We start from the raw sequence: 48898 nt of genomic DNA, 5'->3' as shown, positions 1-48898 counted from the left end.
GGATCAAAACTAAACTCAATCACTTTGCTCTCAAGTCTAAACTCTACTTCAATGCTATTAGGGCTAGTTTCTCTCAACTCCAAAAACTGGCTATTCCTTCCACGTAACATCAGTTACTAAAATCTTAGAAGCAGCCGATCGCCTTCAATTAGAAGATCAAGAAGACTTGATTCGGATTTTGCAAAACCGACTACGCGACAGATGCAGAGCCGAACTAATTCAAGACTTACAAGAATCTCAACAAGAATTTGCACTAGGTGAATGCAAACCCGTCACACCAGCACAACTCATGGAGGAAATTTTCGCATGAAGTTTGTATTATTGAGAATTATTTTTAAGTTTGTTGAACATGAAGAATCATAGGCGATTCTTTTAGAGACAATTTTTTTGGGCGATCGCTAAGAGTTTCAAGCCTTCATTTTGCCCCAGACAAAATGAAAACCGCTATAGCAGGAACCTCACATGGTTAAATACGATCATAATTTTCTGCGCTAGGCGTACAAAATTGTAATCGTATCTACTTCAAATTGACATTATGTGTGGAATTGTTGGCTACATCGGACATCGCTCGGCTAATGAAGTTTTAATCTCAGGGCTACGCAAGCTAGAATATCGCGGCTATGACTCCGCAGGCGTGGCAACAATTCCCTTTTTTGATGATCCTGCCAATCGCAGCTTGCATCGGGTCAGAGCCAAAGGCAAGCTGATCCAACTCGAAGAAAAACTAAACGCCGATACGGCTCCCGAAGCACCCATTGGTATAGGTCACACTCGATGGGCGACTCATGGCAAGCCCGAAGAGCATAATGCCCATCCCCATACCAATACGATGGGCAATCTTGCGGTGGTACAAAATGGCATTGTCGAGAACTATCACCTTTTGCGAACTGACTTAAAAGAATTGGGACATATTTTTGTCAGCGAAACAGATACCGAAGTAATTCCCCACATGATCGCGGAATTTCTCTCACAACTAGAAAACCTTGGGAATGTCATTCCTGCTAATTCGCCTTCGGTCTTATTTGAAGCTGTCCGTTTGACTGTGGCAAAATTACAAGGAGCCTATGCGATCGCGGTTATCCATGCCGATTATCCCGACGAATTAATTGTGGTACGTCAACAAGCGCCACTGGTGATTGGCATCGGCAAAGACGAAAATTTCTGTGCATCGGATACTCCAGCCTTAGTTGCCTATACCCGCACCGTCATTCCTCTAGAAAATGGGGAAATTGCGCGGCTAACTAGGGAATCGGTACAGGTATTTAATGCCAAAGGCGATCGCCTCCGTCGTGCGCCGCAGACTTTAAATTGGAACCCGACCATGGTGGAGAAGCAAGGCTTCAAACACTATATGCTCAAGGAAATCTATGAGCAACCGGGGGTATTTCGAGCAGGGCTAGCCAGCTATATTAGCGAAGCAAATCACATTCAATTGAGATTACCGAAGGATTTTATTAATTCTATTGAACGGGTGGAAATCATTGCCTGTGGAACTAGTTGGCACGCTTCGCTGATCGGGAAGTATTTATTAGAGCAGATTGCAGGTATTCCTACAAGCGTTCAATATGCCTCAGAATATCGCTATTCGCCCCCTCCTTCTTTAAAAAACACCCTTGTAATTGGCGTAACCCAATCAGGAGAAACGGCGGATACCCTAGCGGCTCTAGAGCTTGCTAAATCTAGAGGCGATCGCTGTCTGGGAATTACTAACCGCACCGAAAGCTCCATTGGACGAATTGCGGATGCGGTCATCGATACCCAAGCGGGCATTGAAATCGGCGTGGCGGCGACTAAGACTTTTGTGGCTCAATTGCTAATGTTCTATTTGCTAGCGATAGATTTTGGGATGATCACAGGCAAAATCAGTGAGGCAAAATCTCAAGAATTAATTGAAGGATTGCGCCAATTACCTGCCTATATGGAACGGATTCTGGAAAGTCAAGAACGTTACATTGAGGATCTTTCTCGTCAATTTACCCATACAAAGGATTTTATTTTCCTCGGTCGGGGCATTAATTTTCCGATCGCCCTTGAAGGTGCGCTCAAACTCAAGGAAATTAGCTACATCCACGCGGAGGGCTATCCCGCAGGCGAAATGAAGCATGGACCGATCGCCTTGTTAGATGAAGATGTGCCTGTGGTAGCGATCGCTACTCCGGGGGCTGTATACGAGAAAGTTCTCTCCAATTCTCAAGAGGCAAAAGCTAGGGATGCCAAACTAATTGGGGTTGCGCCCTTAGATGATCCTGCGGCGCATGAGGTGTTTGATCACATTTTGCCGATTCCTGTGGTTGATGAGATTTTCTCACCAATTCTTACAGTGATTCCCTTGCAATTGCTGTCCTACCATGTAGCCGCTCATCGTGGCTTAGATGTTGATCAACCGCGCAATCTTGCCAAATCTGTAACTGTTGAATAGGGCAAAAAAAATAGAGTTGCGGCGCACGCCGCAACTCTATGGGAAATTAAAAAAGAGGTGGCTCAGCCACCTCTTTTTTTAATATCCTAGACTTTCATTTTGTTTGGTTTTGGGAAGCTCCGAGACAGTTGCAGGAACTTCACGTTTGGGACGAAGTGGTGCTGCTTGTAAAAAAATCGACTGTTCGGGACGCTCACGCACTAATTCCCCAGGCTTTTTCTGAACAGACCGCAACATATCATTATCAAAAGAACCTTCAGCAGTGGTTAATTGCCTTTCTTGGCGCTTGAGTTGTTCGAGCTTTTTATATTGTTGATTCCACTGCTCTTGAGCGTAAACAGTCCAACCATAGATCACAAATACGGAGATGGTTAGCAACACAGTCATGGCGATCGACATCTTTTGTGCCGACATCAATAACTTTAGCCAAGCTGGTAGCGGGAAAGAGTCAGTTCGCGGCAGCCGCTTTACATTTTTATTCTTGACAGGCTGACGATTCGCTTGCAGGCGTTTTCCGTTGCGATCTAGGGGCTGAGGGGATCTTTGTGGTTCAGGCATTCTCGCTCTGCTAGCTGTCATCTTTTTTACTCTTCTTTCACTCAAGACTCACCACTGCTACTTGTATCACTTTCGCGCAGATAATACCAAGTGTTTTTTGAACATTTTGGAATTTCTTTTTTAATTAAGATTTACAGAAATCGTCAATGATTTGAGAGAGTGGGTTCCAAAGGGGCGCACTCCCTCAAATCATTGACGATCGCTATAGTAATTAAGCAAAAGATACTAAGTCATCGTTTTATGATTTTGGACTCTAGAATTATAGTCGTCATTGATTTTTTGGCAACAAGAATTTGAGGGTAATTTGATCGCCTTCTTTTAAACCTAACTCGGTGGTTAGTCCTGCTCGCACCTCAATGACATGATCGGCAATTACCCCATCGGCGGGATAAATCGGACAGGGGTCGGTTTTACACATTGTGGCGTTACGCGCGATCGCCTTTACTTCACCCTCTAACAGGAAAATAATATCGAGCGGCGAGGGTGTATTTTTCATCCAAAAGGCAACAGGACGCGCAGGCGTAAAGGGAAATAACATGCCGCGATCGTCAGCTAGGGGGGGACGAAACATTAAGCCCTGTTCCTGTTGCTTAGGGGTGTTAGCAACCTCTAGCTGAATTTCACGACCAGCGATCGCGGCGGTAGCAGTAATTGGCAAATACTGCGCTAGATCTTCAAGGGGTTTTGGTTTAGTTTGCAGTTGGATTGGGGGTGTGGGGTTAGAAATATTGGGGATCGATGGATTTGCCGTAGGTTTGTCACTATTGGCTGTGGTGGGGGATGTGCAGCCCATTAAACACAAACTCAAACTAACAGTACATAGCTTTATACAAAATATTTGCAGTATTTGGATCGAACTACGAACAGGTGTGTCACAATTTCTAGAAGTATCGCCAGTCATATTGCCAGTCATCCTATGTCTTTTCCTCTGCATGTCGCTTTTATCTGGCACCAACATCAACCTCTCTACAAAAGTGCGATCGCGGGCAAATATCATTTGCCTTGGGTGAGGCTGCATGGCGTAAAAGATTATTTAGACTTGGCTTTGATGTTGTCAAGATATCCCAAGCTACATCAAACGATTAACCTTGTGCCATCATTGATCCTCCAGTTGCAGGACTATGTTGAGGGTAAGGCGTTTGATCCCTACTTGGCGCTTACTCTAACACCAGTTGACAGTCTAACGCGATCGCAAAAGCAGTTTATTGTCGAACATTTCTTCGATGCCAATCATCAGACCATGATTGAGCCGTATCCTCGCTATGCGGATTTACTCGCCCAGCGTCAAGCCTATGGTCTTGATTGGTGTGTGAATCATTGGCTTGCGCCTGACTTTAGCGATCTGTTGGCATGGCATAACCTCACATGGATCGATCCCCTCTTTCGCGAAACCGATCCCGAAATTGCCGAATGGTTTGAGCGCGGCAAAGAATTTACCCTTGCCGATCGCCAAAGAATTTATAGTAAACAACGGGAAATTATTGCGCGTATTTTGCCCCAACATCGCCAAATGCAGAAAAGCGGGCAACTAGAAATTACCACTACTCCCTACACTCATCCGATCTTGCCCCTCTTAGCCGATACGCAAGCGGGTCGCATTGCCGTCCCACAAATGTATCTGCCCAATACTCGGTTTCGGCATGAGCCTGATATTGCTTTGCATTTGGAAAAAGCAAAAGAGGTTTATCGCCAACATTTTGGCGGCGAACCGAAGGGGCTATGGCCCTCGGAGCAGTCCGTTAGCCCTGCAATTTTGCCCCAAGTTGCTAAACAGGGATTTTCTTGGCTATGTTCCGACGAAGGTGTGTTGGGTTGGAGTCTGGGTCATTATTTCCGACGTGATGAACGCGGATCGATCAATGCGCCCCATTTGCTTTATCAGCCCTATCGCCTTGAAACGGTACATGGTGACTTAGCAATTATTTTTCGCGATCGCCTCCTCTCGGATCTGATTGGCTTTAGCTATGGCGCACTACTCCCCCAAGCCGCCAGTGATGACCTCTGCGATCGACTCATGAGTATTCAAAGACAACAAAATGAATACTTAGCCGCCCATCCCGAAGGTCAGCCTTGGCTAGTGACCATCGCCCTTGATGGCGAAAACTGTTGGGAATTTTATCCCCAAGATGGCAATCCATTCTTGCAAACGCTCTACGAAAACCTATCGCAAAACCCCAACCTTAAACTCGTCACCGCCTCCGAATATCTAGACAAATTCCCCCCCACCGAAAAAATCCCCCCCCACCAATTACATAGCGGCTCTTGGATTGATTCCAGCTTCACCACATGGATTGGTGATCCTGTCAAAAACCGTGCTTGGGAGTTACTAGCCGAAGCTCGGCAAGTTTTAGCACAGCATCCCGAAGCAACCCCTGAGAATAATCCCGAAGTATGGGAAAGCATCATGGCGGCTGAAGGCTCTGATTGGTTTTGGTGGTTTGGTGAGGGGCATAGCTCCAATGACGATGCCATGTTTGATCGCCTATTTCGCGAACACTTACAGGTGGTCTATCGCGCCCTCAATGAGCCAGTTCCCCATGCCTTGCTCTATCCCCTTGAACCCCATGATGTTTCAACAAGCGATCGCCCCACCAAATTAATTCAGCCCTTGATCAACGGTAGGTTTGACAATGAGGATTGGCAAGGATCTGGTAAAATTGAGATTAGTGGTGCTAGAGGTGCAATGCACCAAAATGCACCTGTCAAGCGTCTATGGTATGGTTACGATCATTTTTATTGCTACTTGCGACTAGAATTTAGTAGTCTAGAGAGCATCGCCCAAAGTAAGCTGCATTTGTTGTGGTTTTATCCTCAACGGATTAATTCCAACAGTCCAGTTAGGCTTCTTGATATGCCTGACGTATCACCGCTAAATTATTTGTTTCGCCATCACCTAACGATCAATTTTGCCGATAAGTCAGTCCAGCTTCAAGAATCTATAGAAAAATTACAGTGGGAAACCATAGCAACTCATACGAAAATAGGTTTAGAGCAATGTTTAGAAATTGCCATACCTTGGAGCGATTTAGCAGTTAAGCCGCAATCTGTGGCAAGACTAGTGATTATGCTTAGTCAAAAAGAGCATTTTCAAATTTCTCTGCCAGAGTATACGATTATTCCCATTGAAGTACCCTAGTGTTGCGTTATTGTTGCGTTATTAAAGAGATAACAGTGGAAAAGCTAGAAAAAACCAGCATTGAGTCAATTGTCGAGCAAGCTTTGCAAGATGGCTATCTGACTCCAGCCATGGAAGCCGAAGTGGGGCGGATTTGTGACAGTGCCTTTGAACTTTCGGTCGAGGAGTATATGGCTCTCGATCGCTTAATGGGTGCTTTGCTAACGGGAGAGGTCGTTGCCGTTCCGCGCAAGCAGTTTATTAATGTGATGGAAGAGTTGGTACTTAGTGAAGCTGTGGCAAGGGTCGCCGAGATCGAAGCTACTAGTAATAAAGTTTTGGATTTGGGGGATATTGCTGCCTACGCACTCAATCGCTTACCACCTTTGTATGCAACTACTGAGCAAGGAGCAAACTATCAAAGAGAAAGAGCGCTCGCCGATCTTCAACACTTAATCGCCCAACAAGTCAAAGAAGCGATCGACCGTAACCTTGATCGCCCCGAATTTTTCCCCGATCGCTCTACCTTTGGCACAATTAATAAAGATTCGGTGCTTTCTCAGCTTACCAATTTACTCCAAGCCTACGCTCCCGACTTTGAAGAAAAGTCTTAAAACGCCAAATACTTTTTAGTTTTTTTTAATGAGCCAGTCAAATCGCCCCGAATCATCACAGACAATCTATGCCCAAGCGGTGGTTCGTCCTGAAAATGGCGACTCATTATTAAGCCATTCTGTATTTATCAACAGTAAGAACGTCTCCGACTTTCATGTAGTAGAAGGGGGGATAAAATTAGTAGCCCAAAAGCTTTTAGAGGCTGGGTTTGAGATAGTAGATTTTGGCAAAATGGCGATCACGATCTCTGGTAATACAGAGACATTTGAGCGAGAATTTCAGACCAAATTAGAGGCGGTTGAGCGGTCTGTAATTAAAGGGGATGGCAAGAACTCCACAGCCACATTTATTAATGCTGTTGATAGTAAACCCTTTGGAGAAATTGATGTCTCTAAGACTTCATGGCATCAGTTTTTAGTTGGAGTGGCGATTAATGAGCCTGTCTACTATTTTCAGTCAAATCAACCTACATCTGCACCACCGCTGACTATTTATGACAGTGAGTATTTATCCGTACCCGATGGTGTGGCACAGGGTGTAAATGCTCATCTAGCGCATCAGCAGGGGATAAGGGGTAAGGGTATTCATGTAGTAATGGTGGATAGTGGATGGTATCCCCATCCCTATTTTGCCAAGCACAAATACAATGTCCAAGTTCGTCTTGCTAGTGGTTCTAGCGATCGTGAGGTGGATTTAAGCGGGCATGGCACGGGGGAGTCAGCGAATTTATTGGCGATCGCCCCTGAGATCAAGTTAACGATGGTTAAGGCGGATGTGGCTCTAGGTGGTAAAGGTAAAAATGTTAATTCCATTGGGGCGTTGCGAGAGGCGATCGCCTTGCAGCCTGACATTATTTCCTGTAGTTGGGGTTCGGATGAGCGCAAGGGAGAAATTTCTCCCTATAATCGTGTCCTTGCAGCAACCGTATCTGAGGCAATTCGACGCGGCATTATTGTGATCTTTTCGGCTGGCAATGGTCAATGGGGTTTTCCCGGACAGCACCCAGAGGTGACTGCGGCGGGTGGGGCTTTTATTCATCTTAATGGTTCTTTGAAAGGCAAGATTGAGGCGAGTAGTTATGCCAGTAGCTTTGTCAGTCGCATCTATCCAAACCGTCAAGTTCCTGATGTTTGCGGTTTAGTTGGACAATTACCTCATGGTAGCTATATCATGTTGCCAGTACCGCCAGGTTGCGAAGCTGATCGCGGGATGGCTCTCGCAAGAGATGGTACTGAGGAGAGGGATGGTTGGGCTGCTTTTAGTGGCACTTCGGCGGCGGCTCCTCAATTGGCTGGTATTTGCGCTTTGATGAAGCAAGTTAATCCGAAGTTAACTCCCGCTCAGGCGAAGAAAATTTTGGAAGACACAGCCCGTGATGCGGTTGATGGATCTAGCAATCCTTCTAGTAGTGGTGCTTCTGCTACTAAGGGTTTTGATCTTGCAACAGGCTTCGGCTTAGCTGATGCTAATCTTGCAGTAAATGCTGCTAAGGCTTTGACTAGTGATGCCTGTTGCGATGACTGTGCATCACCATCTAGCCAAAATTTCTCGACAACTTCTCCAAGTTCTTTACCCAAAAAAGTAAGTAAACCTATGGCTTCTGAATTCCCTAAACTCAAGAAAAAGCTCGATTTAGTTCTTTGGGAAATTGAAAAAACTTTGCAAAATAAGCTTAAAGATCTTGGAATTGAAGATGAGATTGATTTGGTTGTCACTGAAGATGACTTTGTAGAGCGTTCTGTAGTTGCTAAGGTTTCTTACTCTTACCGTCAACTTTTGTATGGAGACAAAACAGCTGATGGGGGCGAAATAGTAGGATGCTTTGATGATAATGGTAAAGTAGACTCAAGCAAAATCAACGAAACTCATATAGCTGCTGCTCAGACTCTGTTTAATCTTGGTAGAGATCAGGAAGCGGCAATTCAGGTATTCACTAGCGCTTTAATGCTTACAGCAGTGAGTAAAAAGGACATCAGAAAGTTAGCTTCAGATGCACTATCTGCTTGTAGTTCTAAAATTAGAGGTCTTGATTCGAGTGGCGGTCGAACTGTTTCAAACTTTTTTGATAAGCAGACAATTAAAACTTGCAATGATGGGTGGAAAGCCTGTGATGTTCAGGGCAATACTGCAACTTGTGATGGCAATACAACATATACCAAAAGAAGAGGAGAAGATTGTTGGAGTTGAATTTATATCACTTCTTGCTATCACACTTAACTTGAATTTTTCTTAGCGCGGCAACTTCTTTAGAGTATTTGACTAAAAATTGGCTAGAAAGTTTTGTACCACAAATTTTTCTAGCCTTATTAAGTTGTTGAATGGAAATACCTTTGCTATCTATAATTACTGTATTGATTAGGATAGCATTTGAAAACTTTGTCCCAGACAAATTTGAACCAGATAGATCTGTGTTAGATAACGTTGCACCAGACAAGTCTGCATCGGATAGATCTGCACCAGATAAGTCTGCCTCTTCTAGCCTAGCCTTTTGAAGATTAGCACTAGGAAGATTAGCACCTTTAAGAACCGTAAGCTGTAGTTGAGATTCTTGCATTTGTGCTTTTCTCAAAAAAGCTCCCGATAAGTCTGACTCCATCAATTTTGCGCCTTGAAGTTTGGCATTTATCAAGAATGTTTTTTTTAAATTTGCACCACCTAAATTTGCATTTCGCAGGTCGCTTCCAGAAAGATCGCTTCCAGAAAGATCGATATTAGGTATATTTTCGTTACATAGTCTTATCCCAGCAAGTTCTAATTTATAACCTTTTTTTATCAAGTATTCAAGTGCTTCTCTAGTGTTAGGACTTGGATCACAATCATCTGCAAAGGCAATTTTTTTAGCTCTATCAACCTGTACATTTTCAATAAGTCTTAAAATGCTAGGTATAGCTGCAATTGTAATTATTGCTGGGAATATGAGAAATATTCCAATCGCTTTAAAAATATTATTTCTCTGTTTCTGAATAGATGCTTGTAAAAACTCCTTAGCTGTATTCGATAGAAAAATATCAGGATTATCTTTTAGAGATTTTTGAAATTCTAATGCGTCTCGAAGAACCCGCCCCTGAAGCAAATAATCTTTCGATTTAGACCTCTCTATACTTTTCCACTTTACTGCTGCTTTATGAATTTCATCCCGTTGAAGTTTTAGCAAACTGTTTTTATCTAACCAAGCTCGTAACTCTTCCCAATTGTTGATTAAAGCTTCATGGGCAATCTCTACCATTTCCACTTCCTCCTTACTAGAAGAAGTCACTAAAATCCACACCCCCGGTTTCGCAAAGCAATCAATCACTTCTCGAACTAAGTGTTTCTTACTAGCGTCTTTCACTAGTTCCGAAATTGTGGCGCGGCGGCGAGTTGCCTTATTGTCGTCATTTAGCTGCACCATTGACAGAAAAGCTGATCGCGCTATTTGTTGTTGTTCGGAAGTTAATGATTCATACAAACGCTTGGCTTCATTTGCTAAAGCACCACCCACACCACCAATTTTTTCTAAAGTTTCCGCAGGTGTTACTTGAGGCTCCTGCAATAATCCTTCCCAAATCTGAGTTAGAGCAAATTGTAAAAGTGGTAAAGTCCCTTCTTGTCCCTGAGAGTCTTTGATTAGCAAATTCACCGTTGCTTTATCTATTTCATATCCCGCACGTTTTGCTGGTTCAGTAATCGCGATCGCCAATTGAGAAGGCTGCATAATCGGCACTAATACGCCCTGCGAAGCAAAAAGCTTATTTAGTTCAGGATCTTGCTGAGTCTTACCCAAAAAATCACTGCGAAGAGTCAAAATTACCGATACATTTTGAGGCAGATCGCTCGCTGCACACAACAAATTCCCTATAAACGCTTGACGCTCAAAATCGCCAGAATTACCTTTTTGATAAGTATAGATCTCTTCAAATTGATCCACCAAAATGATTAGCGGCGAAAAGTTAATATCAGGAAATACATTAGCAATACGACGCAACCCATCAAACTTTTGATGATCATTCTGTCTTTTTAGCACCCTCTCAAACTCTTCGACTTTTTCCGCAGGCGAGTTATCATTCGTGGCAATCCTCGCCAATACCGTAGCCAAAGCCTCCAGAGGTCTGGCACCAGGAGTGAGGGATACAACTCGACCGCGATCCTTGCCTGGTAAGGAGTATTTACCCAAAGCCCGAATTAAACCCGCTCTTGCTAACGAAGACTTTCCTGAGCCTGAAGGACCATAAATTGGCAATACCCGAACAGCATTGGGGCGATCGTGTAATTCTCGAAACTTCAGATAAAGCCGCTTAATATCGTCATTACGCCCAAAAAAACGATGCCAATCATGTTCTCGAAAAGCCTTCAAACCCTGATAAGGATTTGCACCTAGAGAACTTGAAGTAACACTTTTAGGGGGTGCAAGATCGTTGGGACTATTAGATACATAGACCGTCAGATGACCCACATGCCCCACCGCCAAACCACCAGTCATCTGACCGATCGCCTGTCCCTGATTTTCCATTACCTTCTGCTCAATCTCAGTTGAGGGAAGATTTTTGCGTTGATATTCCGAGTCCGAAGAATTTGTCATAAAGCCCTTACCAATCCCTAATTACTAATCACCAATTACCCCTACAAATTCACCCCACCCTGAATATTGCCATCAATTCGCCCGATCGCTTTGCCACCTGTCATTTGTCCTATTACTTGACCTTGGTTATTCGTAACCGTCTGATTGATTTGGACACTAGCTGGCAAAGGGGCGCTTTCTTGGAGGATTTTGGCGATCGCTTCGGTTAAATCCTGATTCTCCTCAATTAGTTTTTGTAATTTTTTCTGAAAGAACTCCTTACAATCCTCATCCTCTGGACTCTCAACCACTGCCTCCACTGCATTTGCGATTACTTTTTTTTCTTCCACCTTCGGACGTAGCTTTTCCCAAATTTTCTTTGCTGTTGCCCAAGCATCCTCCCCAATTTTGCTACCAGCAATCTCAGCAGCCTTATCTCCTAGCTTTAATAAGGAAGGTAAGCAAGAACTAATAAGAGATGTTACCGCTACGATATCCATTTTGATTGATCTCCACTGGTTTAGGCGTTTTTGACCCAGCTAAATAGCTTAGACCAATCATATCAACATTGCTAAGAAATGATTGCATTTTGGCAACAGATGTACATAATGAGCATCCCCGACGCAAGTGTCGGCGGTGTTCGTTTGAGCGCAAAGTGCTATAAATTTCTGTTTCTAAATTACATGTCCTAAGTCATCAGGAGAAAGGTGTGCATTAATGACTTGGCCATCCCGAAACCAAATAATCCGTTGAGTATTACGTGCCACATCTGACTCATGCGTGACCATCACGACAGTAATACCACTGTTATTCAGTTCACCAAATAACTCCATCACTTCAGCGGTCGTATGGGAATCGAGCGCTCCCGTTGGCTCATCGGCTAGTAACATTACGGGATTATTGACGATCGCTCTGGCGATCGCGACTCGTTGTTGTTGACCGCCTGACATTTGATTGGGACGATTATTAAGGCGATGTCCCATAGCTACCCGTTCGAGTGCTGCCGAAGCGCGTTCCTTTTGTTCTTTGGGGCGCACATTGGCATAAGCCATGGGTAACATCACGTTCTCTAACGCCGAGAGTTGGGGCAGCAAGTGATATTGCTGAAACACAAAGCCAATTTTGAGATTGCGAACCCTAGCGAGATCCTTCTCTTCCATGCCTGAGACATCTTCTTCATCGAGAAAATATTGACCAGAGGTGGTGCTGTCGAGGCAACCGATGATATTCATGCAGGTGGATTTGCCTGAACCTGAAGCTCCCATAATCGCGCAATATTCCCCTTGCTTAATCACAAAGCTAACATCATCTAAGGCTTTTACTAAGGTGTCATCTTGTCCATAATATTTACAAACTTCACTAAGTCGCACAATCTCGCGTCTTGAGTCAGTTATTTCAGGTGGGGAGGAGATTAGATTGGTAGTTAGCATGGGAGTATTAGCGGTTAGCGATTGGCTTTTGGTGATTGTTTTTTTGTAATTGCAAAAAGGGAAAAATTTTTCTTTTAGCCTTTCCTTGATTAAATGCTTCTAAGAGCCACAATTGGATCAAGTCGGGCGGCTTGGCGAGCGGGGAAAATACCGAAAAATAGACCGATGCCCCCCGAAACACCGACGGCTAGACAGATGGCGCTAATGGATACACCTGCTTGGAGGGGTGAAACTGCGGCGATTAAAAGGATGCCACCAATCCCGATCGCAGTGCCGATCGCTCCACCAAGTAAGGACAGAATCACTGCCTCGATGGTGAACTGGGTGAGAATGTCGCTAGGGGATGCGCCGATCGCTTTACGCAGTCCGATTTCGCTGGTGCGTTCGGTGACGGATACCAGCATGATGTTCATAATGCCGATGCCACCGACTAGGAGTGATATTCCTGCGATCGCGGCTAGCATGATCGTCAGTGCACCTGTGATGTTACCCACAATTTCTAAAGCGTCCTGTTGGGTACGAATGGTAAATGTATCATCAGCATTGATATCAGAAGTACGGTGACGCAATCTTAATAGATTCGCAATTTGGAATTGGGCGGCGCTCACATTATCGTTACTGGTTGCGGATACATTTATCACCGCAATGGCAACGCCATAGGGAGAGGTTTTACCTGTGAGGCGACTCGTCATCGTGGTAATCGGCAGAAATATGGTGTCATCTTGGTTAGTCCCCAGAAAAGCCCCTTTTTCTGACATGATGCCAATTACTTCGTAGCTAGTACCGCGTATTCTGACTGACTGTCCAAGGGCATTACCCTGTGGAAATAAATCTCTGCTAATTGCCGAACCTAAAGTCACAACTCTTGAGTTGCGCTTAATATCTTCTGCATTGAAAAAACGTCCTGATCCAACCTCCGCAGTCCGTACCTTTACATAATTATCGGTTGTCCCAATTAGGGTGGCGCGTTTGGTGTTATTTCCTGCGATCGCTAGTTCTGAGCCATTAATTTGGGCAGCCACACTGCGGACGGTAGGTACTTGAGTGGCGATCGCTTCGGCATCGGCAAGGACAAGCCGATTGGGCGGCGCGATTACATTCCGCCGCGCATTATCAGTTCCCGTAATTACAAAAATCACATCCGTCCCCAACGCCTGAAATTGCTGCGAAGCATATTTCTGAGCGCCTTGTCCAACGCCTACCATCAAAATTACGGAGGCATTGCCAATGATGATACCTAACATTGTTAAAGTGCTACGCAGTCGATTAGCCGCAAGGGTTTTCCCTGCCATGCGTAAGCTTTCCCAAGTATCCATACTTAAAATTTCCTGATTTATTTAGTCGAAATGATAGAAATAATATGGAATCCTAAAAACCACTACTTTAAGTGTAGGTTCAAATTTTATCGGTGGCTTCAACCTATTGACTCAAACTTGGCTACTCTCTTAGCTTTTTTGAAATTCAATACACCCTACACTCGGTGTCGCTTACTCCCTTCCCATCTAAGAATTAAGGGCGAATATGACAATTTGCTTAGAGAACTATAAGATATCTACTTTCACAGAGATTAAAGAGGCGATCGCTGTTCCAACTAATAGATTCCTAGCATAATTCAAGCAATAAAAAAGAAGGAGCTTAAGCCCCTTCTTTTTTATTGCCAAAAGTTCGTTAACAACGAATTTTTATGATTAGCGAAGATTAATGGTCTTAGGCTTGTCGCTGGTCAAGTGGATAGTATCAATGAAACGAGCAGTCTTTGATTGAGTCGAAATAACCAAAGACTGAGTACGGCAACCACCACCAAAGAAACGAACACCTTCCATCAAGGTTCCGGGGGTAATACCACAGCCAGCAAACAATACGTCCTTACCACAAGCCAATTCATTAGCATCGTAGACCTTATCAGGATCGGTAATTCCCATTTCTTTTAGGCGTAAAATATTACCTTCCCGTGTCCACTTTTCGCTTTCAGGGGTATTGACTTCAGCAGGGTCATAAACTAGACGACCTTGGAAGTGACCACCTAAGCAACGCATAGCGGCTGCGGAGATAACACCTTCAGGAGCAGCACCGATACCCATAAGCGCATGGATGTTTGTACCAGCGAAACCACAGCAAATCGCCGCAGATACGTCACCATCACTGATCAAACGTACACGAGCGCCAGCAGCACGGATTTCAGAAATCAAGCCTTTGTGACGAGGACGATCCATAACCACTACGACTAATTCTTCGATCGCCCGATCAAGACATTCGGACAAAATTTTCAGGTTTTCGGTAGGTGTTTTGCGGATATCTACATGACCCTTTGCCGCAGGAGGTGCAGCTAGCTTGTCCATATAAAAGTCGGGAGCTTGGAACAAACCGCCACGCTCAGAAATGGCAAGAACTGCCATCGAGCCATTTTGACCGTAAGCAACAAGGTTTGTGCCTTCGCAAGGGTCAACAGCGATGTCAATTTCTTGTAATTCTTCGATGGTGCAGAATTCAGCAGCATTGGGCTGGGAGCAAATCCCAACTTCTTCGCCGATGTATAACATGGGAGCTTCGTCACGTTCGCCTTCACCAATAACAATTCGTCCACGCATATGAATCTTATTCATGCGTTCGCGCATTGCTTCAACTGCTGCTTCGTCAGCCTCATCTTTTTTACCCAAGCCCATAAACTTAGAAGATGCGATCGCAGCCTGTTCAACGACCTCAATAATCTCAAGGCTGATTGTATTATCCATGCGTAGGAATTCCTGTATTTATCTAAATTTTGCAACTATTAAGCTTTTGTTATGTTCCAGAAATTATCTAGAATCAGAAAACAAAGTTAAGTCTAGTTGTGCTTTACTACACAACCTCGTAATTAAGTTTACAGGTCAGACTGACACGTAACCCATAAGAAAGACTAAATGACAGGTATTAAGTTTTTATAAGTTTTTATAAGATTTAAAAGATGAAAATATTACAACAAAAATCGCCTTTTTTGTTGTCCTGACTTTTGATATGCCGATTTTGGTTAAGAAATGCTTAACGCTGGTACGATCTAAGAATGGGCTTTTCTCTTCTACCCAACTTAAGTACCGCGTATAACTCTATGCTGCCAGACTATTCTGACCATTCTGTTTCTGCTGATGAGATGCCTACCAAATTTCTAAATCCAGAGGATCTTCACGATCTAGATGCTAATAATGATATTGAGACTGATAAGCCACAAGAAGCCTGTGGTGTTTTTGGAGTTCTCGCAACAAATGGGGATGTTGCGAAGCTAGTTTATTTTGGACTCTATGCTTTGCAGCACCGAGGACAAGAATCGGCTGGTATTACTGTATATGACGATCGCGGTAATACCCATACACATAAAGCAATGGGGTTGGTTGCTCAAATCTTCAATGAGACGATTCTTTCGGAAATGAAGGGGGCTTTGGCGATCGGGCATAATCGTTATTCCACAACTGGTTCTAGCAAAGTGTGTAATGCTCAGCCCATTGTCGTGAATACAAGGCTGGGGGACTTCTCTCTCGCTCACAATGGTAACTTGGTAAATGCTACAGAGTTACGCGCAGAGCTATCAGCCCAAGGTCACGCCCTCGAATCCACCACGGATTCCGAAGGGATTGCGTTTGCGGTAGGGGAAGCTGTAGAAGAAGGCAAGGATTGGCAAGAAGCAATTGTGGTGGCTCTCAGGCGCAGTTATGGCGCTTTTAGCCTCGTTATGGCGATGCCTAATGCGATCGCTGGGGCGCGAGATGCCTATGGTGTGCGTCCCTTAGTTATTGGCAAAACTGCCGATGGTTCCTATGTCTTGTCTTCGGAAACCTGTGGCTTAGATATTATTGGCGCAGAGTATGTGCGCGAAGTGCTTCCCGGGGAACTAGTGATCATCACGATGGAAAACGGGATTCAATCTTTGCAATGGGAAGAATCCAAACCTAAGCTCTGTGTTTTCGAGATGATCTACTTTGCACGACCTGATAGTGTCATGCATGAAGAGAGTCTTTATACCTACAGAATGAGAATTGGTGCGCTACTCGCTAAAGAAAGTTTAGTTGATGCCGATATTGTGATTGGTGTGCCTGATTCGGGGATTCCTGCGGCGATCGGATTTTCTCGCGAATCAGGAATTCCTTACGCAGAAGGGCTAATTAAAAACCGCTATGTCGGTCGGACTTTTATTCAGCCAACTCAAGCGATGCGTGAGTCAGGCATTCGGATGAAGCTCAATACATTGCGCGATGTTTTAAAAAATAAACGGGTAATTGTCATTGATGATTCGATCGTAAGAGGAACCACGAGTCGTAAAATAGTAAGGGCATTGCGTGAGGCTGGTGCCACGGAGGTACATATGCGTATTTCTTCTCCACCTGTAACTCACCCTTGTTTCTATGGTATTGATACAGATTCGCAAGATCATTTAATTGCTTCGCATAATTCTGTTGAGGCGATCGCCAAGCAGATCGAGGTGGATACTCTTGCTTATCTGAGTCACGACGCAATGTTAAAGGCGACGCAAGTCGATACCACGCATTTTTGCACAGCTTGCTTTACAGGAAAATATCCGATTGACGTTCCTGATAAGCTCAAGCGCACCAAACTTATGCTAGAAAATACTGCACCATGACCAAGATCCTCTTTCATCTCGCATTTCCAGTCAAAGATATTGCAAGCACTAAAGCTTTTTATATTGATGGATTGGGTTGTCTAGCAGGTCGCGAGTCTAGTGATTCGCTGATCATGAGTTTGTATGGACACCAGTTGGTCGCGCACGTTGCTCATGAATCCAGTGAAGCTCAACGTGGTATTTATCCACGACATTTCGGATTAGTTTTTTATTCGGAAAATAACTGGATGGCTTTATTAGAGAAAGTCCATGATAAGCGTCTCAAGTTTTATCAAAAACCTAAAGTTCGCTTTGTTGATACTCCTTTAGAGCATCGAACTTTTTTTTTATCAGATCACTCAGGAAATATTTTGGAGTTTAAGCACTATAAGTTTGAAAATGCCATTTTTGGTGAGACTGATTTTCATGAGGTCGGTGATGCTGACTTTGCTCAACAAGTTTCTGTGGCAAATTATTAATAATCCCCCCAGTTGTACCAATTCCTAAAAGTATGACCACACTTTTGGGAATTAAAAAAAAGGAGATGCTGCTAGCAGCATCTCCTTTTAGTTTTTTACGAAGCATTTGAAATTGCTTTTTCTTTTGGCGTTGTCGGGCAGAACCACCCTTTCCTTTATTATTTCTACCTTCACTGCGGGGAGATTCCCATCGCTTTAGTCTTTGGTTCATATTTATGTACCTCTTATTGCTAAGTTAATATACGCTAACTTTCTTAGTTTTTTCTATCATTCTATGGAATGAAAAAATAAATTCCAACAAGATATTTTTTTTAAATGTGGCGAAGCCACATTTAAAAAAAATATCTTGTTTAAGTTTGACCGCAAAGCTTAGATTAATTTTTGTTTGAGTTCTTCTGGATTTCTAAATCCGATCGCGATCGCTTTGCCATCTTTGACAAATAGAGGACGTTTGAGCAACATTGTATCCTTGGCATAGGCTTCAATCCATTGAATATGTGACCATGTGTCTTTTTCAGTGCCGAGCGCTCGGTAGGATTGCCCTGAAGTATTTCGCATGGCTCTTTCGCCTAAAGAGTTTACCCATTCGGCGATCGCGCTTCTGGCAGGGGGATAGTCTTTAGTATTAATAAATTCATGGGCAATACCCTGCGCCTCTAACCATGCGATCGCTTTTTTGCAAGTGCCACAATTAGGGATTCCATAGACTTGGATAGACATAAGTGTTCTCAGATTGTGAATTGTTAATCCTAAAGAGAGTTGCGCCGCAAAGGGGCAGAACTCTCTTTAGGATTGAATACGATCAAAAAATTAGGGAAGAGCGTAAAACACTTTTCCCTAATTGATTTGAAAATGGGGGTGAAGGGACTTGAACCCTTACGACCTTGCGGTCAACGGATTTTAAGTCCGTAGCGTCTACCATTCCGCCACACCCCCGAAAGGCTTTGCTATTCTAACCCGAAATGCGTAACTTTAACATCAGAATTTTGATAATTTATAAAATTATCTAGCTAAATAGACTTAAAGCCTTATTTAGTAAGGCTTCAAGCTATCTGTGTCGTGGCTTCGCCACGACACAATTTTTATTCGTTATCCCATTTATCTTGGGTATAACCAAGGTCAGTTGCCGCAGCTTGTTCTTCACTGGTTAGCTCTTCCCAAGATTTTTCTGCTGATTCAGGAATGTCATCTTCGCCTTCCCATCTAGATTGTGTCCAACCTAATACTCCCCAAAGTTTTTGGTCTTCACTAGATAAGTCATCCCATTCAGGAAAATCTAGTTCATCATCCCAATTTTCTTCATTCCAGCCTAGTTGTGTCCAGAGTTCTTGTTCGGCACTAGTCAGATCGCTCCAACCTAGTTCACTCCAGAATTCATTAGGATCGCCTGTTACTTTACGGATAGTAGTCATAAAAACTTGCTCACAAATTAAAGTTCATTTAGATTTCATCATAGTTTTTGTGAGTCTTGAGAAGCAACAGTTAAAATTTAACCTAAAAAAAAGGGTTCGTGCTTTGCACGAACCCTTTTTTACGCTAGGCGTTTGCCTAAACTGCGGTAATAGATCGTGCCAACGATCGCAAAAAAGGCAACGTAGGCGATCGCCTGTACTAAATACAGCTTGTCGGTATAGCCAAATAGCGAACTAAAAATTACCCCCGGAAATTTTTCGGCGGGTAATACTTTGCTGGTGTTCCAAACCATATTGCCGAGGACGCAGGAATGCTCGCGGGCAAAATGCTCATAAAAGAAGCAGATGGACTCAGATTTGCGATCGCTCTGTGAAAGAATCCGTAAAGCTGTATCGAAATGTCCGAGTGCCGAAATTACTAGCCCAGAGACAATCGATAGGAGCATGAAGCCCATAATTTTGAAGAAGGCGCGGATATTAATTTGGATGCCAAATTTGAATAGGGCGATCGCAATTACAGTCGCTGCACCAATGCCACTAATAGCGCCGATGGCTGGCATTAAACCTTCTTGAAATTTTGCGGAAATAAATAAAACGACTTCAAAACCCTCGCGCAAAATCGCAAATAAGATTAGTCCAAAAATTCCTAACCCTGTTTTTTTGCCTTTACCCAACACATTATTTAAAGAACCTTCGATTTCCCCCTTCATGGCGCGACTTTGTTTAGTCATCCAGATCAACATCCATGTCAGCATGGCGATCGCCGCCATACTAAATAAACCTTCGAGTAATGGCTCAAATACTGCCGATAGTTCAGGGTTGCTTGTACCGACAGTTTGCATAAACCAATTAAAGAGAAGCCCCACGATCGCACTAATTACGAGTCCCGTCCCAATCCCTGCAAATACCCATTTATTCAAATGCGATCGCTTTGCACGTTTGAGATATGCCATGACGATGCCAATTACCAATGCCGCTTCAACACCTTCGCGCAGGGTAATTACAAAAGTTGGGAGAGTTAAACTGATGTCCATAAAGTTTTGAGATCAAGTTTTCTAATTTTGGAAGGGAAAATCTACGTTGTTAGATTCTTATGATCCCCCTCAATCCCCCTTAAAAAGGGCGTTCATATACTTGACACACCAAAGCGCTAAGCCCTCACCCCTCTCCCGCAGGAGAGGGGAACAAGAAATTTAATATTTCTCCCATTCTCCTGCGGGATGAGGGGTTGGGGGATGAGGGGTGCATCAAGTATGTTAATGCCTTTTTAAGGGGGGATGGGGGGGATCTACGATTTTGCGTAAACTTTGGCAGCGGCTTGCTCGTTGCCCTTAATTAATTCAGCCATCGCCGCAACGGACAACACTGGTTTTTCGGGGGCGATCGCCGTGGGATATGCCGACTTGAGTTTTTCTAAACTTGCCGTAAATTGTTTATGAACATCGGGATGTTCCTTTTCCATCGCGGGTGCGATGCTCTTGTACAACTGCTCTACATAAATGGTGAAACCTCGCGAATCTTGATACTCGATGATTTCTTTGATCTTGTCATTGGCGATCGCCGCCCGATATTCTGTACCCGCCGTATCGAGAATCGTATTAATCACTTGCAAGGCAAACTTCGGTGATTGACGTTGGGTTTCGGGAATGGCAGCGATCGCGCCATCGATACTCGCCATTGCGTCATTATATTTAGCGGCAATACTAGGATCATTGGGCTTGGACTTGACCAACTGCTGCAAATCCATCAAAGACTGTTTAAATTCCTTGACCTTGCGGTCTTTGAGTTGACCTTCCACATCCGCATAAATTTCTTCGACAGGATGCTCGATATGGGGAAGCGCTTGATCAGGTTTCTGAGCGTCCAGTAATTCCTTCGCAACAATCATGTGACCTTTCATCAAACCAAGTTTAGTCAAATAGTCAACATCTCTGGCTTCACCCGTTAGCACCACAGTTTCCGTGCTAACCATCTCTTTGATTTGAGCAAACTGATCCGCCGTGACTACCTTCTTTGTAACTAAGTCTTCCACCTTGGTATAGGGACGCGCCGCCTGAATCTTGTTAGATAATCCTGCAATTCCTAACTTACCTTCCACCTTATCTAGCTCTGACAAGATCGCTTCGTTGATATTAATTTTGTTCTTAGAATGACCACTCATTCCGTTCATGCCGTCCTTCTGAGACTCACTTGTAGACTCAGTCTTAGAAATGGTCGCACTGCTGACAGGAGAATTAGGGCTAGTGCTTTGTGATGGGGTGTTATTGCAAGCAGAGATCGCGATCGCGCTAACCAAGGAAAGAGTAAAAAGCATCAAGAATGTTTTGCTTTTGGCTAGATTTTGGAGAGGATTTTTAAGTATTTGGTTGAGGAAAGAGATAATTGCGGGCATGAAAGTGAATAAAAAATAAATAATAGATTGTAAGTAATGCAAGTTATTTTCAATAACTAATTTAATTCTATTAGAACATAATCTTGCAAGTAATTCTCAATAAATATTTGTTGTAAATGTTTTGCCTACAGGCAAAACATTTACAACACTATGCGACGACATCAAATAAGCCCATACAGCCTGCTTCGGCGATCGCATCTTGGTGCGGATGAAACATATATTTGCCCGTAAAGCGATATTGCAACTCTAAAATATGCCTCTCCGCTGTCCCCATCGTGATTACATCTGTCTCCTCTGTGGGAGTCATACCCCGCCCTGTGCGATAAACCTGAAACATATTGGCATGGACATGAAAGGTCGCCACAGGGTCAAACTCAATCATATTAAGGACATATAAACGCAATAACTGATTTTGCTGTACTGCGATCGGTTGCTGCATATAGAAATGCGGCAAACCATTAAAAGCATACATTTCATTGCGTCCATCCCCATCAATGTCATAGCCGCCCATGATTAGCACCATTTCATCCGCAGGAGGTCGTGGCGTTGGCGGATCAATAATGAACATTCCGTACAGTCCCTTACCAATATGTCGTGCCACAGGTGCGACATGACAATGATATAAATGCACACCGTAGGGCAGAGCATCAAATTCATAAATCGTGGCTGCACCATTACGAATCGGAGTGACTCCATCCATCGCTGAAGCGTGTTCACCGTGAAAATGCAACGAGTGGGCATGTCCCCCCCGATTAGCAAAAGCAATCCTAATGCGATCGCCTTCTGTCGCCCTTAAGGTGGGACCTGGGACGCGATCATTCACGTTCCAAGTAATAAAGTCCGTCGAAGCATTTAATTTAACTGTTTTACTTCTTGCCGTTAGTTCAAATTCGCGTACTGTACGCCCATTTTCTTGACTAACTTTGCCATAATCAAACTCTCGTAACGCGGCGATCGGATCGAGTCCACTGGTTTTAATTCTGGTCTGAGCCGCCTCACTGAGCGACATTGGCGGAATCACAACCTTTTTAGGCGTAGGCTGATTATTCTCGTTGTTGCGATTTGAACCGATTGGACTACAAGCGATCGCCCCACCAATTAAACCAATGCCACCAAGCCCCAGCTCTAATATTTTTCTACGTTGCCGATCCATTAACACTACTTGCAAATAGTTCCTATTTACCTTAACAAATTTCACTTAACTTTGAATATTTTCCATAAAGCGATCGCGCCATCCGAATAAAAACTCTAAAACCAGAATTTAACAATTTATTATAAGCCTTATTTTAAGAATTCAAGACTAGATATTAGACCCAATACTAGACTTATTTAAATCATGGTTAGATTAAATATTTAGAAGAGAAATTAATGTCAATTTCCCTTCTAAATATTTCTTAGATATTGAGCGTCATGCCGAGCTTATCGATTGGGTAGAAACTGTCTGGCAAATAAGAAGAAAGGCGATCGCTAAACTAGCGATCGCCTTTCTTCTTTGGTTTAGTTGTACTCTCCGGGAATATCAGTTTTTCTAACAGTAATCTTGCCAACTTTTTTGCCTGACATTCTCAATAATTCATCACCTGAAAATTCAAAACCAAGCTTTAGGGCTATTCGCGCAACATCATCTGCGGTTGATGCTGCTAGTACTTCGTTTTTAAGTTCAGGTTCAGACTGCATTTTCTTTAAAAATGCTTCAATTTGCTCAAAAGCCATATTTTAAATTCCTAATTTATTGATCGCCTTTCTTCTTTGGTCTAGTTATCTCTTAAATATTGACGATGCATCGGTGATCACTGTTGCATCGTCAATCAATCCATTTAATAACAAGGTCAGCGATTCTAGATTTTCTTTCATAGCTAATACCACTAGCTTACTTTATTATTTCTGACTAGTTGACCTTACCACTAGTGTGATTCATGTTTAATTCACTGGTCAAAAATCAGCTAGCAAACTAATCAAAAATCAGCTATGACATTGACAACAACCAACCAAGATACTTGCACTCGAGCCAGACATATTATGCTTACGAATTTGTGAAACCCTGAATATCGTAAGCCTGTGACACCATCTGCTTGCGATAATGGTTACATCTCGACGCATTTAAGCATAAATGCTTCTGATAACTGCTGATTTCGCGCTGTTACGCCTAAAATCCGCCTTTTTATTGGCGTACTGATATGTATAAATAAGTCCTATAATGAGACAAACAATATTGTTATAGGACTTATTTATGCTATTCCCCTTTAGCCAATTGCCTACAGGTGATAGAGCGATCGTAACCGTGGAGGAGATGATCACCTATTGCGCTAGTTTACTGGGAGAAACCTCCACAGAGACTTACATAGCTCAGCAGGGGGCGCAGCCCAGAAAGGTAGCTAGTATCGGGTTTGGTGAGGATTACAATCAAATAGAGCGTTATCAAGCTTTTGCAGTTATCCAGAAGAAAGCGGGCATATCCGATGGATCTGCCCTGCCTGCATGGAAGCGTGTCGGCTTGATCAGCAATTTGGCTGTACCACCTAGCTTTTTGGATTAATCTGAGGGGTTGCATCTCATGAATATTTTTACTGAATTGTATTCAGATAATCATTCAATTTCTGAAGGGGCTATAGATATAGATATCCCTTTTAATGCAAATACACTATTTGTCAACATCGATTACGGGACTTTGCTTGATCGCACCAATCTTGTATTAGGTATTATTTATATCTATTCGGATCAAGGTATTTCTCATGCTTACAGATTAGATTTCCAACGCTCTATAATCTCTCTTCCTATCAGTTCAGTAGATAAAATTCGGTTTATACCAGTATTAGAATTATACCAAGATTATACACTTAAGCTTAAGTATTCCTCTATTAGTAGTTTGATCGATTCTCCTAATGCTTTACCTATTCCACAGGCAATTACTGGGTTACCTAATCGTGTAAGCAATTTAGAGGCTAGTTACGGTAGTCAAAATAGCAGATTAAATTCTATTCAATCCGAATTAGATTTAATTTCTATTCCTTCGTGGCAAACCCTAACTGGTAAGCCTTCAAGCTTTACGCCTGATAGCCATAATCACTCTATTAGTGAGGTATCAGGCTTACAGGTAGCTTTAAATGCTTTGTCGGATTCTAATGTGTTGGAAGGTGAAGAGATCACCTCATTAAGAAATAGAGTAAATACCCTAGAATCTAGCCCTATTAATCCCTCCAGCAATTCCCTAGCTTTTATTACTTTGAGCTCAAATCAAGTATTAGAATCAGGTAAAAGCTACTTATCTACTGTAAATAATCTAATCTGCAATTTGCCTGATAATCCCTCTATAGGTGAAGTAATCAAGCTATCAAATGGAGGTTTTAATTCCTTCAGAATAAATCATGGAAGCAATTCTCAATCAATCTTAAATAATGCAAGCCAAACTACTTCTGGGAGTACAGATTCAGGCATAATTCTCAAGAATTATGCCTGTATTGAATTGATATATGCTGGGTCTAATCTATGGGTAAATTTATCAAAGTACAGGAGTGTAAACAATTGGATGTCTCTAGGTATTGTTGAGCTTTCTCCTAGTGAAAAATCTTATTCCCCATCAACCTTGGCACAATACAGCTATAGCGCTGGCTATAATTTTTCTTTTATAAATGATGGAAATTTGAATGCAGGGGTTGCGGCCTCGGGGCTAAATCCTTCTCAAGGATTAGGAATTATATGCAGCTTTCCTACCTCAATCATATTATCGGCTTTTCAGGCTTGGCTAGGGCAATTTAATGGGCCCTACAATTTTCCGAATAACCTTCGCATATTTAGGGGGGATTCGATCGACACCAATAATCTTGTATACAACGGCAATATACCTGATGCCGCGCGAGTTGGTTTATCACCAGAGCCAACTAACTCTTCTAGTAAATGGTTGTTTCAATTTACTAATGCAGCAAGTGATGTCTCCGTGAATGAGCTAAAGATTTTTGGTAGATCTGGTTCCATTGGTGAAATTTCAGTAATTTAATTCTTTTTGAGATATATGTTAGTAGCCACCCCAGTTTCGGCTTTGAGTAACGCAGTACCTTTTACTCGTCCGCCATACTCTCCCATAAACATCCCTAATAGCGGCTCTTTACTAAAAGGCTTAAGCGGATTGGCTTTGATAATAGGGGCTGTAGATTTAATAGGCGAGTTGGGCGCAAAGAAATGGCGAGATGATCTGCTATCGAAGAATACAGGGAATAGATCTTCACCAGAAGCGCCGAGCCAAGATAATTTCTATGGATCAAAAGCAAATCAAAGCTACAGCGTTGCTGGTGAAGTGTCTACGGATAAAGTCAACTGGTCAGAAGCCCGATCCCTAACTTCGCTTTTGGGTAGGATTACCACTTTGGGGGTTGTAGGAGATAATCAATTTGAAGTAGGGAACGAGCAGGGGGATTATTCAAAATTTAATATTGGCGCTTTTGGCTATGGATACATAAGAAGCGTGTATCTTAGGGAGTTGAACGGAAATAGGGCTTTCCCTGATAATCAAGTGGCTAAAGGTAATAGCGGATTAGCCCTAGGAGCAGAGCCTTTATTCTCTCAAGGGCTAGCTAATCCAAGCACACCTCTATCACCATTTGCTACCAATCCAATAAAAGATTTGGATAATAGAAAATCCAAAAATAAGGATTTAGGTGCGCCGATCCTAGACAAAGGAGGGCGGCTCGAGTCTGGGCCTACTGGAAACCCTTCTAAAGGTGCTTCGGCTTTAAAGTCTCCTATTCCCTTCAAGACTGAGGAAGAGCAAAAGAAGCAGTCTCCACCAGAGAAATCAAAAGAAGAGCAAAAGAAGAGGGAGGAAGAGCAAAAGAAGCTTTTAGACGACTTAAAAAGAGATAATTCTTCTATTATTCAAGAGCTTGTTCGCATAGGAGCTATAAGCGCGGCTATAAATCTAAATACTACGCCAGAGGCTCAAAGAAATAATTCCAAGAATGGCGCTTGTGATGCTTTAAATTCTCCTAGCTGTACGAAAGGTGTAGAAGATAGGATTAAAGATCCTATTAATGGGAAAGTCGATAATGTTGCAAGCAAAGTTGCTGCTACTGCATCAACTCTAGATCTACTAAAAGATGTTGCAGACAACTCATTTAAGTTTATTTCCAGAATCTACAACAATCAATTTGTGCATAGTTCCCTCTCTTTTATGACCAATATTGCAGTTATCCATAATGCGGCTATGCTGTCTCGCGATGTTGCAGAAACATTGGGAACTGTGGTAGATAATTCTGTCAATTTGTCAGGTCAGAAGTTGAAAGATGCCGAAGGAAATGACATCGGTTTTACTTCTTGGATTGGAAATAATATAAGAGGTTTAATCATTCAACTTATCGGTGCTGATAGGTATGTACAGTTGGCTTTGCAATGGCAGAAGGCTAGCACGATTTATCATTCCTCTATGGCTGTGGTTAATACCACTCAATCTATGATTGACCCTTTGGCGAGTGCTGTTGAATATGGAATGGAAAATGTATCAAAAATAGGTAATGGATTAAGAGAAGATGGTGTCGTCTCCGAAAATAATTACCCTGCTATGGATGAAACGATTAGGGCTAGAAGAGTAAATAGATTTGAAAGATTGAATGATACTTTGGAGGGTGCTGAGAATATCTCTAGCAATCTGTCAAGCATTACTAGCAGTGCAGTTTCGGTTAAGGAGGATTACAAGCAATTGAGAGAGGATCAGAAACAACTTAGGGATCAGGCTTCCGCTTTTAACAATGCTGATGAACAGGCAAGGGCGGAAATAAAAGCTTCTCTTCCCACTGGAATTACGCCTATTATTCTTACACCTGCACCTGAAGAGGAAACCTCATAATGTCGAAAGAGAGAACCGAAGCGTTAGACAATGCAATTCGATTAATGCATAATCAACAGGTTAGGGATTACTTTAAAGATATTCCCGATGGAGATACTTCAGAATCTCCAAGGGCAAGCACCAAGAGGCTTTTGATATTGGAAGATAACGATAGTTCCATTTATCAACTAAGGGCTATGGAGTTCTTTAAGAAGTATTGCGAGGAAGCAAATGGAACTAATAATTTATACTTTTCCGTTCCTGTTTCTACTTACAATTACTCTCTTACTTACCTTCCTCAAATAACTTGTTATTTCAGGCAAGAGTATCAATCCTCCGCGTCTGAAGAGACAAAAACTAGGGCGCGAACTATGCAGGTATCTATGAGAGTTCGTGAGACAAAAATACCTGAATCAGTCGCGGCGCTTCGCTCGATCGCTACGGATATAAAAAACGCCTTTGGTACTCCTATATACAGGTATAGAACTGGGTATCGCAGGGCAAGTTATTTCAACAGAAAACTTGGTTATGAATTTAAGGTTAGCTGTCGAGATATCCCTGATGCCGAAAATTTGATAAAGGCGATGATGGGCATCTTTAGCGATCGCGATGAGTTTGACCCACGGGATTTAAAAATTAGTGAGCCTAGGGTAGGAGCTACCGTGACTAGTCTGCCAAAAAGAAAAACGCGAGTTGTCTCTAAGTTGGTCAATCTGCCTGAATTCGGGGAATCCGTGAGAATGTTCTTTACCCATGCTGATTACAAGTGTTATCCGGCCCGTCCGATCATCTTGGTTAAGGGTGGCACTTTGGTTTATTAGGCAAATCGATAATAAATGCAGAGAACTTAAGTTCTACGTTGTACACCTAATCACTAAGATATAGACACTGTAAGAGGTTTGGGTGTGCTAGCTTTATTTTGTCGATAGGAGAAACTGCTATGACGGCAAAACGAGATCCGTATTTTGTAAAAGTTGGTACTAATGCTTGGGGGCAGGTACAGGTAGATCGCGATATTTACGATGGTGACATTGCGCCCGCCCTTGGGTTTACTAAAACTCAACCCCCTGATAATGCCGAGGTTCGCAAGTTTAGAAATCAAAGAGATATTCTGCAAACTGCAAGGGTTGTAAGAGTCTTTGCCCAAGTTACTCGCGATGTTTCCGAAGGTGGGGAGACTGTAACCAAATCTCGACGTGTACCTTTGCTCTGTGACCTTGAAAACGTTGGACGGGTTGCTGTAAGTCTTCGCGGTAAAACGGTCAAGTTAGGCGATCAGAACCTAACTTGGGAAGTGCAAAACGTTACATTTGGTAGCTAAAAGCTAAGCCCTGCTTAGCATCTGAAATCTACTGGTAATTCTAGGAAATAATAAAAAATGGCTAACAATCAAAAAAGAAAAGTGCTTTTTGGTGATGCTGCAACCGCAAATGTTTATCTTGCATTGCAATTAGATGAGGATCTTTATGATTCCGATACTCTGACTTTAGTTGGCGGTACTCTCACCAATACTGGCAATAAGCCCGAAATCCCAATCAATAAGCGATATGCGATCGCCAGTGGTTTGGTTCAAGCCAAACAATTCAAGGTAGAAAAGGGGACTGGCATTGCTAAGAAAACCCGATCGGTAGAGATGCTGGTCCGCAAGGATTTGGCGGATACTATTGATGCTTCTGCTACTACCACTACTAAGAATCTAAATCTTGGGCGTGGTGCTACGACTGCTACTTGGAAAATTATCAACGTAGTTTAAATGGCTGTCGATTTTGCCAATGATGCAAATTGGATAACGGTTTATCAGTTAACAACCAGTGGCGATATACCGCCACTGGTTGTTAATCAAAGCCTGAGTTACCGTTTCTTGCGTATAATCGCTGAGAATTCTGAGGCGAAGGCTAGTTGGACTCTTGGCGGTTATCTTAATTTCTTGACTGACGAAGCTATTGCGCCCGATTTGATTGGCGATCGCGTGTTTTGTGATGTTAATAAGGCGAAAATAATTCAAGTGCCTGATTGGATAGGTGCTTACCGTCTAAAGTTTAAGCCTCCTGTTTGGTTTAATGAGTTGTCTTTACAGGTCGATGGATATATAGGGGGTGCATAAATGCCACCGTTAGTTTTAGAGATAGGAGTGGCGATCGCTCTGGTTAGCGCACTGGTTAAAACGACCACTACCATAAATCGCATTGAGAATAATCAGCGTTTAGGGCATATCGAGTTAATCGGTAAGCATGAGGTCTTGAAAACCAAGCTTGAAATTATAGAGAAAGAATCTTGCGAGCTAAGGCAAGATATTAAGGATTTACGGCGAAGACGCTCTACCGATCCTGATACTGGGTTCAATTAACCACACCAAACAATAAAGGCGATCGCTAATTTAGCGATCGCCTCTTATAATTTTGGGATGATTAAATACTCAATTACAGTTACCTGCGATGAATGCGATGCAGTGATGCCAAACCCCACGGGAAACAGCAGGATCGTGTTTTTTGCTCACACAGACACTCGCAGAATAAGATATTGCAGTGATTGGTACGTGGGGATTGTAGATAAGAAAACACGCCAGATTAGCTGTTTTTGCCCAAACTGCAAGCCTGCCGATCTCAAGACAATGATATTAGGGGTACAGCAATAACACAAAGAAGGCGATCGCTAATTTGGCGATCGCCTTTATTAGTTAGCCCGTCTATCTCGCTCTAAGTCTGAGATGGCTTTGTCTATACCGAACGTAGCTATTAATCTATCTGCCGTCACGCGATCGCCTGCAAGCATCGCCACAAGCTTTTTGTATTTGGCTGCATATTTAGAATTTTGTGGCGTGGTCGGAGCCATACCCCTAGACTTCATCCTGTTAGCCAAGTCGCGATCATATTCTGCTTGCCTTTGCTCAAGAGATTTACGAGGCGAGTATTTACGGTTGATACCTTCATGTGTTGACGGTGTAGGCTTTTCAAGAATCTCTGCACAGACAGCCGCAATCAGCACCAGCAGGAAGATTAGGGCGGCGATGGGATTATAGAAGCGAAAAACTATCCCAAGAATCAGCAACCCTAATACGATTGTTGCCCCTATCTTTTGCTGCTTTGTCACTTGCTAACGCCCTGCACTCTCCGCGATCGCCATTAATCTATCACCTACAGCCCTCTCCACCAAAGCCAATTGCTTTAAGGGCAGAGACTTTATTTGCATAACAATTTCGTCAATACTTGCGTTTTTGGGGATGGGTTTATCCTCAAGGAATGCGATCAAGCCTTGAAGTGTATACCCTGACTTACTGGCAATAATAGACAAATTCTCTGTTGATGGCATTGCATCGCCATTTTCCCATGACTGCACAGAAGCAAAAGACACTCCAAGTGTTTTAGCAAAGGCTCTTTGACTTTGATCGCCTCTAAGATGCCTAATTAACTCAGCTAGTTTTTCTTTACTTCTCATATCACTGTCTACTTGTCAATATGTAGATTAGTCAACTATACGATATGTTGACAAGTAGACATATAGGTGCTTAAACTGAAAGGTGTAAACGTCATTTTGAAAGGTTAACTTTTCATGCTTGCCACCGACAAAGCAAAGACAACTTTCTACCTAGAGCCATCCACCGACAAAAAACTCCGTATTTTTTGCGCCGAACATGGCAAGAGCCTAAGCGAAACCGCAGAGGCGATGATCCTCCATTGCATCAATAACCGACATTTCATCGAAAAACTCACCAAAAAAGAAGAGATCGATTATTAGCCGCGAACTAATAAACCGATCTCTTCTTTTTTTTTGCAAACCAATCATCAAAGGAGATGACCATGCAAACCACCGAACGGATCAAGCCCGAAATCGGTAAGCACTATCCTACCGCACTCATCTGGGTAAGCCGCAACGGATACGGATATCGATACACCTACTGCTCCGACGATTGCACCTGCACAGGGCATTTCACCGAGCCAGACCAAAGGAAATTTCGACGAGCATTAGCACTTGAGATTTTCTGCCTGCAACTGAAAGGCTACTTCACCCGCATCAAACACACCACCATTGAGGGATAAACCACTATTCGCCTTCTTAATCAATGAAGGCTATTCACCACTCATCATGCACACGGATCATTAATCAATTATGCCACGACAAACTAAAAAGCAGTTAGCAAGGGAAACAGAAAGACAGAGGATCTGGCAGCAGATCGAGGCTCTAGGGAAAATCTCTAAAGAATGCCCTTCAGATGAGGCTCAAGAGCATATTGAACAAGCAATCAAGACTTTGATCGATTACACACATATCGAAGGATAAACAGCATGAAACCATTTGGCTACTACGGATTGAATTTAGACATCAGCACAGAGATAGCGATCGACAACCTGCAACTGCACGAACTAACCGACCTACTCAACGACCTGACATTCGATCTAAACAATACCCATTACCTAGAGAACGACGAAGTAATAGGCATCGCACCTCAAACCAAGGAATCTACCCACGACTTGCTAGGGCAATCCGACCTAGGGAAGCTTGGAGCAATTCGTGGACTTTGCGATCGTATTGAACAAAAACTCATGGAGCAAGCAAACTAATGGACTCAATGACAATCGACTACCACCTAAGCTACTACCGAGTCGCGTGCCATCAACTCACCCAAGGCATTGCCGATCCAAAAGAATTTGCAAGAGTAGAGGCGATCAAAGATGCGGCGCTATGCGCCATCGCCCTTGAAGCCGACATCATCAGAGAAATTGGCAGTGGCAAACTTGATCGCCCCTGCTGGGAAAAAGCGATCGCCTTCATCCATCGCTATGAACAAGCCGATCTGGAGATTGCAGCATGAGCGATATAGCGGAGTTTGCCTATGAGAAGCAAACAGAAATCAACCAACTGAAAGAAAGAGTGAAAACTCTAGAGGGTCAAGCCAATAGTTTGCTTGACACAACCATTCGACAATCTGGCGAAATGGTTGCTCTGAGAAATAAAGCAAGGCAACGCATCTCTGAAATGAAAACCGAGGTCAAACAAGAGATTAAGGCTGTAACCATGATTCTCACATCAATTAAAGACAGCCAATCTAGCCACTGGCAAAAGAAAGAGAACCTCAGACTTTGCCTAGAAATACTAGAAAAAATCCCCACCTTTGACCGTGGCGAATTTTTCAACTACGAAGACGACTTTTAACCAATCACGCGATCGCAACTTTACCCAGTGAAGTGGCGATCGCCTAACTAATTTTAAAACTATGGAAACTTACAAACAAGCTTTATCAATTCGACAGCCTTGGGCGTGGCTAATTGCAAATGGTTACAAAGATATTGAAAACCGATCATGGAGTACCACCTATAGAGGTGAGTTTTTCATCCATGCAAGCAAAAAAATGCTAGTCAGGGAATATCACGAGTGCAGGGATTTTGTTGAGCGCGTAAACCGTGATGCAAACCTAATTCTGCCCGAAATTAAATTACCTGCTAGAGATGAATTTGAATTTGGCGGAATCATAGGCACGGCAACAATTACAGCTTGTGTGACCGAATCTGAATCACCTTGGTTTACTGGAAAGTTTGGGTTTGTTATCGAAAAGCCTAAAATCCTGCCTTTCATGCGGTGTCAGGGGACATTGCAATTTTTCCATCCAAGCTACTAACCTACGCGATCGCAACTTTACCCAGTGAAGTTGCGATCGCCACTTTTTTTTTGTGAGAAAAACCCATGTTTAACATTCAAGAACACGTTGCCTTCAACCGAAACCGCGCTCAGTGCCCAAACTGCCTAGCCGATGGCAAACACGACTTTAACCTAGTCCTTCTAAAAAGCGGTGCATACAAATGCCATAGGGGCTGTACCACCGACCAAATCAGAGAAGCGCTTGGACATCCCAAAGAGCAAACAAGCGATCGCATTATTCCCACAGCATTGGCAAAGCAACCAAAAACCGTGACCCACACTCAGGAACAAATCGATCAATATCGCCACGACCTGATCAACAGAAGCAAGCACGCCATCAACTACCTAAAAGAGCGCGGCTTCACCGCAGACATGGCAAATCGATACCAACTAGGGGTAGCAGAAAGACGGGTACGCAACGGTAAAACCTACGAAAAGCATTGGTGTATTGCCATCCCCTATCAAATTTCTGAAGGGGTATATATGTGCAAATACCGTGTTGCACCTTGGCTAGCAGATCGCCCCGAAAAACTGCAAAAGTGGAGCCAAGATACCAACCTGCAAAGCCGATTTCATTTCACCAAACAAGATGGCAACGAGAAATTATTTATCGTTGCGGGCGATTGGGATGCCATGACCTTGGCAGAGATTGCCATCACCGAAAATCAACCCTTTGACATTTGCACCAATACCACTGGAGAGGGCAATATCCCAGACGATTTATCACCGCTAGAACGATATAAAGAAATTTATATTTTCTACGACCTTGATAAAGCAGGGGATGAAGGCTCCCAAAAGATTGCCCAAACCATAGGCGATCGCACCAAAATTTGTACCGTTCCCCACCCACAACAACCAAAAGAAGGGTATGACTCAAGCGACGCGATCGCAAGTGGTTACAAGTTTGAGGACTTTATCGAAGCTACCAAAACCGCGATCGCCCCGAATAAACCCAAAAATGACGTACGAGATCGCCTAATCACCACCCAAGAATTACTTGACCGTGCGCCCGACTTTGTTGAATTTCTAGTACATGACCTGATCACCAGTAATGAATTACAAATTATCGCCGCACCACCACGAGCTGGTAAGTCACTACTCTCACTTGGCTTAGTCGAATCAGTAGCCAGTGGCAAAGAATTTCTAGGGAGACCGACACAGCAAGGGGATGTGATTTACGTCAACTGTGAAGATGGGGACAGCAAACTGAAAGAACGGGTATTAGCTCAAGGATGGGATCCAAATATCCCAGTCCATTGGCTCACCGAATTTAACCTTAGTGAGTGGGATAAATTGCTAGAGGTCTGCGAAGATATCAAGCCCAAATTACTGGTGATCGACACATTAACCAGCGTCCGCTCTGATGACACCGATGAAAACTCTAGCAAAGTAGCCAATCTACTTAAGCCATTAAAACAAGCCGCGAAGCGCCTAAACATGGCGGTGATCCTTGTGCATCACACCAAAAAACTCAATGTGCAATCACTTTCTGAGGTTGATGTATTCGACACGATGCGCGGATCGGGCGTAATTCGTTCTGAGTCTCGCGGTGCGATCGTCCTCGCTGAAGTTGCGAACACCGAAACCCGCCGCAATGAATGGCGATTGATTGCCGAAAACGGCAGCTACGGCAAACAGGACTTATTAGTTGTCCTCGATGCTAATACCCTAAGTTGGAAATGCCTATCGAATTGGACACCAAATTGTTCTGAAAGCCAAGAGGCACAAGCATTAGCATTTTTCGACAAGGTTGGATCAGCATCAATTCAACAAGTCTCAGAAAATACGAGCATACCCGCCAAGTCTGCATACACCGTTGTTACCCGTCTCGTACAGCGTGGAATGCTTACCAAGCAAGGCACTCGGCAAAATGCTGTCTACATACGCGCAATTCAACATATTCAACAGTTCAATTCTTTGTTGAATTCACCAAATCCAAATTCCGCAAGCGATGCAGCCCCCAATTCAACAAAAGATAAAAATATTTTTTCTACAGATACACAGGTACTAAAAACTGTTGATGTCACAGCCGAAAATATGCCTATGCCTCAATCTGTTGAATTGGAGGCGCAAACGCTTACACAGCAACCAATTCCGAATTCAACAAGCAATTCAACACAATTCAACAAACCCCGATCTGTTAAATCAAAACAGCTAAAAGTTGGCGATCGCGTCCGCATTAAAGCAGGTGGATTGTCAGGCAAGATCGGCACTGTCGATAAAGTTACTGAAGTAGGCAAAGGTAAAGCAAAAATTGTTAATGCGGTTGTCTCCAGTGATCAGTTTGGTATGCCTCAAACAATCCCCGTCAACCATCTGGAGTTCTTCTAATGAGTGAGCTTACGAAAATAGCAGCAATTTTATTTAAAAATCTCTCTGATGCCTTGCTGTCAACCGCTTCAGAAATTGATAAGCTTGATTGGCGCGATGCGCCGCCCAAAACATTTACGCAAGCTGACGAAAAACCGCCATTACTGGAACCCGAAAAACCAAAATTTATCACTCATTTTCAATATCAACCACGGGAAAAAGTGATCGTAATTTTTGAAGGATCAATCAGTCCTACAAAGTGTCGAATCCTGAAACGCTTAGATAAAGATACTTACGTGGTTTATCCACAGCAATCACCAAAGTCTATGGCAAGGGAAGTAAGCCTAGACCAGATACTCGGACTCGACCCAGACCGATGATGCTTACGAATTTGTGAAACCCTGAATATCGTAAGCCTGTGACACCATCTGCTTGCGATAATGGTTATTTACGTAAGCTTGTTAAATTCATAAGCTTGTAGTTGCACCAATAAAAAAGCAAAGGCATTGCCAGCAATGCCTTTGCTTTTTTATTGGTCTTGTTTTGGTTACGGATTTTGATGAGGCGGGACAAATTACAGACTATAAAGTCAAATCTCTATCTCGATTTTGCCTAAGCCACAGCAAAATGAACAATTTTCTTCGCGTTGAATTTCGCCAGAGCAATCGCGAATTGATATATAGCCTTTGCCTTCACAATGATGACAAGGTTTAGTTATTTTTAGAGCAGGACGATCGCCTTCTAATTTTTCTGACATATTGATAAATTATCTGTTTTTTTATTTTTGAGCAACAATACAAATCATTCCATTGATTATTTGATTACAAACAACTTGAAATCCCAATTCTTTTATCTCACTACACAACCAATTGGCATCGAGTCTTAGTTTTGGGTAGGAACTACTATGCATTAGCCACCGATCGCCATCCTTAATGTACAGAAGATCGTGAACCTCTACAATATCTGGATGATATTCTAGGAAACAAGTCAAAATTCTTGAATCGTCCGATTTGACAGGAATAAAACGTTGTTTACCTGTTAGTTCTAGTGAAACATAATCACGAAAAGTCAATATCAACTTTCCATTAGCTGTTAAAACATTCTCTATATTTGCAATTAAGGCTCGAACCGCATCAAATGATTCTAGATGTGTAATAGTATCACCCATGCAGACAACAAGCGCTGCTTTAGACTCAATATGTTTGGAGAAATTTAAAATATTATCTTCCACTATACGGATAGCTAATTTCTCGGCGCGATCGCGCCATTCCGCCAGCAAATCTGCACAAAAATCTACAGCGACAACGGTAAACCCCATTTCTGCGAGTGGAATTGATTGAAACCCTAGCCCTGCCCCCAAATCAATTGCTAAATCTTTGGGTTGTGCATCGACTCCAAGCTGACAAAGCAAATCATAATTCTGCTTAATTGCTATTTCTGAACTTCCTGCCATCCAACCATAAATAGCCGCAAGTTGATTATTGTAATGCTCTTGGACTGTATTCATTTTGAGTGATTCTAAATCAACTAAACTCCATTTTACCAATAACATCCTCCCTCAACAGTCTGATGATTATTTGGAATTTCTGAAGATAAAGGTCTAGACCAATGCTGATTGTATAAACCTTGAAAAAATGGTCGATCATCCCATCGCTTGCCTTTAATGCCAAATAAGATTTGAGTTGCGCCTCCTAAATGAATTGACTTTTTGCCTAGATTCTTAATATGCGAAGCCAAAGAAAATCCATAGGCTCCTGCACCGATAATAGCTATATCAAATTCTATCTCTGTAATTTTTTCGCTCATCCAATCAAGAGCTTCAAACCATGTTGTAAATCCTTCATTATTTCCTCCACTAGTTTGAATTGATGGAAAGGTTTTTAAGTCAAACTTAGGTAAGATCCTCTCATCTTTAAATAGGAGAGAGCGTTTCTGATATTGTTGCCGAATGCTCTCGGCAAAGGGATGAATTACTAGAACAACTTTATCTTCAAGGGCAACAGTCCAAGGATCTTGATGATAGTAAGGCTCTAAATCTTCTAATCTAACTATGACTATATCCTTAAATAAATAGCTAACCTCAGATTCCATCTTTACCCAAGAACCTAATACATCAATATTTCCTATATCTTCAATCGTCCTCTTCGCAAAAGATTCAAGAGATGTCTCCGTTACAGGGAAAAAGCCCGCAACATTCCGCATTCTGGTTTTAATGCTGTCATCCCACCAGAAGGCTCCAGATTTATCCAGTACATAATTAATTGACTTTTCTAAGGGAAATTTGGATTTTCTTAAGATATTGAGATGACGAATAGTTGTATCTAGTTCGTTGCTCCCAAAGCGGCAAATCATACAAGGCTGATTATCAAGGAGCTTTGCTTTAATGAGATTGCTAGCCGCTTGACCAGAAAAGTCACACTTTAGTCTTGATGAACTATTCTTTTTAAAGATAGATAGAGGGTAGCTATAAACTTTTCTGGCAAGCTTTAAGAAAAACATAGTGATTTGATTTATTACCAAAATCCATTTTATAGAGTTGCGCCGCCACTTCCCGTCGCTATATTCTTTATTCCAAGTCAACTAAACTCAATCTTGAGGTTTGTTCTTTTTTGCCTAGAGAAACTTCTAATTTCTTGAGAAGTTCTACTGTTAATTCGGCAAAAGCCTTAGCTCCGCCCGAATTGGGATTAGAGATGGATACAGGGATAAACGCGTCTACGGCTTTGGCTATATTTACATCATTGGGGATTTTAGTTTTAAAAATCTGGGCTGCACTAAAGTCAGAACTAACCCGATCCATTACTTTTTGGTAGTAGCGACTGAGGGTAAAACCTGCGGACATACTAAAGACAATGCCAAGAAGTTGAATGTTAATGGTGTTATCTTCGCGATATACTTCACGCAGTTTATCAATGCGTCTTTCTAAGAGCTGAATACCCACCACAGAGAGGGGTTCGGGGCGAGCAGGCATGAGGTAAAAATCGCTGGTGATAATACTGCTGCGAGTGATGAGATTATATCCGGGGGCGCAATCTAGAATGATGTAGTCGTAGTTTTTCATTGCAGGTGCGAGAATGCCTCTAATTAGGCCTTGCTCAAATTTACTCCAAGTCTGTTGAAAGGTTTGCTTCTCTTCGTAGAGGAGAGAACGATTGTAGAGCATCTCTGAGACGAGGAATTCATCATATAGGTCAATATCACCGACTAATAGATCTAAGCCCTGTACTTTGCATACGTGGGGAATGACAATATCTTTGACTTGATATACCTTTTCTTCGGGATCTTCGACTTGGACTCCGTAACGGGTAATTGCCTGACTGACTAGATGGCGAAGAGTGCGGTTTTCTTTGCGACATTTTGCGAACTCCGCAGGGGAGATCATGCTAAGGGTGGCGCTAATTTGGGTATCTAAATCTACGACTAGGACTTTTTTGCGGTGGATTTTTGCCAAACAGGTCGCAATATTTACGGTTAAGGTGGTTTTGCCGACTCCACCTTTCATGTTGACCGTTGCAATTACTTTGCCCATGGTTTAAATACCCAATTAAATATTGATTAAATATTGATAAATATGACTTTAAGGCATATCTATAGCTGAATTAGTTAAGAATTAGAACCCCAAATAGAGTGGCGACGCTTTGTGTCGCAACTCTATTTGGGATTATGAATTGGGCTCAACATAACTGGCTATTGCTATAAGACTCTTTGAGGCGTTTATCCTAAATCATTTTTTGTCAGTTAACAAGACACCATTAAACTATAGCAATCCTAAATAGTTTGTGAAACTATTCAAAACCCAAGAAACAAGTGGCGGCGCTTCGCGCCGCCACTTGTTTCTTGGGTTTTGAATGACAACATTTATAACTTTTATAAGCGGACAGTTTTTAGTTGAGACTGGGATTGACAACATGCCCTCTGGTGGGATCTGGAATAAATAAGCCTAGCTTAAGCGATCGCAACATGGTTTCCCAGACTTCGCGCATCGTCTCTTCGCCTTCAGTCCAATAGTCAAAGGTAAAGAGGACTTGCACATTCCCGCCAATACCGACCAAAATACGAGAGGTGGCAGGTCTTTTTTCGGTCGCATCAATATATTGAATATCTGACCAGACTAACCTCATGCCGTCACGGTTGGCGCTAGTGACCTTACTTTTATGGGTAATTTGGCGATCGTCATCATCCAGAATTTGCTGAAGAGTCTTTTTGAGGGGAAATGTACTCCAATCGTTAGGGGGTAAGCGACTAAAGGACATTTCTAATGCGCCAGTGTCATCGGTTGGCTCAAAGTCATGGAAGCTAACGGACTTTTCTTTAAATTTCACGATCCAGTCTTTCGGGAAATCAAACCGCACTGCACCGCGATCGGCAACAAATATTTTGTAACCTTCTTCCGACTTCCAACCATGATCGTCCCTTAAAGTGAAGTCTTTTTTTCTCATGTTTCTATACAGGGAGAGTACCTAAGGGCATTTTACAGCGCTTTGCGCTTAACCCAGAATTACAAGAAATTTTTTAAAAACGTTGCTTTGCAACGTTTTTAAAAAATTTTGGTTTTTATGATGCTGGAAATACTGCTGGTAGTAAAAAGGCGATCGCAATGCCACCAATAACTAATACTTCAAAAATAAAAAGAAATGTGGTGGAGGGCTTAATTTTGAAGCCTCGGAGCCAAAATTTTGGCATATCCTCTGGGCGTATTTTCCAGTTATAAATTGAGAGCAAAAGAGGTAAACCGCCAACTTTGGCACTCATTAATAGATGAATTGCGATACTAACAATCATTAATAACCATGCAATTAGATGTCCGCTATACCAAGCATGGTCAAACTCTTTACTAGGTAACCATTCTTCTTGCATCATGCGTCCTGTGATCACTGCAAAAGTTGAACCTAGCAGGAGCAAGCTATTCGCAAATCGTTGTAATGATATCCACCAGATCGGCTTCCCTACTTCTTGCAATTGCTTGAGTGATTCTTTTTGGATTAAACGACGATCGCCTATATGAAAGCAATAGATCGCGAAAATGGGTAGTAGTAAGAGAAAGGTTAAAGCGATCGTGCCATGAATACCTTGGGTATTAGGGATAATTGGTAAATTAAGCGTTCCCAATCGCTTGTCGTATCGGTCATAAACCATAAAGCCTGTAATCAATGAGCCGAATACTAATAGAGCGATCGCACTATGCAATAAACGAAGTAAAACGGGCTGATAGGGAATAATGCGCGACATAAGCTTTTTGATATGATTGCTAATGAATTGCAGATGAAAATAGAACAATGCTTAAATACGTCATGTACTTAGCGGTGTTTAGCAATAAAGCATAATTCTCAATGACTAATATCAATGAATGATATAGCACAGCGCATTCTCTCAGGTTGCGATCGCGATACATTGGCTGGTCAGCGTGATTATGCAATTTTGCTATTACTCATGGAGAATTCTCTCAAGCGACAACAGGTTGCCGCGATTAATATCACTGATGTCGATTGGGAGGGGCGATCGCTACGGGTTGATCAACGCTATAAGCGGCAAGGGCAATTAAACCAAAAGGAAATTATTAGTCTCAGTTTAGACACAGCCACCGCATTACAAGACTGGCTCAATTTAACGCATCTTCCGAGTGAGGATGAGGATACGCCAACGCCGCTATTTATATCTCTAGATCGCGCTAAGTACGGACATAGACTAACGGGAACGGCAATCTATGGCATTGTCAAACAGGCGGCGACTAATGCAGGTATTACTGAAGCGATCGCGCCAGAACAGTTGCGATTTAGGCAAGAAAAGTATGTTTTAAATCATGCCTTAATTCAAGAGGATGAGACACTCGACAAGACCATAGTTGCGACTAATAAGACTCAATCGAGACTTAGTATTGTATCTAATTTAGAACCTGAGAATCAAAATGAGACTTATTTAGATACTAATGAGACTCAAATAAATACTATTTCTAATGCAGTTCCCTACGCGCTGACAGCTTTTAATCCAGACATTCTCACTGCTCTCCTCGCAGACAAACGGAGTCTCAACACTAGACGCGCCTATGAGAAGGATTTACGTTACTTTTTCATTGCTGCCTATGGACAGAAACCTACAGAAGCAGTCATAGCCCAATTTTTGCAGTTAAATCGTTTTGAGGCGATCGCGATCGCTCTGCGTTACAAATCAGATCTGATTACGCAAGGCTTAAAAGAATCCACAATTAACCGTCGTCTATCAGCTCTCAAATCCTTAGTCAATTTCGCCGCCAAACTAGGCAAATGTAATTGGAATCTTGATGATGTCCAAACTGAGACTGTCCAAACCTATCGCGATACGACAGGGATTAAGCCCGATGGTATCCGCACCATGTTGTTGCATATTAACCGTGATACCCCCAAAGGAAAACGTGATTTCGCAATTTTGAGACTACTGTGGGACAATGCCCTGCGTCGGAATGAAGTGGTTAGCGCGAATATTGGTGATTTTGACCATGAAGGGCGATCGCTGCAAATCTTAGGCAAAGGACGTGGTTCTCAAAAGAGTCTCATCAGTCTTAGTACAGGAACAGCTAACGCAATTCAAGACTGGCTATCTCAATTTAAGACAAAAAATAGCGATCGACCTTTATTCCACTCTCTCGATCCTGTCAATCACGGACACAGACTGACTGGTACGGCAATTTACCAAATTGTCGATCAACTGGCGCGAGACTCAGGAATTACTAAAAAAATGTCTCCCCACCGTATTCGCCACTCTGCGATCACGGCTGCCCTTGATGCTACTAATGGCAATGTTCGCAAAGTACAAAAGCTCTCGCGTCATAAAAAGCTAGATACCCTAATGCTCTACGACGATAATCGCACTAATATGCAAGGGGAAGTATCGAGTTTATTAGGTGATTTGATTTAGGTATTTGCTGGGTTTCAGATAGAGGTGGTGCGGGCTAACCCCGCGCTACATCTATCGAGTTACAGTCATATAAAAATGAGAATTAATTAGAAATGAATCGTCTATATTTTGGAGATAATTTACAGGTTTTGCGGGAGAGCATTAATTCGGAAAGCATTGATTTGGTTTATCTTGATCCTCCCTTTAACTCGAATGCGGACTATAACGTAATTTTGGATGGGTGCAAGTTGGGGGATGCTTCACCACAGTTACAGATTAAGGCTTTTGAGGATAGATGGTATTGGAGCGATCAGTCAGCAAGAACTTTGCAAGCTTTGCATGATGTGAATGGGGATTTGGCGGAGTTATTGGATTTGTTGGTGCGGCATTTGAGGCATAACGATCTATCGGCTTATTTGGTAATGATGGCAATTCGTCTAGTCGAGCTTCATCGGGTTCTCAAACCTACAGGCAGTCTATATTTACATTGCGATCCAACAGCAAGCCATTATTTGAAAATTATTTTAGATTCTATTTTTGGCGAAGTTAATTATCGTAGTCATATAACTTGGAAAAGAAGTGACACCCATAATGACGCAAAGCATCAATATTCAGCAATCAGTGACCATATTCTGTTCTACGTCAAGTCGCAAAAAGTTACTTTTAACACTCAATATACCGAGCATTCGGCAAGAATATTAAAAGATTGGTATTTATATCTTGATCTCCCTGATGGAACTACTCGTAAAATGACTAAAGAAGAGATTGAGTTTCAGTTGATTCCAGAAGGAGCAAGGAGATTTAATACTGGGGATATGACTAGCCCTAATCCCAGACCAAACTTGATGTATGACTATAAGGGTTATCCATATCCTCTCAAAGGATGGCGATATTCTTTTAAAACAATGGAAAAGCTAGATAACGAAGGGAAACTTTTATATCCTAAAAGTCCTTCAGGAAGGATCATGCTAAAACGCTATCTTGATGAACAGAAAGGTTCTGTACTAGGAGATAATTGGACTGATATTAGTCCACTAAGAGCGACTGATACTGAACGTTTAGGATATCCCACCCAAAAACCTTTAGCACTTTTAGAAAGAATTATTCAAGCAAGTTCTAACGAAGGCGATATCGTTCTCGATCCATTTTGTGGATGCGGCACAGCCCTTCATGCTGCCCAAAAACTAAACCGTAACTGGATTGGCATTGACATTACTAATCTCGCCATTTCCCTTATCGAAATCCGCCTCATCTCCGCATTTCCTCAAATAGAATTTGAAGTATTCGGCACACCATCAAGCGTAAAATCATTGATCAATCAAACTTCACATGCTTATACAAATCTATTAGCCTAATTTCTAACTGGATAGATACCAACTTAATCACAGATGCTTCTCCCTGATGGGTTGTCAAGACCCATCTATCCTCTGATTCCTTCACATAGTGATCAACTTCATAGCCATTTTGATAAACCAAAATATATTCTTGAAAACTAGGAATAGAGCGATATTGACGGAATTTACTATCATGATCATAGGCTTGGGTAGAACTAGATAAAATCTCCACAATTAAACAGGGATTAGTAACTTCCATTTGTCTTTGGTCAACAAAAACTGGTTCCTCTGCGACAACCATCACATCTGGATAAGTATAACGATTATATGCAGGAATCCATAGCCGTATATCGCTCATGAATATCTCATAGATTTGATCGCCAATTGCTAGAGGTAATAACCGACACAAATTTAAGGCAATTTTATTGTGATTTGCGGAAGCTCCTGCCATCGAGATAATTTCTCCGTTAATAAATTCACTCTTAAATTCTGCTTTGTCCTCTAGAGCTAAATATTCTGATGCGGTGTATCGCTTAGTAGCTGCTAAAGCCATATGCGATCGCCTCCTAAAAATTGACCATGATGGTGATTCTAACATTAGTCCTAATCCTATTCACGAAAGGATTTGCCAGACTAGAAAGATATTAGAGCTAAAAGCATCAGGATTTTATCTGCTATCCTAAAATTAGCCAATCTCTAAAAATAATGACCAATCAAATTCAAGCTTATTTACAAGATGTGACGCAGATTTATCAAAAGGGAATTGCAATAGAGCATACCTATCGTCCTGCGTTGAAGAGATTGCTTGAGTCTTTTGGTAAGGACATTTTGGCGGTGAATAAACCGAAGTGGATTGCTTGCGGTGCGCCAGATTTTTGGATTGGACAGGTGGTTTTAGGAGTTGGACATCTCTCATGACTATTACCCTAACTAACATTAAGCCAATACTCAACGAACTCAAGCAAGAGTTACAAGAACTATATGGCGATCGCACTATGCCCCCCTAATTTAATTATTTTCAGATAACTAACCAAAAGCTATAACTAACGAATATGATCGCCACACCAAAATTTGATTACATAACTCCAGACGAATATCTCGCAATGGAGGAGCAAAGCGATGTTAAACATGAATATATCGATGGATATGTGTATGAGTTACATGGTTCTCAGGCAATGGCAGGTGCAACTGATGCTCACGTTACGATTACAGGAAATGCTTTTACTCTCATTCGTAACCATTTGAGAGGAAGAGGCTGTCGCGTTTATTTCTCTGACATGAAAGCCAAGATCGAAAATCTAAGACGGTTCTATTATCCTGATTTAATAGTAACTTGCGATCCTAGAGATATCCAAACTCAAATCTACAAACAGTTCCCAAAACTAATTATTGAAGTTCTATCAAAGTCTACTGAAGGTTTTGATCGCGGTGATAAATTTGCTGATTATCAACAAATAGAAACTCTAGAGGAATATGTCCTAGTCAACACCAAACGTCAACGCCTTGATTGTTTTCGGAAAGAAGGGGGACGATGGTTTTTAGAGACATATTCTGGAGAAATAGAGGATTTTCAATTGACAAGCATCAACTTTAAAGGGAAATTTACAGATCTTTATGAAGATGTTAGTTTTTAGCTAAAATTACTGCTTACAGACATTTAAACACTTACAAGCTGAGAAACCGATCGCAATGGTTCTAATAATATTCCTAAAATCTTATCCACTTCACTAATGTAGTATTCGATCGCATCAATCTGGACTAAATTTTTTTCTAGCTTAATAAACCGCCAATTCGTGCCACTAGTAACGACCCCATAAATAATTGGAATTTGATTATGGTGCTGTTCGTTAAAGATTTGAGCCGCCACCATCGCCGCAATACATTGACCGACACCACCAAAAATATCTTCTCGCTTTGCCTCAATAATAATCACTACAGGAGCCGTGATTTCCAATTGTTCTTCAGAACTACTCAACAAAAAATCGCAAAATCCTGTCAATCCGCGATCGCGATCAACCGTAAACTCTGAGCCAGAAAACAATGAAATCTTATAGTTTAGTTGGCGGCGAACTTCACTTAAAACCTGAGCAATAATAAATTCTGATCGCGCTTTCTCAGTGCCAACTGCGATCGCAAAAGATAGATTTTCTTGAAGCAGTGTCGTCAAGATTTGGGAAGGAGTAACTTTAGCTATATTTGCAAAAAGATTTGTCTTTTCGTCAATGGTTAGCTGAAAAGCTTCTCTGACTTTGCTAAAGGTGAAGTCACTGTATGCCATAAAAACCTACATTTTTCGTGATGTTCTTATTTTACTTGTTTGGTAGATTTATTAGCAAAGTTGTGATCTGATGAATAGCTAAAATCCTCAATTAGAATCAATAAATATTCTTGTCATTTACTTTTATTTTTGAGTATTTTCAAGTTATAGTCATAAAAAATGAGAATTAACTAGAATTTGATGAAGCGCTTATATTTTGGGGATAATTTGCAGGTTTTGCGGGAGAGCATTAACTCAGAAAGCGTTGATTTGGTTTATCTCGATCCACCGTTCAACTCGAATGCTGATTATAATGTGATTTTTGGCGGTCGTAAGTCGGGGGATGCGCCACCACAAGCTCAGATTACAGCGTTTGAAGATACTTGGCATTGGAGCGATGAGTCGGCGCGAACTTTGCAAGCTTTGTATGAGGTGAATGGGGATTTGGCGGAGTTATTAGATTTGTTGGTGCGGCGTTTAGGGCATAACGATCTGTCGGCTTATTTGGTGATGATGGCAATTCGTTTAGTCGAGCTTCATCGTGTTCTCAAACCTACAGGAAGTCTCTATTTACACTGCGATCCAACAGCAAGCCATTATTTGAAAATTATCCTTGATTCTATTTTTGGGATTCAAAATTATCGTAATGAAATTACTTGGAAACGAACAAGCGCTCATAGTAGCGCAAAGCGTTATGGTTGCGTTCATGACATAATTCTATTCTACTCAAAGTCTTCTAAATTTCTGTGGAATCAACAGTACACAGGATTTACAGAGGAATATATCAATACATTTTTTGATTCCGTTGATGAGAATGGGAAACGTTATAAAAGAATGGATCTAACTGGCGCAGGTGTAAGTGCGGGTGAAAGCGGTAAGACTTGGAGAGGCATTGATGTTACGGCTAAAGGTCGTCATTGGGCTTATGTACCATCAACTCTTGACGAATTTGTAGCACAAGGTAGAATCCATTTTCCTAAGAAAAAAGATGGTATGCCCAGATTAAAACAGTATCCAGATGATTTAGCAGGGATTCCGTTGCAAGATATATGGGGTGATCTACGTCCTCTTCATAACCTATCCTCAGAACGATTAGGCTATCCAACTCAAAAACCTCTAGCACTTCTAGAAAGAATTCTCCAAGCAAGTTCTAACGAAGGCGATATCGTTCTCGATCCTTTTTGTGGATGTGGCACAGCCCTTCATGCCGCCCAAAAACTAAACCGTAACTGGATTGGCATTGACATTACCCATCTCGCCATTTCCCTCATCGAAATCCGCCTCATATCTGCATTCCCACAAATAGAATTTGAAGTATTCGGCACACCCAAAGACTTTGCCAGCGCCCAAAACCTCGCCAAACGCGACAAATATCAATTTCAGTGGTGGGCTTGTTCCCTCGTCAAAGTACCACCCTATCAAGGCAAAAAGAAAGGTGCAGATGGCGGCATTGACGGTTTGCGCTATATCTCAGACCTTGACGAAAACAAACGCGACATTAAACGTAAAATCATCGTCTCAGTCAAAGGCGGCGATAATGTGAGTGTATCAATGGTGCGCGATCTCATCGGTACAATGTCTACCAACAAAGCCGATCTTGGATTTTTTGTCACCCTAGCCGAACCCACCAAAGCCATGATCACTGAAGCAACTAAAGCAGGATTTTATCGCGCCGCCAACGGCAAAGACTATCCCCGCGTCCAAATTTTCACCATTGAAGACCTACTTTCAGGAGCTAAAAAACCTCAATATCTCGATCTCAGCCTCGGCGACATCACCTTCAAACGCGCCGAAAAAGAAAGCGTAGTTGTCTCACAACCAGAATTGTTTGATACTTAATTATTGGCATATACACAATGGCTATGACAAAACTAACCCTTGATTTACAAACCTCAGCCGAAGTATTAGGCACAACCCCAGATCATTTTCTAGCATGGCTACAAAATGAACAGCCTAGCGGCATCATTACCTTAGACAATCAGCCCCAAGTGTCTATATTTACCCTTGCCCGTATCCTTGATACAACAGCCCAAGAGTTACTTAATTTACTATCAATCTCTAAGAATCAAGATTTGTTAGCATCACAAGTTAACTCATCAACCCAAGAAATAGATACAGAAATTCCTATTTGGGAAAGTTTTACAATTTTTGCTCAATCTCTCTCTCCAGAGATTCTTGATCGCTTACCCACCGATGGAGCCGCTAATCACGATCATTATTTGTACGGTTCACCCAAGCGATCGATATAAATATGAAACAAATTTTTGTCGATACTTTTTACTGGATTGCATTATGTAATCAGCGCGATCAATGGCATCAGCAAGTTGTCAACTTCAGTCAGCAACTAAAAGGAGTAAAACTCGTAACTTCTGACGCAGTACTCAATGAATTGCTCAACTACTACGCCCAATTTGGTTCAGAAATGCGCTTAGGAGTTTCTCAAAGAACTAGAGAGATTCTCAGAAACAAAAATATTCAAGTCATAACCCATACCAGAGAAGTCTTTATTGAAGGACTAGATCTTTATGCCAATCGTCTTGACAAGGGCTATAGCCTTACTGATTGTATGTCAATGATTATCATGGATCGTCTCAAAATCACAGAGATTTTGACCCACGATAAGCACTTTACCCAAGAAGGTTTTCTGATCTTATTTCAAGGAGAGAGAAATGTCTAAATTGCTAGACTATTCACAAATCCTCAAAAATGTAGTCTATGACGCTACTGTTCATCAACCAAGACTACAAGCAATCAGGCTTTATCCAGTTTGCGATCTTGAATCTGGTCAATTCGTTGTTCTTGCCACAGGTTTTGACAAACAAAAATGGATGGACTTTGTTCTATTTCATGCGCGACTTATCGAAAAAGAGAATAGCGATCGCCAAGTCATCATCGAAGAAGACAACTTTGAAGAAGGATTGGTTAATACACTCATCGAAGCTGGTATCAAAAAAGAAGATATCATCACTAGTTGGCAATAAGCGATCGCCTATAATACCCACTAGATAGCTAGGACACAATTGGGGTTAGCTAATGCTACAAATCGATCTCAAACATCTGCCCACCAGTGACGAATTACCCGATTCTGACGATACGCCTGTGGATAACGAAGACCAAAATTTTTTACCAAATT

Annotated in this window: 56 protein-coding genes and 1 tRNA gene; 31 read left to right on the top strand and 26 right to left on the bottom strand. The window is 42.2% G+C overall.

Annotated elements, in window-relative coordinates; all coding sequences use genetic code 11:
• Positions 1 to 121: 121 nt before the first annotated feature.
• Together H6F42_RS22340 and glmS are read left to right on the top strand one after the other, a co-directional pair.
• Positions 122 to 310, top strand: coding sequence for a hypothetical protein (locus tag H6F42_RS22340; protein ID WP_347272319.1), 189 nt, complete (start codon positions 122 to 124; stop codon positions 308 to 310).
• Between the two features lie 225 nt (positions 311 to 535).
• Positions 536 to 2419 carry a glutamine--fructose-6-phosphate transaminase (isomerizing) gene (glmS, locus tag H6F42_RS15940; RefSeq protein WP_190400362.1) on the top strand — a complete coding sequence of 628 codons (1884 nt, stop codon included), beginning with the start codon at positions 536 to 538 and terminating at the stop codon, positions 2417 to 2419.
• A gap of 78 nt (positions 2420 to 2497) precedes the next feature.
• On the opposite strand, the gene H6F42_RS15935 is transcribed toward glmS, so the two are convergent.
• Together H6F42_RS15935 and H6F42_RS15930 are read right to left on the bottom strand one after the other, a co-directional pair.
• Positions 2498 to 2998, bottom strand: a complete 501-nt coding sequence (locus tag H6F42_RS15935) for a hypothetical protein (RefSeq protein ID WP_190400361.1) — start codon at positions 2996 to 2998, stop codon at positions 2498 to 2500.
• Between the two features lie 247 nt (positions 2999 to 3245).
• A complete protein-coding gene (locus H6F42_RS15930) occupies positions 3246 to 3890 on the bottom strand; it encodes a DUF192 domain-containing protein (RefSeq protein ID WP_242018476.1) in 645 nt (214 codons plus the stop codon).
• Between the two features lie 3 nt (positions 3891 to 3893).
• Here H6F42_RS15930 and H6F42_RS15925 point away from each other — a divergent pair, with 3 nt between their 5' ends.
• The 3 genes from H6F42_RS15925 to H6F42_RS15915 are packed head-to-tail and all read left to right on the top strand — an operon-like array spanning position 3894 to position 8894.
• The gene (locus H6F42_RS15925; RefSeq protein ID WP_190400360.1) at positions 3894 to 6113 is read left to right on the top strand and encodes a glycoside hydrolase; all 2220 of its coding nucleotides are present in this window, start codon (positions 3894 to 3896) and stop codon (positions 6111 to 6113) included.
• Between the two features lie 35 nt (positions 6114 to 6148).
• The gene (locus tag H6F42_RS15920; RefSeq protein ID WP_190400359.1) at positions 6149 to 6706 is read left to right on the top strand and encodes a late competence development ComFB family protein; all 558 of its coding nucleotides are present in this window, start codon (positions 6149 to 6151) and stop codon (positions 6704 to 6706) included.
• Positions 6707 to 6734: 28 nt separating this feature from the next.
• The gene (locus H6F42_RS15915; protein WP_190400358.1) at positions 6735 to 8894 is read left to right on the top strand and encodes a S8 family serine peptidase; all 2160 of its coding nucleotides are present in this window, start codon (positions 6735 to 6737) and stop codon (positions 8892 to 8894) included.
• 7 nt (positions 8895 to 8901) lie between these two features.
• Here H6F42_RS15915 and H6F42_RS15910 read toward each other — a convergent pair whose 3' ends face one another.
• From H6F42_RS15910 to glpX, 5 genes are all read right to left on the bottom strand, one after another.
• Positions 8902 to 11265, bottom strand: coding sequence for a pentapeptide repeat-containing protein (locus H6F42_RS15910; protein ID WP_190400357.1), 2364 nt, complete (start codon positions 11263 to 11265; stop codon positions 8902 to 8904).
• A 41-nt stretch (positions 11266 to 11306) separates the two neighbouring features.
• Positions 11307 to 11744, bottom strand: coding sequence for a hypothetical protein (locus tag H6F42_RS15905; RefSeq protein ID WP_190400356.1), 438 nt, complete (start codon positions 11742 to 11744; stop codon positions 11307 to 11309).
• A 174-nt stretch (positions 11745 to 11918) separates the two neighbouring features.
• Entirely contained in the window at positions 11919 to 12674 is a 756-nt protein-coding gene (locus tag H6F42_RS15900) for an ABC transporter ATP-binding protein (protein WP_190400355.1), read from the bottom strand.
• Positions 12675 to 12763: 89 nt separating this feature from the next.
• Positions 12764 to 13990, bottom strand: coding sequence for an ABC transporter permease (locus tag H6F42_RS15895; protein ID WP_190400354.1), 1227 nt, complete (start codon positions 13988 to 13990; stop codon positions 12764 to 12766).
• Positions 13991 to 14362: 372 nt separating this feature from the next.
• Entirely contained in the window at positions 14363 to 15406 is a 1044-nt protein-coding gene (gene glpX / locus H6F42_RS15890) for a class II fructose-bisphosphatase (RefSeq protein ID WP_190400353.1), read from the bottom strand.
• Between the two features lie 353 nt (positions 15407 to 15759).
• Here glpX and purF point away from each other — a divergent pair, with 353 nt between their 5' ends.
• Together purF and H6F42_RS15880 are read left to right on the top strand one after the other, a co-directional pair.
• Positions 15760 to 17283 (top strand): amidophosphoribosyltransferase, encoded by a 1524-nt coding sequence (purF, locus tag H6F42_RS15885; RefSeq protein ID WP_190400352.1) that lies wholly within the window; start codon positions 15760 to 15762, stop codon positions 17281 to 17283.
• Entirely contained in the window at positions 17280 to 17741 is a 462-nt protein-coding gene (locus H6F42_RS15880; RefSeq protein ID WP_190400351.1) for a VOC family protein, read from the top strand. The genes purF and H6F42_RS15880 overlap by 4 nt, the downstream gene beginning before the upstream one ends.
• On the opposite strand, the gene H6F42_RS22335 is transcribed toward H6F42_RS15880, so the two are convergent.
• The 8 genes from H6F42_RS22335 to H6F42_RS15845 form a co-directional block, all read right to left on the bottom strand.
• A complete protein-coding gene (locus H6F42_RS22335; RefSeq protein WP_347272318.1) occupies positions 17641 to 17952 on the bottom strand; it encodes a hypothetical protein in 312 nt (103 codons plus the stop codon). The two genes, H6F42_RS15880 and H6F42_RS22335, sit on opposite strands and share 101 nt — an antisense overlap.
• A gap of 158 nt (positions 17953 to 18110) precedes the next feature.
• On the bottom strand, positions 18111 to 18461 hold the full coding sequence (locus H6F42_RS15875) for a Spx/MgsR family RNA polymerase-binding regulatory protein (protein ID WP_190400350.1): 351 nt from the start codon (positions 18459 to 18461) through the stop codon (positions 18111 to 18113).
• 133 nt (positions 18462 to 18594) lie between these two features.
• A tRNA-Leu gene (locus H6F42_RS15870) sits at positions 18595 to 18677 on the bottom strand.
• A gap of 146 nt (positions 18678 to 18823) precedes the next feature.
• The gene (locus H6F42_RS15865; protein WP_190400349.1) at positions 18824 to 19153 is read right to left on the bottom strand and encodes a hypothetical protein; all 330 of its coding nucleotides are present in this window, start codon (positions 19151 to 19153) and stop codon (positions 18824 to 18826) included.
• Between the two features lie 119 nt (positions 19154 to 19272).
• Positions 19273 to 20187, bottom strand: a complete 915-nt coding sequence (locus H6F42_RS15860; protein WP_190400348.1) for an FTR1 family protein — start codon at positions 20185 to 20187, stop codon at positions 19273 to 19275.
• 254 nt (positions 20188 to 20441) lie between these two features.
• A complete protein-coding gene (locus tag H6F42_RS15855; RefSeq protein ID WP_242018475.1) occupies positions 20442 to 21545 on the bottom strand; it encodes a helix-hairpin-helix domain-containing protein in 1104 nt (367 codons plus the stop codon).
• A gap of 148 nt (positions 21546 to 21693) precedes the next feature.
• Positions 21694 to 22698, bottom strand: a complete 1005-nt coding sequence (locus H6F42_RS15850; protein ID WP_190400347.1) for a multicopper oxidase domain-containing protein — start codon at positions 22696 to 22698, stop codon at positions 21694 to 21696.
• Positions 22699 to 23042: 344 nt separating this feature from the next.
• Positions 23043 to 23258 carry a Nif11-like leader peptide family natural product precursor gene (locus H6F42_RS15845; RefSeq protein ID WP_190400346.1) on the bottom strand — a complete coding sequence of 72 codons (216 nt, stop codon included), beginning with the start codon at positions 23256 to 23258 and terminating at the stop codon, positions 23043 to 23045.
• 517 nt (positions 23259 to 23775) lie between these two features.
• Here H6F42_RS15845 and H6F42_RS15840 point away from each other — a divergent pair.
• The 8 genes from H6F42_RS15840 to H6F42_RS15805 all read left to right on the top strand — a co-directional run bounded on the left by H6F42_RS15840 (position 23776) and on the right by H6F42_RS15805 (position 29707).
• Entirely contained in the window at positions 23776 to 24081 is a 306-nt protein-coding gene (locus tag H6F42_RS15840; RefSeq protein WP_190400345.1) for a hypothetical protein, read from the top strand.
• 18 nt (positions 24082 to 24099) lie between these two features.
• Positions 24100 to 25539, top strand: a complete 1440-nt coding sequence (locus H6F42_RS15835; protein WP_190400344.1) for a hypothetical protein — start codon at positions 24100 to 24102, stop codon at positions 25537 to 25539.
• A 15-nt stretch (positions 25540 to 25554) separates the two neighbouring features.
• Positions 25555 to 27381, top strand: coding sequence for a hypothetical protein (locus tag H6F42_RS15830; protein ID WP_190400343.1), 1827 nt, complete (start codon positions 25555 to 25557; stop codon positions 27379 to 27381).
• On the top strand, positions 27381 to 28181 hold the full coding sequence (locus tag H6F42_RS15825; protein WP_190400342.1) for a hypothetical protein: 801 nt from the start codon (positions 27381 to 27383) through the stop codon (positions 28179 to 28181). The genes H6F42_RS15830 and H6F42_RS15825 overlap by 1 nt, the downstream gene beginning before the upstream one ends.
• A gap of 119 nt (positions 28182 to 28300) precedes the next feature.
• On the top strand, positions 28301 to 28681 hold the full coding sequence (locus H6F42_RS15820) for a hypothetical protein (protein ID WP_190400341.1): 381 nt from the start codon (positions 28301 to 28303) through the stop codon (positions 28679 to 28681).
• A 57-nt stretch (positions 28682 to 28738) separates the two neighbouring features.
• Positions 28739 to 29113: a hypothetical protein gene (locus H6F42_RS15815; RefSeq protein WP_190400340.1), complete on the top strand. Its 375-nt coding sequence runs from the start codon at positions 28739 to 28741 to the stop codon at positions 29111 to 29113.
• Entirely contained in the window at positions 29114 to 29464 is a 351-nt protein-coding gene (locus H6F42_RS15810) for a hypothetical protein (protein ID WP_190400339.1), read from the top strand.
• Positions 29465 to 29707, top strand: a complete 243-nt coding sequence (locus tag H6F42_RS15805; protein ID WP_190400338.1) for a hypothetical protein — start codon at positions 29465 to 29467, stop codon at positions 29705 to 29707.
• A gap of 326 nt (positions 29708 to 30033) precedes the next feature.
• On the opposite strand, the gene H6F42_RS15800 is transcribed toward H6F42_RS15805, so the two are convergent.
• Together H6F42_RS15800 and H6F42_RS15795 are read right to left on the bottom strand one after the other, a co-directional pair.
• Entirely contained in the window at positions 30034 to 30408 is a 375-nt protein-coding gene (locus H6F42_RS15800) for a hypothetical protein (protein WP_190400337.1), read from the bottom strand.
• A 45-nt stretch (positions 30409 to 30453) separates the two neighbouring features.
• On the bottom strand, positions 30454 to 30795 hold the full coding sequence (locus H6F42_RS15795) for a helix-turn-helix transcriptional regulator (protein WP_190400336.1): 342 nt from the start codon (positions 30793 to 30795) through the stop codon (positions 30454 to 30456).
• 114 nt (positions 30796 to 30909) lie between these two features.
• On the opposite strand from H6F42_RS15795, the gene H6F42_RS15790 reads away from it, so the two are divergent.
• Complete coding sequence (locus H6F42_RS15790) at positions 30910 to 31095, top strand: hypothetical protein (protein ID WP_190400335.1); 186 nt, start codon at positions 30910 to 30912, stop codon at positions 31093 to 31095.
• A 47-nt stretch (positions 31096 to 31142) separates the two neighbouring features.
• On the opposite strand, the gene H6F42_RS15785 is transcribed toward H6F42_RS15790, so the two are convergent.
• The gene (locus H6F42_RS15785; protein ID WP_190400334.1) at positions 31143 to 31304 is read right to left on the bottom strand and encodes a hypothetical protein; all 162 of its coding nucleotides are present in this window, start codon (positions 31302 to 31304) and stop codon (positions 31143 to 31145) included.
• Positions 31305 to 31467: 163 nt separating this feature from the next.
• Here H6F42_RS15785 and H6F42_RS15780 point away from each other — a divergent pair, with 163 nt between their 5' ends.
• The 7 genes from H6F42_RS15780 (at position 31468) to H6F42_RS15750 (ending at position 35684) form a co-directional block, all read left to right on the top strand.
• The gene (locus H6F42_RS15780) at positions 31468 to 31638 is read left to right on the top strand and encodes a hypothetical protein (RefSeq protein ID WP_190400333.1); all 171 of its coding nucleotides are present in this window, start codon (positions 31468 to 31470) and stop codon (positions 31636 to 31638) included.
• A gap of 5 nt (positions 31639 to 31643) precedes the next feature.
• Entirely contained in the window at positions 31644 to 31919 is a 276-nt protein-coding gene (locus tag H6F42_RS15775; RefSeq protein ID WP_190400332.1) for a hypothetical protein, read from the top strand.
• Positions 31920 to 31927: 8 nt separating this feature from the next.
• Positions 31928 to 32170, top strand: coding sequence for a hypothetical protein (locus tag H6F42_RS15770; protein ID WP_190400331.1), 243 nt, complete (start codon positions 31928 to 31930; stop codon positions 32168 to 32170).
• Positions 32167 to 32511: a hypothetical protein gene (locus H6F42_RS15765; protein WP_190400330.1), complete on the top strand. Its 345-nt coding sequence runs from the start codon at positions 32167 to 32169 to the stop codon at positions 32509 to 32511. Before H6F42_RS15770 ends, H6F42_RS15765 begins: the two co-directional genes overlap by 4 nt.
• A gap of 61 nt (positions 32512 to 32572) precedes the next feature.
• Positions 32573 to 32974, top strand: a complete 402-nt coding sequence (locus tag H6F42_RS15760) for an ASCH domain-containing protein (protein WP_190400329.1) — start codon at positions 32573 to 32575, stop codon at positions 32972 to 32974.
• Positions 32975 to 33039: 65 nt separating this feature from the next.
• A complete protein-coding gene (locus tag H6F42_RS15755) occupies positions 33040 to 35325 on the top strand; it encodes an AAA family ATPase (protein ID WP_190400328.1) in 2286 nt (761 codons plus the stop codon).
• On the top strand, positions 35325 to 35684 hold the full coding sequence (locus H6F42_RS15750) for a hypothetical protein (protein ID WP_190400327.1): 360 nt from the start codon (positions 35325 to 35327) through the stop codon (positions 35682 to 35684). The genes H6F42_RS15755 and H6F42_RS15750 overlap by 1 nt, the downstream gene beginning before the upstream one ends.
• Positions 35685 to 35893: 209 nt before the next feature.
• Here H6F42_RS15750 and H6F42_RS15745 read toward each other — a convergent pair whose 3' ends face one another.
• From H6F42_RS15745 to H6F42_RS15720, 6 genes are all read right to left on the bottom strand, one after another.
• Entirely contained in the window at positions 35894 to 36061 is a 168-nt protein-coding gene (locus tag H6F42_RS15745) for a hypothetical protein (protein WP_190400326.1), read from the bottom strand.
• Between the two features lie 21 nt (positions 36062 to 36082).
• Positions 36083 to 36811: a methyltransferase domain-containing protein gene (locus tag H6F42_RS15740; RefSeq protein ID WP_190400325.1), complete on the bottom strand. Its 729-nt coding sequence runs from the start codon at positions 36809 to 36811 to the stop codon at positions 36083 to 36085.
• 32 nt (positions 36812 to 36843) lie between these two features.
• The gene (locus tag H6F42_RS15735; RefSeq protein ID WP_190400324.1) at positions 36844 to 37656 is read right to left on the bottom strand and encodes a hypothetical protein; all 813 of its coding nucleotides are present in this window, start codon (positions 37654 to 37656) and stop codon (positions 36844 to 36846) included.
• A 214-nt stretch (positions 37657 to 37870) separates the two neighbouring features.
• Positions 37871 to 38833, bottom strand: coding sequence for a ParA family protein (locus tag H6F42_RS15730; RefSeq protein WP_190400323.1), 963 nt, complete (start codon positions 38831 to 38833; stop codon positions 37871 to 37873).
• 355 nt (positions 38834 to 39188) lie between these two features.
• A complete protein-coding gene (locus H6F42_RS15725; protein WP_190400322.1) occupies positions 39189 to 39743 on the bottom strand; it encodes a hypothetical protein in 555 nt (184 codons plus the stop codon).
• Positions 39744 to 39858: 115 nt separating this feature from the next.
• On the bottom strand, positions 39859 to 40533 hold the full coding sequence (locus tag H6F42_RS15720; RefSeq protein WP_190400321.1) for a cytochrome b/b6 domain-containing protein: 675 nt from the start codon (positions 40531 to 40533) through the stop codon (positions 39859 to 39861).
• A gap of 114 nt (positions 40534 to 40647) precedes the next feature.
• Here H6F42_RS15720 and H6F42_RS15715 point away from each other — a divergent pair, with 114 nt between their 5' ends.
• Both H6F42_RS15715 and H6F42_RS15710 read left to right on the top strand, forming a co-directional pair.
• Positions 40648 to 42195 (top strand): tyrosine-type recombinase/integrase, encoded by a 1548-nt coding sequence (locus tag H6F42_RS15715; protein WP_190400320.1) that lies wholly within the window; start codon positions 40648 to 40650, stop codon positions 42193 to 42195.
• A 92-nt stretch (positions 42196 to 42287) separates the two neighbouring features.
• Positions 42288 to 43529, top strand: a complete 1242-nt coding sequence (locus H6F42_RS15710; RefSeq protein ID WP_190400319.1) for a site-specific DNA-methyltransferase — start codon at positions 42288 to 42290, stop codon at positions 43527 to 43529.
• On the opposite strand, the gene H6F42_RS15705 is transcribed toward H6F42_RS15710, so the two are convergent.
• Complete coding sequence (locus H6F42_RS15705; protein ID WP_242018474.1) at positions 43489 to 44106, bottom strand: Uma2 family endonuclease; 618 nt, start codon at positions 44104 to 44106, stop codon at positions 43489 to 43491. The two genes, H6F42_RS15710 and H6F42_RS15705, sit on opposite strands and share 41 nt — an antisense overlap.
• Positions 44107 to 44213: 107 nt before the next feature.
• On the opposite strand from H6F42_RS15705, the gene H6F42_RS15700 reads away from it, so the two are divergent.
• Together H6F42_RS15700 and H6F42_RS15695 are read left to right on the top strand one after the other, a co-directional pair.
• Positions 44214 to 44426 (top strand): hypothetical protein, encoded by a 213-nt coding sequence (locus tag H6F42_RS15700; RefSeq protein ID WP_190400318.1) that lies wholly within the window; start codon positions 44214 to 44216, stop codon positions 44424 to 44426.
• Between the two features lie 134 nt (positions 44427 to 44560).
• Positions 44561 to 45142, top strand: a complete 582-nt coding sequence (locus tag H6F42_RS15695) for a Uma2 family endonuclease (protein WP_190400317.1) — start codon at positions 44561 to 44563, stop codon at positions 45140 to 45142.
• Between the two features lie 23 nt (positions 45143 to 45165).
• Here the strand turns inward: H6F42_RS15695 and H6F42_RS15690 are convergent, their stop codons facing one another.
• Positions 45166 to 45786: a hypothetical protein gene (locus H6F42_RS15690; RefSeq protein WP_190400316.1), complete on the bottom strand. Its 621-nt coding sequence runs from the start codon at positions 45784 to 45786 to the stop codon at positions 45166 to 45168.
• A gap of 180 nt (positions 45787 to 45966) precedes the next feature.
• Here H6F42_RS15690 and H6F42_RS15685 point away from each other — a divergent pair, with 180 nt between their 5' ends.
• From H6F42_RS15685 to H6F42_RS15670, 4 genes are read left to right on the top strand one after another with little or no spacing between them, the layout of a single operon-like run.
• Positions 45967 to 47604, top strand: coding sequence for a DNA methyltransferase (locus tag H6F42_RS15685; RefSeq protein ID WP_190400315.1), 1638 nt, complete (start codon positions 45967 to 45969; stop codon positions 47602 to 47604).
• Positions 47605 to 47627: 23 nt separating this feature from the next.
• Positions 47628 to 48014, top strand: coding sequence for a hypothetical protein (locus tag H6F42_RS15680; protein WP_190400314.1), 387 nt, complete (start codon positions 47628 to 47630; stop codon positions 48012 to 48014).
• A gap of 2 nt (positions 48015 to 48016) precedes the next feature.
• Positions 48017 to 48442 carry a PIN domain-containing protein gene (locus H6F42_RS15675; protein WP_094528625.1) on the top strand — a complete coding sequence of 142 codons (426 nt, stop codon included), beginning with the start codon at positions 48017 to 48019 and terminating at the stop codon, positions 48440 to 48442.
• A complete protein-coding gene (locus H6F42_RS15670) occupies positions 48435 to 48746 on the top strand; it encodes an element excision factor XisI family protein (RefSeq protein ID WP_190400313.1) in 312 nt (103 codons plus the stop codon). Before H6F42_RS15675 ends, H6F42_RS15670 begins: the two co-directional genes overlap by 8 nt.
• Positions 48747 to 48898 lie beyond the last annotated feature (152 nt).

Source organism: Pseudanabaena sp. FACHB-1998 (genome assembly GCF_014696355.1).
GTDB lineage: Bacteria > Cyanobacteriota > Cyanobacteriia > Pseudanabaenales > Pseudanabaenaceae > Pseudanabaena.
The sequence above is the reverse complement of the archived record's forward strand: the minus strand, read 5'-3'. Positions and strand labels throughout refer to the sequence as shown.

Coding starts and splice junctions, on each gene's coding strand:
- glmS (WP_190400362.1), top strand. CDS start 536: ATGTGTGGAATTGTTGGCTACATCGGACATCGCTCGGCTAATGAAGTT.
- H6F42_RS15935 (WP_190400361.1), bottom strand. CDS start 2,998: ATGACAGCTAGCAGAGCGAGAATGCCTGAACCACAAAGATCCCCTCAG.
- H6F42_RS15930 (WP_242018476.1), bottom strand. CDS start 3,890: ATGACTGGCAATATGACTGGCGATACTTCTAGAAATTGTGACACACCT.
- H6F42_RS15925 (WP_190400360.1), top strand. CDS start 3,894: ATGTCTTTTCCTCTGCATGTCGCTTTTATCTGGCACCAACATCAACCT.
- H6F42_RS15915 (WP_190400358.1), top strand. CDS start 6,735: ATGAGCCAGTCAAATCGCCCCGAATCATCACAGACAATCTATGCCCAA.
- H6F42_RS15910 (WP_190400357.1), bottom strand. CDS start 11,265: ATGACAAATTCTTCGGACTCGGAATATCAACGCAAAAATCTTCCCTCA.
- H6F42_RS15905 (WP_190400356.1), bottom strand. CDS start 11,744: ATGGATATCGTAGCGGTAACATCTCTTATTAGTTCTTGCTTACCTTCC.
- H6F42_RS15900 (WP_190400355.1), bottom strand. CDS start 12,674: ATGCTAACTACCAATCTAATCTCCTCCCCACCTGAAATAACTGACTCA.
- H6F42_RS15895 (WP_190400354.1), bottom strand. CDS start 13,990: ATGGATACTTGGGAAAGCTTACGCATGGCAGGGAAAACCCTTGCGGCT.
- glpX (WP_190400353.1), bottom strand. CDS start 15,406: ATGGATAATACAATCAGCCTTGAGATTATTGAGGTCGTTGAACAGGCT.
- purF (WP_190400352.1), top strand. CDS start 15,760: ATGCTGCCAGACTATTCTGACCATTCTGTTTCTGCTGATGAGATGCCT.
- H6F42_RS15880 (WP_190400351.1), top strand. CDS start 17,280: ATGACCAAGATCCTCTTTCATCTCGCATTTCCAGTCAAAGATATTGCA.
- H6F42_RS22335 (WP_347272318.1), bottom strand. CDS start 17,952: ATGAACCAAAGACTAAAGCGATGGGAATCTCCCCGCAGTGAAGGTAGA.
- H6F42_RS15875 (WP_190400350.1), bottom strand. CDS start 18,461: ATGTCTATCCAAGTCTATGGAATCCCTAATTGTGGCACTTGCAAAAAA.
- H6F42_RS15865 (WP_190400349.1), bottom strand. CDS start 19,153: ATGACTACTATCCGTAAAGTAACAGGCGATCCTAATGAATTCTGGAGT.
- H6F42_RS15860 (WP_190400348.1), bottom strand. CDS start 20,187: ATGGACATCAGTTTAACTCTCCCAACTTTTGTAATTACCCTGCGCGAA.
- H6F42_RS15855 (WP_242018475.1), bottom strand. CDS start 21,545: ATGCCCGCAATTATCTCTTTCCTCAACCAAATACTTAAAAATCCTCTC.
- H6F42_RS15850 (WP_190400347.1), bottom strand. CDS start 22,698: ATGGATCGGCAACGTAGAAAAATATTAGAGCTGGGGCTTGGTGGCATT.
- H6F42_RS15845 (WP_190400346.1), bottom strand. CDS start 23,258: ATGGCTTTTGAGCAAATTGAAGCATTTTTAAAGAAAATGCAGTCTGAA.
- H6F42_RS15840 (WP_190400345.1), top strand. CDS start 23,776: ATGCTATTCCCCTTTAGCCAATTGCCTACAGGTGATAGAGCGATCGTA.
- H6F42_RS15835 (WP_190400344.1), top strand. CDS start 24,100: ATGAATATTTTTACTGAATTGTATTCAGATAATCATTCAATTTCTGAA.
- H6F42_RS15830 (WP_190400343.1), top strand. CDS start 25,555: ATGTTAGTAGCCACCCCAGTTTCGGCTTTGAGTAACGCAGTACCTTTT.
- H6F42_RS15825 (WP_190400342.1), top strand. CDS start 27,381: ATGTCGAAAGAGAGAACCGAAGCGTTAGACAATGCAATTCGATTAATG.
- H6F42_RS15820 (WP_190400341.1), top strand. CDS start 28,301: ATGACGGCAAAACGAGATCCGTATTTTGTAAAAGTTGGTACTAATGCT.
- H6F42_RS15815 (WP_190400340.1), top strand. CDS start 28,739: ATGGCTAACAATCAAAAAAGAAAAGTGCTTTTTGGTGATGCTGCAACC.
- H6F42_RS15810 (WP_190400339.1), top strand. CDS start 29,114: ATGGCTGTCGATTTTGCCAATGATGCAAATTGGATAACGGTTTATCAG.
- H6F42_RS15805 (WP_190400338.1), top strand. CDS start 29,465: ATGCCACCGTTAGTTTTAGAGATAGGAGTGGCGATCGCTCTGGTTAGC.
- H6F42_RS15795 (WP_190400336.1), bottom strand. CDS start 30,795: ATGAGAAGTAAAGAAAAACTAGCTGAGTTAATTAGGCATCTTAGAGGC.
- H6F42_RS15790 (WP_190400335.1), top strand. CDS start 30,910: ATGCTTGCCACCGACAAAGCAAAGACAACTTTCTACCTAGAGCCATCC.
- H6F42_RS15780 (WP_190400333.1), top strand. CDS start 31,468: ATGCCACGACAAACTAAAAAGCAGTTAGCAAGGGAAACAGAAAGACAG.
- H6F42_RS15775 (WP_190400332.1), top strand. CDS start 31,644: ATGAAACCATTTGGCTACTACGGATTGAATTTAGACATCAGCACAGAG.
- H6F42_RS15770 (WP_190400331.1), top strand. CDS start 31,928: ATGACAATCGACTACCACCTAAGCTACTACCGAGTCGCGTGCCATCAA.
- H6F42_RS15765 (WP_190400330.1), top strand. CDS start 32,167: ATGAGCGATATAGCGGAGTTTGCCTATGAGAAGCAAACAGAAATCAAC.
- H6F42_RS15760 (WP_190400329.1), top strand. CDS start 32,573: ATGGAAACTTACAAACAAGCTTTATCAATTCGACAGCCTTGGGCGTGG.
- H6F42_RS15755 (WP_190400328.1), top strand. CDS start 33,040: ATGTTTAACATTCAAGAACACGTTGCCTTCAACCGAAACCGCGCTCAG.
- H6F42_RS15750 (WP_190400327.1), top strand. CDS start 35,325: ATGAGTGAGCTTACGAAAATAGCAGCAATTTTATTTAAAAATCTCTCT.
- H6F42_RS15745 (WP_190400326.1), bottom strand. CDS start 36,061: ATGTCAGAAAAATTAGAAGGCGATCGTCCTGCTCTAAAAATAACTAAA.
- H6F42_RS15740 (WP_190400325.1), bottom strand. CDS start 36,811: ATGAATACAGTCCAAGAGCATTACAATAATCAACTTGCGGCTATTTAT.
- H6F42_RS15735 (WP_190400324.1), bottom strand. CDS start 37,656: ATGATTTGCCGCTTTGGGAGCAACGAACTAGATACAACTATTCGTCAT.
- H6F42_RS15730 (WP_190400323.1), bottom strand. CDS start 38,833: ATGGGCAAAGTAATTGCAACGGTCAACATGAAAGGTGGAGTCGGCAAA.
- H6F42_RS15725 (WP_190400322.1), bottom strand. CDS start 39,743: ATGAGAAAAAAAGACTTCACTTTAAGGGACGATCATGGTTGGAAGTCG.
- H6F42_RS15720 (WP_190400321.1), bottom strand. CDS start 40,533: ATGTCGCGCATTATTCCCTATCAGCCCGTTTTACTTCGTTTATTGCAT.
- H6F42_RS15715 (WP_190400320.1), top strand. CDS start 40,648: ATGAATGATATAGCACAGCGCATTCTCTCAGGTTGCGATCGCGATACA.
- H6F42_RS15710 (WP_190400319.1), top strand. CDS start 42,288: ATGAATCGTCTATATTTTGGAGATAATTTACAGGTTTTGCGGGAGAGC.
- H6F42_RS15705 (WP_242018474.1), bottom strand. CDS start 44,106: ATGTTAGAATCACCATCATGGTCAATTTTTAGGAGGCGATCGCATATG.
- H6F42_RS15700 (WP_190400318.1), top strand. CDS start 44,214: ATGACCAATCAAATTCAAGCTTATTTACAAGATGTGACGCAGATTTAT.
- H6F42_RS15695 (WP_190400317.1), top strand. CDS start 44,561: ATGATCGCCACACCAAAATTTGATTACATAACTCCAGACGAATATCTC.
- H6F42_RS15690 (WP_190400316.1), bottom strand. CDS start 45,786: ATGGCATACAGTGACTTCACCTTTAGCAAAGTCAGAGAAGCTTTTCAG.
- H6F42_RS15685 (WP_190400315.1), top strand. CDS start 45,967: ATGAAGCGCTTATATTTTGGGGATAATTTGCAGGTTTTGCGGGAGAGC.
- H6F42_RS15680 (WP_190400314.1), top strand. CDS start 47,628: ATGACAAAACTAACCCTTGATTTACAAACCTCAGCCGAAGTATTAGGC.
- H6F42_RS15675 (WP_094528625.1), top strand. CDS start 48,017: ATGAAACAAATTTTTGTCGATACTTTTTACTGGATTGCATTATGTAAT.
- H6F42_RS15670 (WP_190400313.1), top strand. CDS start 48,435: ATGTCTAAATTGCTAGACTATTCACAAATCCTCAAAAATGTAGTCTAT.